This window comes from Micromonospora chalcea, assembly GCF_028768405.1.
Taxonomy (GTDB): Bacteria; Actinomycetota; Actinomycetes; order Mycobacteriales; family Micromonosporaceae; genus Micromonospora; species Micromonospora chalcea.
The window spans coordinates 6358694-6414605 of record NZ_CP118233.1 but is presented as its reverse complement, the minus strand read 5'-3'; the positions used below and the strand labels follow the sequence as shown (position 1 = coordinate 6414605).

At 72.7% G+C, this 55912-nt stretch carries 57 protein-coding genes and 1 pseudogene (2 of these 58 cut by a window edge); 22 read left to right on the top strand and 36 right to left on the bottom strand.

Features of this window, described 5'->3' with window-relative positions; all coding sequences use genetic code 11:
* A protein-coding gene (locus PVK74_RS29105; RefSeq protein ID WP_043330535.1) for a sporulation protein crosses the window boundary here: on the bottom strand, positions 1–193 show its start. Its footprint begins 596 nt before the window's first position; the window shows 193 of its 789 coding nt (coding positions 1–193); its start codon is at positions 191–193; its stop codon lies beyond the left edge, outside the window.
* A 220-nt stretch (positions 194–413) separates the two neighbouring features.
* On the opposite strand from PVK74_RS29105, the gene sigB reads away from it, so the two are divergent.
* The 4 genes from sigB to PVK74_RS29085 all read left to right on the top strand — a co-directional run bounded on the left by sigB (position 414) and on the right by PVK74_RS29085 (position 2738).
* On the top strand, positions 414–1400 hold the full coding sequence (sigB, locus tag PVK74_RS29100; RefSeq protein WP_043325701.1) for an RNA polymerase sigma factor SigB: 987 nt from the start codon (positions 414–416) through the stop codon (positions 1398–1400).
* A gap of 110 nt (positions 1401–1510) precedes the next feature.
* On the top strand, positions 1511–1846 hold the full coding sequence (locus PVK74_RS29095; protein WP_043330536.1) for an ArsR/SmtB family transcription factor: 336 nt from the start codon (positions 1511–1513) through the stop codon (positions 1844–1846).
* Positions 1843–2334: an SRPBCC family protein gene (locus tag PVK74_RS29090; RefSeq protein ID WP_064447132.1), complete on the top strand. Its 492-nt coding sequence runs from the start codon at positions 1843–1845 to the stop codon at positions 2332–2334. The genes PVK74_RS29095 and PVK74_RS29090 overlap by 4 nt, the downstream gene beginning before the upstream one ends.
* Entirely contained in the window at positions 2331–2738 is a 408-nt protein-coding gene (locus PVK74_RS29085) for a VOC family protein (RefSeq protein WP_069089361.1), read from the top strand. The genes PVK74_RS29090 and PVK74_RS29085 overlap by 4 nt, the downstream gene beginning before the upstream one ends.
* A gap of 240 nt (positions 2739–2978) precedes the next feature.
* Here the strand turns inward: PVK74_RS29085 and PVK74_RS29080 are convergent, their stop codons facing one another.
* Genes PVK74_RS29080 through PVK74_RS29070 form a run of 3 tightly spaced genes read right to left on the bottom strand, consistent with a single transcriptional unit; the run spans position 2979 to position 7645 of the window.
* A complete protein-coding gene (locus PVK74_RS29080; protein ID WP_274477656.1) occupies positions 2979–5534 on the bottom strand; it encodes a bifunctional acetate--CoA ligase family protein/GNAT family N-acetyltransferase in 2556 nt (851 codons plus the stop codon).
* Between the two features lie 24 nt (positions 5535–5558).
* A complete protein-coding gene (locus PVK74_RS29075) occupies positions 5559–6740 on the bottom strand; it encodes an acetoin utilization protein AcuC (RefSeq protein WP_274477655.1) in 1182 nt (393 codons plus the stop codon).
* A gap of 47 nt (positions 6741–6787) precedes the next feature.
* A complete protein-coding gene (locus PVK74_RS29070; RefSeq protein ID WP_069089358.1) occupies positions 6788–7645 on the bottom strand; it encodes a sulfurtransferase in 858 nt (285 codons plus the stop codon).
* Positions 7646–7773: 128 nt separating this feature from the next.
* Between PVK74_RS29070 and PVK74_RS29065 the strand changes: the two genes are divergently transcribed.
* On the top strand, positions 7774–8430 hold the full coding sequence (locus PVK74_RS29065; RefSeq protein WP_051611533.1) for an iron-dependent transcriptional repressor DtxR: 657 nt from the start codon (positions 7774–7776) through the stop codon (positions 8428–8430).
* Positions 8431–8436: 6 nt separating this feature from the next.
* On the opposite strand, the gene PVK74_RS29060 is transcribed toward PVK74_RS29065, so the two are convergent.
* Positions 8437–8985 carry a hypothetical protein gene (locus PVK74_RS29060; RefSeq protein WP_274477654.1) on the bottom strand — a complete coding sequence of 183 codons (549 nt, stop codon included), beginning with the start codon at positions 8983–8985 and terminating at the stop codon, positions 8437–8439.
* Between the two features lie 86 nt (positions 8986–9071).
* Positions 9072–9305 carry a DUF5522 domain-containing protein gene (locus tag PVK74_RS29055; RefSeq protein WP_104114418.1) on the bottom strand — a complete coding sequence of 78 codons (234 nt, stop codon included), beginning with the start codon at positions 9303–9305 and terminating at the stop codon, positions 9072–9074.
* A gap of 164 nt (positions 9306–9469) precedes the next feature.
* On the opposite strand from PVK74_RS29055, the gene PVK74_RS29050 reads away from it, so the two are divergent.
* Positions 9470–10066 (top strand): RNA polymerase sigma factor, encoded by a 597-nt coding sequence (locus PVK74_RS29050; protein WP_274479327.1) that lies wholly within the window; start codon positions 9470–9472, stop codon positions 10064–10066.
* On the top strand, positions 10063–11016 hold the full coding sequence (locus PVK74_RS29045) for a hypothetical protein (protein WP_274477653.1): 954 nt from the start codon (positions 10063–10065) through the stop codon (positions 11014–11016). Before PVK74_RS29050 ends, PVK74_RS29045 begins: the two co-directional genes overlap by 4 nt.
* A gap of 59 nt (positions 11017–11075) precedes the next feature.
* On the opposite strand, the gene PVK74_RS29040 is transcribed toward PVK74_RS29045, so the two are convergent.
* The 5 genes from PVK74_RS29040 to PVK74_RS29020 form a co-directional block, all read right to left on the bottom strand.
* Positions 11076–11717 carry a class I SAM-dependent DNA methyltransferase gene (locus tag PVK74_RS29040; RefSeq protein ID WP_274477652.1) on the bottom strand — a complete coding sequence of 214 codons (642 nt, stop codon included), beginning with the start codon at positions 11715–11717 and terminating at the stop codon, positions 11076–11078.
* A 155-nt stretch (positions 11718–11872) separates the two neighbouring features.
* Positions 11873–12808 carry a DUF2332 domain-containing protein gene (locus PVK74_RS29035; RefSeq protein WP_274477651.1) on the bottom strand — a complete coding sequence of 312 codons (936 nt, stop codon included), beginning with the start codon at positions 12806–12808 and terminating at the stop codon, positions 11873–11875.
* Positions 12809–12857: 49 nt separating this feature from the next.
* Entirely contained in the window at positions 12858–13037 is a 180-nt protein-coding gene (locus tag PVK74_RS29030; RefSeq protein ID WP_064447124.1) for a hypothetical protein, read from the bottom strand.
* Between the two features lie 211 nt (positions 13038–13248).
* Entirely contained in the window at positions 13249–13428 is a 180-nt protein-coding gene (locus PVK74_RS29025) for a hypothetical protein (RefSeq protein ID WP_069089355.1), read from the bottom strand.
* Positions 13425–13613 (bottom strand): hypothetical protein, encoded by a 189-nt coding sequence (locus PVK74_RS29020; protein WP_064447123.1) that lies wholly within the window; start codon positions 13611–13613, stop codon positions 13425–13427. Before PVK74_RS29020 ends, PVK74_RS29025 begins: the two co-directional genes overlap by 4 nt.
* A gap of 129 nt (positions 13614–13742) precedes the next feature.
* Here PVK74_RS29020 and PVK74_RS29015 point away from each other — a divergent pair, with 129 nt between their 5' ends.
* The 3 genes from PVK74_RS29015 to PVK74_RS29005 are packed head-to-tail and all read left to right on the top strand — an operon-like array spanning position 13743 to position 14997.
* Positions 13743–14585, top strand: a complete 843-nt coding sequence (locus PVK74_RS29015) for a helix-turn-helix domain-containing protein (protein WP_047891729.1) — start codon at positions 13743–13745, stop codon at positions 14583–14585.
* 9 nt (positions 14586–14594) lie between these two features.
* Positions 14595–14762, top strand: a complete 168-nt coding sequence (locus tag PVK74_RS29010; protein ID WP_082931024.1) for a DUF397 domain-containing protein — start codon at positions 14595–14597, stop codon at positions 14760–14762.
* 52 nt (positions 14763–14814) lie between these two features.
* The gene (locus tag PVK74_RS29005) at positions 14815–14997 is read left to right on the top strand and encodes a DUF397 domain-containing protein (RefSeq protein ID WP_274477650.1); all 183 of its coding nucleotides are present in this window, start codon (positions 14815–14817) and stop codon (positions 14995–14997) included.
* Between the two features lie 70 nt (positions 14998–15067).
* On the opposite strand, the gene PVK74_RS29000 is transcribed toward PVK74_RS29005, so the two are convergent.
* Together PVK74_RS29000 and nrdR are read right to left on the bottom strand one after the other, a co-directional pair.
* Complete coding sequence (locus PVK74_RS29000) at positions 15068–17965, bottom strand: vitamin B12-dependent ribonucleotide reductase (RefSeq protein ID WP_113971752.1); 2898 nt, start codon at positions 17963–17965, stop codon at positions 15068–15070.
* Between the two features lie 34 nt (positions 17966–17999).
* Positions 18000–18500 (bottom strand): transcriptional regulator NrdR, encoded by a 501-nt coding sequence (nrdR, locus tag PVK74_RS28995; protein ID WP_013284751.1) that lies wholly within the window; start codon positions 18498–18500, stop codon positions 18000–18002.
* 490 nt (positions 18501–18990) lie between these two features.
* Here nrdR and lexA point away from each other — a divergent pair, with 490 nt between their 5' ends.
* Positions 18991–19773, top strand: a complete 783-nt coding sequence (lexA, locus tag PVK74_RS28990; RefSeq protein WP_043325711.1) for a transcriptional repressor LexA — start codon at positions 18991–18993, stop codon at positions 19771–19773.
* A gap of 56 nt (positions 19774–19829) precedes the next feature.
* Here the strand turns inward: lexA and PVK74_RS28985 are convergent, their stop codons facing one another.
* Together PVK74_RS28985 and hflX are read right to left on the bottom strand one after the other, a co-directional pair.
* The gene (locus tag PVK74_RS28985; protein ID WP_210869372.1) at positions 19830–21515 is read right to left on the bottom strand and encodes a hypothetical protein; all 1686 of its coding nucleotides are present in this window, start codon (positions 21513–21515) and stop codon (positions 19830–19832) included.
* Between the two features lie 50 nt (positions 21516–21565).
* Positions 21566–23029 (bottom strand): GTPase HflX, encoded by a 1464-nt coding sequence (gene hflX, locus PVK74_RS28980; protein ID WP_064447118.1) that lies wholly within the window; start codon positions 23027–23029, stop codon positions 21566–21568.
* Between the two features lie 196 nt (positions 23030–23225).
* Between hflX and PVK74_RS28975 the strand changes: the two genes are divergently transcribed.
* Positions 23226–24698 (top strand): NAD-dependent malic enzyme, encoded by a 1473-nt coding sequence (locus PVK74_RS28975; RefSeq protein ID WP_013284747.1) that lies wholly within the window; start codon positions 23226–23228, stop codon positions 24696–24698.
* Between the two features lie 723 nt (positions 24699–25421).
* On the opposite strand, the gene dapF is transcribed toward PVK74_RS28975, so the two are convergent.
* Genes dapF through PVK74_RS28960 form a run of 3 tightly spaced genes read right to left on the bottom strand, consistent with a single transcriptional unit; the run spans position 25422 to position 27920 of the window.
* Complete coding sequence (gene dapF, locus PVK74_RS28970) at positions 25422–26291, bottom strand: diaminopimelate epimerase (protein ID WP_274477648.1); 870 nt, start codon at positions 26289–26291, stop codon at positions 25422–25424.
* 7 nt (positions 26292–26298) lie between these two features.
* Positions 26299–27204 (bottom strand): tRNA (adenosine(37)-N6)-dimethylallyltransferase MiaA, encoded by a 906-nt coding sequence (gene miaA, locus PVK74_RS28965; protein WP_274477647.1) that lies wholly within the window; start codon positions 27202–27204, stop codon positions 26299–26301.
* Positions 27201–27920, bottom strand: a complete 720-nt coding sequence (locus PVK74_RS28960; RefSeq protein ID WP_274477646.1) for a class III extradiol ring-cleavage dioxygenase family protein — start codon at positions 27918–27920, stop codon at positions 27201–27203. Before PVK74_RS28960 ends, miaA begins: the two co-directional genes overlap by 4 nt.
* A gap of 205 nt (positions 27921–28125) precedes the next feature.
* Between PVK74_RS28960 and PVK74_RS28955 the strand changes: the two genes are divergently transcribed.
* Together PVK74_RS28955 and PVK74_RS28950 are read left to right on the top strand one after the other, a co-directional pair.
* The gene (locus PVK74_RS28955; protein WP_064447113.1) at positions 28126–29334 is read left to right on the top strand and encodes a DUF349 domain-containing protein; all 1209 of its coding nucleotides are present in this window, start codon (positions 28126–28128) and stop codon (positions 29332–29334) included.
* A 331-nt stretch (positions 29335–29665) separates the two neighbouring features.
* Positions 29666–31288: a cellulase family glycosylhydrolase gene (locus PVK74_RS28950; RefSeq protein ID WP_210883302.1), complete on the top strand. Its 1623-nt coding sequence runs from the start codon at positions 29666–29668 to the stop codon at positions 31286–31288.
* Positions 31289–31379: 91 nt separating this feature from the next.
* On the opposite strand, the gene miaB is transcribed toward PVK74_RS28950, so the two are convergent.
* The gene (gene miaB, locus PVK74_RS28945) at positions 31380–32879 is read right to left on the bottom strand and encodes a tRNA (N6-isopentenyl adenosine(37)-C2)-methylthiotransferase MiaB (RefSeq protein ID WP_210883304.1); all 1500 of its coding nucleotides are present in this window, start codon (positions 32877–32879) and stop codon (positions 31380–31382) included.
* 52 nt (positions 32880–32931) lie between these two features.
* Between miaB and PVK74_RS28940 the strand changes: the two genes are divergently transcribed.
* On the top strand, positions 32932–33159 hold the full coding sequence (locus PVK74_RS28940; protein WP_043325723.1) for a DUF2277 family protein: 228 nt from the start codon (positions 32932–32934) through the stop codon (positions 33157–33159).
* A gap of 79 nt (positions 33160–33238) precedes the next feature.
* Here the strand turns inward: PVK74_RS28940 and PVK74_RS28935 are convergent, their stop codons facing one another.
* A complete protein-coding gene (locus PVK74_RS28935; protein WP_043325725.1) occupies positions 33239–33718 on the bottom strand; it encodes a hypothetical protein in 480 nt (159 codons plus the stop codon).
* 212 nt (positions 33719–33930) lie between these two features.
* Positions 33931–34920, bottom strand: coding sequence for a selenide, water dikinase SelD (selD, locus tag PVK74_RS28930; protein ID WP_043325726.1), 990 nt, complete (start codon positions 34918–34920; stop codon positions 33931–33933).
* Positions 34921–35118: 198 nt separating this feature from the next.
* On the opposite strand from selD, the gene PVK74_RS28925 reads away from it, so the two are divergent.
* From PVK74_RS28925 to PVK74_RS28910, 4 genes are read left to right on the top strand one after another with little or no spacing between them, the layout of a single operon-like run.
* On the top strand, positions 35119–35874 hold the full coding sequence (locus PVK74_RS28925; RefSeq protein WP_030504151.1) for an amino acid ABC transporter ATP-binding protein: 756 nt from the start codon (positions 35119–35121) through the stop codon (positions 35872–35874).
* Between the two features lie 52 nt (positions 35875–35926).
* Positions 35927–36805 (top strand): glutamate ABC transporter substrate-binding protein, encoded by an 879-nt coding sequence (locus PVK74_RS28920; RefSeq protein WP_274477645.1) that lies wholly within the window; start codon positions 35927–35929, stop codon positions 36803–36805.
* Positions 36806–36841: 36 nt separating this feature from the next.
* The gene (locus PVK74_RS28915) at positions 36842–37549 is read left to right on the top strand and encodes an amino acid ABC transporter permease (RefSeq protein ID WP_043325733.1); all 708 of its coding nucleotides are present in this window, start codon (positions 36842–36844) and stop codon (positions 37547–37549) included.
* Positions 37546–38514 carry an amino acid ABC transporter permease gene (locus PVK74_RS28910; RefSeq protein ID WP_043325734.1) on the top strand — a complete coding sequence of 323 codons (969 nt, stop codon included), beginning with the start codon at positions 37546–37548 and terminating at the stop codon, positions 38512–38514. Before PVK74_RS28915 ends, PVK74_RS28910 begins: the two co-directional genes overlap by 4 nt.
* A gap of 56 nt (positions 38515–38570) precedes the next feature.
* On the opposite strand, the gene rny is transcribed toward PVK74_RS28910, so the two are convergent.
* From rny to PVK74_RS28870, 8 genes and pseudogenes are all read right to left on the bottom strand, one after another.
* Positions 38571–40337, bottom strand: a complete 1767-nt coding sequence (gene rny / locus PVK74_RS28905; RefSeq protein ID WP_030504155.1) for a ribonuclease Y — start codon at positions 40335–40337, stop codon at positions 38571–38573.
* 719 nt (positions 40338–41056) lie between these two features.
* Positions 41057–41761 carry a 3-keto-5-aminohexanoate cleavage protein gene (locus PVK74_RS28900; RefSeq protein ID WP_274477644.1) on the bottom strand — a complete coding sequence of 235 codons (705 nt, stop codon included), beginning with the start codon at positions 41759–41761 and terminating at the stop codon, positions 41057–41059.
* Between the two features lie 84 nt (positions 41762–41845).
* Positions 41846–42538: a regulatory protein RecX gene (locus tag PVK74_RS28895; RefSeq protein WP_274477643.1), complete on the bottom strand. Its 693-nt coding sequence runs from the start codon at positions 42536–42538 to the stop codon at positions 41846–41848.
* Positions 42539–42549: 11 nt separating this feature from the next.
* On the bottom strand, positions 42550–43599 hold the full coding sequence (gene recA, locus PVK74_RS28890; protein WP_013284729.1) for a recombinase RecA: 1050 nt from the start codon (positions 43597–43599) through the stop codon (positions 42550–42552).
* A 185-nt stretch (positions 43600–43784) separates the two neighbouring features.
* Entirely contained in the window at positions 43785–43985 is a 201-nt protein-coding gene (locus PVK74_RS28885) for a DUF3046 domain-containing protein (RefSeq protein WP_030504158.1), read from the bottom strand.
* Positions 43976–45288, bottom strand: a pseudogene (locus PVK74_RS28880) (MFS transporter). The gene PVK74_RS28885 and the pseudogene PVK74_RS28880 overlap by 10 nt, the downstream one beginning before the upstream one ends.
* Positions 45289–45355: 67 nt before the next feature.
* A complete protein-coding gene (locus PVK74_RS28875) occupies positions 45356–46498 on the bottom strand; it encodes an acyl-CoA dehydrogenase family protein (protein ID WP_043325741.1) in 1143 nt (380 codons plus the stop codon).
* 20 nt (positions 46499–46518) lie between these two features.
* Positions 46519–46977, bottom strand: coding sequence for a hypothetical protein (locus tag PVK74_RS28870; RefSeq protein ID WP_210883310.1), 459 nt, complete (start codon positions 46975–46977; stop codon positions 46519–46521).
* A 148-nt stretch (positions 46978–47125) separates the two neighbouring features.
* Between PVK74_RS28870 and PVK74_RS28865 the strand changes: the two genes are divergently transcribed.
* Complete coding sequence (locus tag PVK74_RS28865) at positions 47126–47776, top strand: 4a-hydroxytetrahydrobiopterin dehydratase (protein WP_209960438.1); 651 nt, start codon at positions 47126–47128, stop codon at positions 47774–47776.
* A gap of 1 nt (position 47777) precedes the next feature.
* On the opposite strand, the gene PVK74_RS28860 is transcribed toward PVK74_RS28865, so the two are convergent.
* Together PVK74_RS28860 and PVK74_RS28855 are read right to left on the bottom strand one after the other, a co-directional pair.
* On the bottom strand, positions 47778–48476 hold the full coding sequence (locus PVK74_RS28860; protein ID WP_166455483.1) for a UdgX family uracil-DNA binding protein: 699 nt from the start codon (positions 48474–48476) through the stop codon (positions 47778–47780).
* Between the two features lie 81 nt (positions 48477–48557).
* Positions 48558–49895, bottom strand: a complete 1338-nt coding sequence (locus tag PVK74_RS28855) for an aminotransferase class I/II-fold pyridoxal phosphate-dependent enzyme (RefSeq protein ID WP_274477642.1) — start codon at positions 49893–49895, stop codon at positions 48558–48560.
* 38 nt (positions 49896–49933) lie between these two features.
* Between PVK74_RS28855 and PVK74_RS28850 the strand changes: the two genes are divergently transcribed.
* Positions 49934–51181, top strand: a complete 1248-nt coding sequence (locus PVK74_RS28850) for a bifunctional pyridoxamine 5'-phosphate oxidase family protein/GNAT family N-acetyltransferase (RefSeq protein WP_274477641.1) — start codon at positions 49934–49936, stop codon at positions 51179–51181.
* Positions 51178–51840, top strand: coding sequence for a leucine efflux protein LeuE (gene leuE, locus PVK74_RS28845; RefSeq protein ID WP_043325749.1), 663 nt, complete (start codon positions 51178–51180; stop codon positions 51838–51840). The genes PVK74_RS28850 and leuE overlap by 4 nt, the downstream gene beginning before the upstream one ends.
* A 61-nt stretch (positions 51841–51901) precedes the next feature.
* Here the strand turns inward: leuE and PVK74_RS28840 are convergent, their stop codons facing one another.
* The 5 genes from PVK74_RS28840 to PVK74_RS28820 all read right to left on the bottom strand — a co-directional run.
* Entirely contained in the window at positions 51902–52837 is a 936-nt protein-coding gene (locus PVK74_RS28840) for a sporulation protein (protein ID WP_274477640.1), read from the bottom strand.
* 156 nt (positions 52838–52993) lie between these two features.
* Complete coding sequence (locus PVK74_RS28835; protein WP_043325753.1) at positions 52994–54058, bottom strand: hemolysin family protein; 1065 nt, start codon at positions 54056–54058, stop codon at positions 52994–52996.
* Positions 54055–55410, bottom strand: coding sequence for a hemolysin family protein (locus PVK74_RS28830; RefSeq protein ID WP_043325755.1), 1356 nt, complete (start codon positions 55408–55410; stop codon positions 54055–54057). Before PVK74_RS28830 ends, PVK74_RS28835 begins: the two co-directional genes overlap by 4 nt.
* A gap of 163 nt (positions 55411–55573) precedes the next feature.
* Entirely contained in the window at positions 55574–55909 is a 336-nt protein-coding gene (gene mnhG, locus PVK74_RS28825) for a monovalent cation/H(+) antiporter subunit G (RefSeq protein WP_069089343.1), read from the bottom strand.
* Positions 55906–55912, bottom strand: the end of a protein-coding gene (locus tag PVK74_RS28820) for an MrpF/PhaF family protein (RefSeq protein WP_013284715.1). Its footprint extends 257 nt past the window's final position; only the last 7 of its 264 coding nucleotides appear in the window; the start codon falls outside the window, past its right edge; its stop codon occupies positions 55906–55908. The genes mnhG and PVK74_RS28820 overlap by 4 nt, the downstream gene beginning before the upstream one ends.

The following is a 55912-nucleotide window of genomic DNA, read 5'->3' as shown; positions in this document are numbered from 1 at the left end:
AATCGGAACTCTCCACCTCGACCCGGGTGACCAGACCGAGCGCGACGTAGCTCACGTCCACCGGGTGGTCGCCGCCGACCACCTGGATCCGGCCCTCCAGAACGCCGCCCGGGCGACAGTTCGGGTTGGCCAGGACCGTCTCCACCGACGGTCCGCCCACACCCATCGCCTGCATGAGCCGCTTGAAGACCACCACGTTCTCCGATCATCAGTGCCGGGCCGGCCCCGACGGCCGGTCGGTGGCACGGTAACCGCGCCGGACAAGGGAATGCCGGATTCCCACGTGGATTCCTGTCGGGTCCCCGATCGCCTCACTCCCGTCTCACGCCCCGACCGCCAAGCTGTTTGTCATCGGCCCCCACCGCGTGGGCGGCACGGGACCGGTAGGCACGTCGGACACGGGGAGAACAGAGATGACCCAGCAGATGATCGAGCACCAGGACATGGACGTCACCCTCACGGACCTCGACGCCACCGACGAGCGCGGCGTCTCCACCGACCTGGTCCGGGCGTACCTGAACGGCATCGGCCGCACCAAGCTGCTCACCGCGGCGCAGGAGGTCGAGCTGAGCAAGCGGATCGAGGCCGGCCTCTTCGCCGAGGAGAAGCTGGCCACCTGCACCCCCGTCTCCGCCGAGCTGCGCGCGGATCTGGCGCTGATCGCGGCCGAGGGCCGCGCCGCCAAGGACCACCTGCTGGAGGCGAACCTGCGGCTGGTGGTGAGCATCGCCAAGCGCTACACCGGTCGCGGCATGGCCTTCCTCGACCTCATCCAGGAAGGCAACCTCGGCCTCATCCGCGCCGTCGAGAAGTTCGACTACACCAAGGGCTACAAGTTCTCCACCTACGCCACCTGGTGGATCCGCCAGGCCATCACCCGCGCCATGGCCGACCAGGCCCGCACCATCCGCATCCCCGTGCACATGGTCGAGCAGGTCAACCGGATGGTCCGGGTACGCCGTGAGCTGTCCGTGTCGCTGGGTCGCGAGCCCACCGTGAGCGAGGTGGCTGTGGCGCTGGAGATCCCCGAGTTCCAGGTGATCGAGCTGATCTCCTACGACCGGGAGCCGGTCAGCCTGGACCAGGCCGTCGGCGAGGACGGCGAGAGCGCGCTCGGCGACTTCGTCGCCGCCGTCGACCCGCGTACCGAGCCCGGTGACGCCGCCACCAATGGCGAGCTGCGCAACGAGGTCCGGATTGTGCTGGCCACGCTGTCCCAGCGGGAGCAGGCGGTGATCCGGCTGCGCTTCGGCCTGGACGACGGCCGGCAGCGCACGCTGGACGAGGTGGGCCGCGAGTTCGGGCTGTCCCGGGAGCGGATCCGGCAGATCGAGAAGGTGACGCTGCTGAAGCTGCGCGACCCGGAGCGGGCGAACCGGCTGGAGGCGTACGCCTGCTGATCCACCCCTGCCCCGACAGGCCCCGGCGGTTCGCCGGGGCCTGTCGCGCTTGACCGGGGCACCTCCCAGCGTATAGAACCGAATGGTTACAAAACCAGGAGGTTATGAACGTGCCCCCGGATCTGCTCGACGCCACCTTCGCCGCGCTCGCCGACCCCACCCGGCGGGCCATCCTCGCCCGGCTGGCCGCCGGGGAGGCCACAGTCACCGAGCTGGCCGAGCCGTTCGCGATGAGCCAGCCGGCCGTCTCCAAGCACCTCAAGGTGCTCGAACGCGCCGGCCTGGTCACCCGCGGCCGGGACGCGCAGCGCCGCCCCTGCCGGCTCGACGCCCGGCCGCTGCGGGAGGCCGTGGCGTGGCTGGCGAACTACCGGGACTACTGGGCCGAGAGCTACGCGCGCCTGGACGAGGTGCTCGCCGAACTGACCGCCGAGGAGCAGCGGTGACCGGCCTGACCGTGACCCTGCACGGCGACCGGGAGATCCGCCTCAGCCGCGACTTCGCCGCTCCCCGGCATCTGGTGTTCGCCGCCTTCACCCGCCCCGAACTGCTGATGCGATGGTGGGGCGCACGCGGCTGGCATCTCGTCGAGTGCGAGGTGGACCTGCGGGTGGGCGGACGCTGGCGGTTCGTCTCCCGCGGGCCGGACGGCGACCTGATGGCCCAGGGCGGCACGTACCGGGAGATCGACCCGCCGGCGCGGCTGGTCTGCACCGAACTCTTCGACGACCAGTCCTACCCGGGCGAGACGCTGGTGCGGCACGACTTCACCGGCTCGGCGGACCGGACGACAGTCGTCACCCACCTGCGCTACGCCACCCCGCAGGGCCGCGACACCGTCCTGCGCTACCCGATGATCCGCGGCCTGAGCGAGGCGTTCGACCGGCTCACCGCCGTGCTGCACACCGACTCGACAACAGGAGCGACAACATGAACTGGACGCTGGAAGTGGTGGTCGTACCGGTCTCCGACCTGGACCGGGCCAAGGAGTTCTACGCGCAACGGCTCGGCTTCGCCGTCGACCACGACACCGATCTCGGCGGGATGGGGCGGATCGTGCAACTCACTCCCCCGGGCTCCGGCTGCTCGATCGTCCTCGGCCGGGGCGTCGTACCGGAGATGCCGCCGGGCTCACTCAAGGGCCTGCAACTCGTCGTGGCCGACCTGGAACGGGCGCGCGCCGAACTGGTCGAGCGGGGCGTCGAGGTGAGCGAGATCCAGGTGATGGGCCAGAACCCGCACCCGGTGCCGCACCCGCTGGACAACGTCGGCTTCGTCTTCTTCCACGACCCCGACGGCAACGGGTGGTCGGTGCAGCAGATCTCCGCCCGCGGCTGAGCGCTGCGGCGCCCGCGGTCGGGCGCGGCGACGCGCGGCCGTCGCGCGGGCGGGCGCTGCGGGTCGCGCGGGCGGGCGCTGCGGGTCGCGCGGGCGGGCGCTGCGGGTCGCGCGGGCGGGCGCTGCGGGTCGCGCGGGCGGGCGCTGCGGGTCGCGCGGGCGGGCGCTGCGGGTCGCGCGGGCGGGCGCTGTTAAGAAGGGGCCCTTCCTCTACCGGAGGCGTTAATAAGGGGCCCTTCCTTACAAGCGGCGGGGGCCGGTGTCCGGGCGCGCGACCTCCGCGCCGGTGCGCACGGTGGCGTGCAGCACCGAGATGCCGTCCGGCCGGGCCAGCACCGGATTCAGCGTGAGCGACCGCACCCGGGGCTGCTCGTCGGCGAGCCGCCCGACCCGCACCAGCAGGTCGACCAGCGCCGCCCGGTCCACCGGCGCGGCGCCCCGGTGCCCGTGCAGCAGCGGCGCGGCCCGGGGCTCGTCGACCAGTTCGGCGGCGTCCCGGTCGGTCAGCGGCACCGCCCGCCAGGCCCGGTCGCCGAGCAGCTCGGTCGCCACGCCACCGAGCCCGAACCCGACCACCGGCCCGAACGCCGGATCCTCCACCAGCTCCACCACGCACGCCACGCCGGGCGCGACCATCGGCTGGACCAGCACCTCCGCGCCGAACGCCGGGGCCATCTCGGCGTACGCGCGGCGCAGCGCGGCGGCGTCGGCCAGGTCGAGGCGTACCGCGCCGAGGTCGAGGCGGTGCCGCAGCCCGGGGGCGGCGGCCTTGAGCGCCACCGGCCAGCCGAGCCGCTCGGCGGCGGCCAACGCCTCCTCCGTCGTCGTCGCCGGGACCGACTCCACCACGTCGATGCCGTACGCGCGCAGCAACGCCGCCGCGTCGGCCCGGTCGGGGCGCAGCGCGGCGTGCCCGGCCGTGCGGTCCACGTCGGGAAGTTCCGGCAGCACCCCAGCGGGCCGCCGGAGCCAGTCCGCGTACGCGGTGACCCGGCCCAGCGCGCGTACCGCCTCCTCCACGCTCGGGTACGCCGGCACCCCGGCCGGCACCAGCCCGGCGAGGAACGTCGCCACCACCGGCTTGCCGGTGACCCGCGCGTCGGGCAGCGCCGAGGCGAAGTCGGCCACCGGGTCGGCGAGCTGGCCCGGCAGCGGCGGCGCGAACACCGCCACCACGGCGTCGACCCGCTCGCCGGCGACCGCGTCACCGAGCGCGGCGGCGTACGCGGCGGCCCCGGCGCTCGGCCCGACGTCCCGCGGGTACCCGTCGGCGACCGTCAGTCCCTGAGCGGCGCAGGCGGTGGCGGCCAGCCCGGTCAGCGCCGACGAGTTGCCCACCACGGCGACCCGCCGCCCGGCCGGCAGCGGCTGGTGGGCCAGCAGCACACCCACGTCGAGCAGTTCGGACACGGTGTCCACCCGGATCACCCCGGACTGGGCGAACAGCGCGCTCACCGCCGCCGCGTCCAGCGCGGGCGCCTCCCCCACGCCCGGCGGCCGGGCCAGCGAGGCGAGCGCCACCACAGGCTTGCTACGGCCGATGCGCCGGGCCAGCCGGGCGAACTTGCGCGGGTTGCCGAACGTCTCCAGGTAGAGCGTGATGACGTCGGTGGCCGGGTCGTCCTGCCAGTACTGCAGCAGGTCGTTGCCGGACACGTCGGCCCGGTTGCCGGCCGACACGAAGCTGGACAGGCCGAGCCCACGGCGGGACGCCTCGGCCAGCAGCGCCACCCCGAACGCGCCGGACTGGCTGAACACGCCGACCCGGCCCGCCGCGGGCAGCACCGGGGCGAGCGTGGCGTTGAGGCGTACCGCCGGGTCGGTGTTGGCGACGCCGAGGCAGTTCGGGCCGACCACCCGCATGCCGGCCAGGTGCGCGGCGCGGACCAGCGCGCGCTGCGCCGCCGCGCCGGCCGGGCCGGACTCGGCGAACCCGGCCGAGATCACCACCAGGCCGTGCGCGCCCGCCCGGGCCGCGTCGCGGACCACGTCGGTCACCGCGTCCGGCGGGACCGCCACCACGGCGAGGTCGACGTCCTGGCCGGCGTCGGCCGCCGACGGGTACGCGGGCAGCCCCGCCACCGTCGCCGCGCTTGGGTGCACCGGCACGATCGCGCCGGTGAACCCGCCGTCGCGCAGGTGCCCGAGCAGCGCCGCGCCGACGCCCTGGCCGGTGGTGCTGGCGCCGTAGACGGCGATGCCGCGCGGCGCGAGCAGCCGGGCGATCGAGCGGGCCTCGGTACGGTGCTCCCGGCCGCGCTGCACCTCAAGCGTCGCCTCGGTCGGCGCGATCGGGAAGGTCAGGTGCACCACGCCGTCGGCGTACTGGCGCTGGACCTGGTAGCCGAAGTCGGCGAAGACCCGCAGCATCGCCCCGTTGGCCGGGAGCACCTCGGCGACGAAGTGCACGATGCCGTTGCGTCCGGCCGCGTCGGCCAGGTGCTCCAGCAGCACCGAGCCGATGCCCCGGCCCTGGTAGGCGTCCTCGACCACGAACGCCACCTCGGCCTCCGGCGAGGCGGGGCCGAGGCGCTCGTACCGGCCGACGGCGACGATCCGCTCGCCGGCGAGCACCACGAACGCCTCCCGGTCGCGGTGGTCGACGTTGACGAAGCGCTTCAGGTCGCGTTCCGGGATACGCGGGTACGGCGAGAAGTAGCGCAGGTAGCGGGTGCGCTCGGAGAAGCGGCCGTGCATCGCCACGATCTCGGGCGCGTCCTCGGGACGGATCTGTCGCAGCTGGACGGTCGTACCGTCGCTGAGCAGCACGTCCACCGGTTGTTCGACGGTGGTCACCGGTCGGTCCTCCCTGCCGCCGGCTCAGTCGCGCGGGTCGTGCGGGTCGAGCCCGAGCAGCGGGAAGACGGCCTTGCGGGTGGCCGCGACGGCCCGGTCCACCGCGTTCGGCTCGCCGCTCGGCTGCCACGGCAGGTACGACGGGTCGACGTCGTCGGTCATCCGCAGCGGCACCTCGTGCCCGGGTCGCCGCCGCGCGGCCAGGTCCCGCCAGCCCGGCGGGGTCAGCGTGGCCGGGTCGACCGGCTCGCCGGTGGCGATCGCGAGCAGGTGCGTCCAGGCCCTCGGCACCACCTCGACCAGCGCGTACCCGCCGCCGCCGGTGGCGATCCAGCGGCCGTCGCACAGCTCGTCGGCGAGCGCGCGCAGCGAGCGGTAGGTGGCCCGCTGCCCGTCCACCGACAGGTGCAGGTCGGCCAGCGGATCCTTGCGGTGCCCGTCGGCGCCGCACTGGGTGACAAGCACCTGCGGCCGGTACGCGCGCAGCACCGACGGCACGACCGCGTGGAACGCGCGCTGCCAGCCGGCGTCGCCGACCCCGGGCGGCAGTGGCACGTTGACGGCGGTGCCCTCCGCGCCCGGCCCGCCGGTCTCGTCCGGGAACCCGGTGCCGGGGAACAGCGCGAGCGGCGTCTCGTGCAGGCTGATGGTGAGCACCCGCGGATCGCGGTAGAAGATCTCCTGCACGCCGTCGCCGTGGTGCACGTCCACGTCCACGTACGCGATCCGCTGCGCGCCGAGGTCGAGCAGCCGGGCGATGGCCACGGCCGGGTCGTTGTAGACGCAGAAGCCGGCGGCGCGGGCGGGCATGGCGTGGTGCAGCCCGCCGGCCACGTTCACGGCGCGGCGGGCGTCGCCGCGCCAGACCGCCTCGGCGGCGGCCACTGTGGCGCCGGCGATCAGCGCGCTCGCCTCGTGCATGCCGTCGAAGACCGGATTGTCCGAGGTGCCCAGGCCGAACCCGGCGAACAGCGGGTCGCGCGGCGCGGCCCGGACCGCGTCCAGATAGGCCGGATCGTGGACGCGGGTGAGCAGCGCGTCGTCGGCCGGCTCGGGCTTGACCAGCCGCACGCCGGGCCGGTCCAGCACGCCCAGCTCGCGGGCGAGCGCCATGGTCAGCTCGACCCGGACCGGGTCCAGCGGATGGTCGCCCATGTCGTAGGTGAGGAGAGCCTTGTCCCACACCACCACCGTGTCGTCGGCCATGCGGCCATCGTCGCACGTGGGCCCGGGTGCGCCCACCTGACGTACGCTCACCGGCCGGACGTGCCACCGGTGGCGACCGGACGGTCCGGGTCGGCCACCCACTCGCTCCACGAGCCGACGTACAGCGCGGCGTCCGGACGGCCGGCCAGGTGCAACGCGAGCACGGCCTGCGCGGCGGTCACCCCGGAGCCGCAGTACGCGCCGACCGGCGCGCCCGCGTCCACCCCGGCGGCGGCGAACCGCTCCCGCAGCGCGTCCGCGTCCGGGAACCGGCCCTGCGTGACGTACTCCGGGGCGGGCAGGTTGACCGCGCCCGGCACGTGCCCGGCGACCGGGTCGACCGGCTCGTGTTCGCCCCGGTAGCGCGGCGCGGCCCGTACGTCGAGCAGCACCCCGGGCTCGGCGGCGGCGAGCCGGGCGGCCCGCGCGGCGTCCAGCACCGGCAGCGCGCCCGGCGCCACCGTCACGTCGCCCGGCGCCGGGGCGGGTACGCCGGTGTCGACCGGCAGGCCGGCTGCCGTCCAGGCCGGGTAGCCGCCGTGCAGCACCCGCACCTGCCGGTGGCCCGCCCAGCGCAGCGTCCACCAGGCCCGGGCGGCGGACATCCCGTCGCCGCCGTCGTACACGACAACGGGGTGACCGGCGCGGACGCCCGCCGCCCGCAGCGCGGCCTGCAACGCCGCCGGGTCCGGCAGCGGGTGCCGGCCGGCGGCGCCGGGCCGCCCGCACAGCTCGGTGTCCAGGTCGACGAAGACCGCGCCGGGCAGGTGGCCGGCGGCGTAGTCCGCGCGGCCGGGCGGGCCGGTGAGCCGCCAGCGGACGTCGAGCAGGGTCGGCGGATCGGCATGATCGAGTTCGGCGGCGAGCCGGTCGGGCTCGACCAGCAGGTCTGCGGTGGCGGACATGCGGTCCAGTCAACACCATCCGGGCCGCCACCTCCGGCTTCGCCTGCCGTCGATGGTCGGTGGTAACGGGTACCATCGGTGCCCGGGAGGCCGCTGACGTGAAGCACGACCTTGTTGACACGACCGAGATGTACCTGCGCACCATCCTCGAACTCGAGGAGGAGGGTGTGCCGCCGCTGCGTGCCCGCATCGCCGAGCGGCTCAAGCAGAGCGGCCCGACCGTCAGCCAGACCGTCGCGCGGATGGAGCGGGACGGCCTGCTCACGGTCGAGGGCGACCGGCACCTGAGCCTCACCCCGGCGGGTCGCAACACCGCCGTGTCGGTGATGCGCAAGCACCGGCTGGCCGAGCTGCTGCTGGTGAACGTGATCGGGATGCCCTACGAGGAGGCCCACGAAGAGGCCTGCCGGTGGGAGCACGTGATGAGCGACGCGGTGGAAAAGCGGGTCTTCGACCTGCTCAACCGCCCCACCCGCTCGCCGTACGGCAACCCGATCCCGGGCCTGGAGGAGCTGGGCGACCCGGGCCAGCCGACGGTCGAGGCCGGCGAGAGCGAGCGCAACCTGGCCTTCCCGGGCCTGTCCGGCCAGGTCGTGGTGCGCCGCATCTGCGAGAGCGTGCAGACCGACTCGGACGTGCTCCGGCAGTTGCACGCAGCCGGTGTCGACCCGGGCGCGACGGTGACCGTGGCGCAGGAACGCGACGGCGTCTCCATCGACCGCTCCGGCGACCGGGTCCGCCTGCCCCGCGAGGTGGCGTCCCGGGTGTTCGTCGCGGCCCGCTGACCCGGGTCAGAGCTGGCGGGTGTCGATCACCTTGGCCAGCGTGACCAGCTTGCCGGCCGTCTTGTCCGCCTCCGCCTTGGCGGTGCCGGTGGGGGCGGTCCAGCGCAGGGTGGCGAGCCGGCCCTCGGTGGCCAGCCAGCCGACCTCGGCGATCGGGCCCGCCTTAGCGGTCTTGGGCAGCGTGCGCCGATAGCCGGCCTTACCCAGCTTGGTGATCTTCGTGGCGCCGCTGGGCTGCACGTCGAGGGTGAACGTGGCCGCGTCGATCGACGTCTCGGTGACCGACAGCGTCAGCTCCGGCAGCACCGCCCCGGCCGCGCGTACCACGCACGTGTGCGTGTCGCCCCGCTCGGTGGCGGCGGCCACGTCGAACTCGCCACCGGTGTGCTCGGCGATCACCGCGAAGTCGAGCAGCCGGCAGGCGCCGCCCGAGGAGGCGGCCGCGACCGCGACCGGTGGGCGCGGCTCCGTCGGCACGTCGACCGTCGGGGCTTCCTCGGCGCAGCCGGCGGCGAGCAGGACGGCCGGCACGGCCAGCCAGATTCGGGCACGCACGGGAGACCTCCGCGGTCGGCGGCGGGTCCGACCCGCCGGAGTTCCGTCGGACACCGTACGGCGTGCCCGCGCGGGGACGGAAGCCCCTAATCGGTTACGTACGGACAGTGCCGACATCCTCGCCCGCAGCACGTGCCACGCCGGGCCAGGAAGCCCGCGCTGAGCACGAACAGTCCGGTCTCCGGGTCCAGGTAGCCGGCCTCCCCGGCGGCCAGGGCGGCGGCGTGCGCGGCCAGGATCCGGTCCCGCCCCGGGTGATCCGGCGACAGCCGCGACGGGTGCGGTTCGGTAAGCGGCCGGTCCGCCAGCTCGTCACGCACCGCTGGAGTCTACGGAGTGGCCTCCTCACCCTCGCGCGACGCCCTGGGTGCCCGCGCCGGTGCCTCCCGTCGCGCCGGCCGTCCGGGAGGGACACTACGACCGGATGCGGTTCCGCCGTGAACCGGTCCGCGCCGACCGGGCATGAACGGGTGTGACGAACAAGATGCGCCGGGCCGAGGCCCACGAACGGGGACATTCCGGGGCCGGGCCGCCCGACGAGCCGTCGGACGACGACGTGATCCGCGCGTCCGTCGCCGAGCCGGAGCGGTTCGCGCCGTTGTTCGACCGGCATGCCGTCCCCGTGCACCGCTATCTGGCTCGCCGCATCGGTCCGCCGGCGGACGACCTACTGGCCGAGACCTTCCTGGTCGCCTTCCGGCGGAGGGCGTCGTACACCTCGGACGTCGGCGTACGGCCGTGGCTCTTCGGGATCGCCACCAACCTCGTGCGCCGGCACGTGCGGACCGAGGAACGCCGCTACCGCGCGCTGGCCCGGCTCGCCGCCGGCGAGGTGGCACCGCCGGTGATCGAGGACACGATCGACCGGCTGGACGCCGGTGCCCTGCGCCGGGACCTGGCCCTGGCGCTGGCCTCGCTGCACCGGCGGGACCGGGACGTGTTGCTGCTCACCGCGTGGGCGGACCTGTCGTACGAGCAGATCGCCGCCGTGCTCGACATCCCGCTCGGCACCGTCCGCTCCCGCCTGCACCGTGCCCGCCGACTCACCCGACTCGCGCTCGCCCCCGAGGAGCCGACATGAACGAGATCAACCTGCTGCGTACGCACGGGCCGGACGCCCCGGAGGCGTCCGCCGAGACGCTCCGCCTCGCGCGGGACCGCCTCGCCGGCGAGTTCGCCGCCGCATCCGTACGCCGGACCGTTCCGCCGCTGCGGCGGCGGACGCTCCTGGTGGCAGCCGGGGCCACGGTGGTGGCCGGGGCGGGCATTGGCCTCGCGGTACGTCCGCTCGACCGATCGGCGGAGCCGTTGACCCTGGTGGCTGCGACGATCCCGGAGTTTCCGCTGACCCTGCGGTCGCGGCCGGCGACGCTGGACCCACCTCGCTACAGCTACGCTCCGGGCCAGTTTCTCGCCGTGTACCTGTCCCGCACCGCCACCGACGACGTCTACCTCTTCGTCTGGGACAGCCGACCGGCACGGATCGCGACGACGTCGCGTCCGGTGACCGTCGCAGGCCGCCCGGCCGAGATTTACGAGGAGTCGGACCCCGGCGGACCGCGCCGGCTCGACATGTCGTGGGAACGCAGGCCCGGTCAGTGGGTGTCGCTGACCGGCCACGGCAGGTTCGCCGACGACGCGGCGCTGCTCCGGCTGGCCGAGCACCTCGTCGACGAGCCGCAGCAGGTGCCGCTGCGGGTCCGGCTGGCGCCACGCGGTTGGCGGCTCGCCTTCTTCAAGAACGACACCATCCTGACCCTGCAGGGCGACTCCTCCGACGAGACGCTCACCGTGCAGGTCGTTGCACGCCGTGACCCGGACCTGCTGCGCAACGTGATGGGAGCCCGGCACGAGCGAAGGGTCACGGTGGGCGGCCGGGAAGCCCATCTGATCCGCGCCGACGAGATCTGGTTCCTGCAGGCCGAGGTGCCCGGCGGGGCGGTGGTCAACCTGCAGGCGCCGCTGCGGCTCTCGGTCGACCAGGTCGTCGCGATCGCCGAGCAGATCTCGGTCACTCCGCGCCGGCCCTGACCGTCCCGCTGCCGACCCGTTGCGGCGAGGTCGGCGGCGCGCTTCGCGCAGCGTCCGGTTCAATCGGCCGGACGCTGCGCGAGCAGGAACGCCTGGGGCTGCCGCTCGCCGTCGGCCGGCGCGCGGACCGTCGTCGCCGTCACCGCGAACCCGGCCGTAGCGAGTTGCCCGGCCAGCCGCTCCGGCGACAGCCAGTAGACGTCGTACCCGATCCGGTGGCCGTATGCCTGCTCCCGGCGGTCGAGCCGGTCGCCGGCCTTCACCGCCAGCAGCAGGTGGCCACCCGGGACGAGCACCCGGTGGAAGCCGGCGAACACCTCGGGCAGCAGTTCCGGCGGGAGGTGGATCAGCGAGTACCAGGAGACCAGCCCGGCCAGCGACCCGTCCGGCGCGCTCAGCTCGGTCAGCGAGCCGACCTCGAAGCGCAGATCCGGGTACGTCCGCCGGGCCACCGCCACCATGCCGGGCGAGAGGTCGACGCCGCCGATGTCGAGGCCGAGCCGGTGCAGGTGGGCGGTGACGCGACCGGTGCCGCAGCCCACCTCCAGCACCGCCCGTCCGGGCCCGACCATCTCGGCGTACGCGGCCAGCAGCGCCCGATCCAGCGGTGGCTCCACCACATCGGGCAGCAGCCGCGCGTAGTCCTCGGCGACGGCGTCGTAGGCGGCACGCGTCTCGACCAGCCAGGCAGGTTCGGTCACGCCCGCCGACCCTAGTTCAACGCCCGCCCGCGCCCCGCCCGCCCGCCCCCGCCCGCCCGCCTTCGTTGACCATGAAGTTAGCGGCCACCGCATCGGCGTGTCGCGCCGTCAACTTCATGATCGACGAGGACGGCGGGCCGGGCGGGGGTGGGCGGTCAGCGGAACCAGGTGAGGGACTGGCCGTGGCCTGTCGTCCAGGCCACGGGACGGCCGTCGAGGGCCAGGACGTTGTGGAAGCCCTCAGCCAATGGCTCGGGCAGGTCGGCGTGGGGCAGCACCGACGGGTCCTCGTTGGCTATCCAGTGGCCGGGCAGGGTCCGGACCAGCGCGGTGAACGCGTCCCGCCGTGGCTGCGGCACCTGGTAGAGCACCGAACTGTGGAACACCACGAGCGTCGCCCCGGGCGGGGCCTGCGCCGCCAGCGCGGGCAGGTCGTCGACCAGGTCCCCGCGTACCAGCAGTGGCGGATCGGCCGCCGCGACCGCCGCCGCGGCGCGCAGCCGGTCCCGGCGGTGCCGGTGCTCCGGCCAGATCAGCGCCTCCAGCCAGGCCCGGTCCGCCGGGTCGGTGACGTCGAGCGGGTTCACGTCCAGCCCGGCCCGCCACACCACCTCGGGCAGCCGCTGCGGCGGCTCGGTGCCGGTCAGGTCACAGTCGAGCAACGGCTCGCCGTCGCCGATCCGCCGATCGCCGTAGCGGTAGGCGTACCGGTCCGGGTAGAGGCACAGCCCGGCGGAGGCGCCGACCTCCAGCAACGCCAGCGGCTGCGGCAACGCGGCGAGCACCGGCAGCAGAGCCGCGCAGCGTCCCGCCTCGTTCGTCTGCGTCGCCCGCACCCGCATCTGCGCCGCCACGTCCGGCCAGTGCCCCATCACGTACGCGCGGAACGCCGCCGGGTCGTCCACCGGCCCGCCGCGCAGCCGCACCACCCCGAACAGCAGGTTCGGCTGACGCTTGGCCGGCGGCAGCGTGTCGAGCAGAGCGAGCAGCTCCGGGTCACCGGCGACCACCCGCGACAACCGCTCGTACGCCGGGGACACGCCGCGCGTCTCACGCTCGGCGAAGACCCGATAGATGTCGGTCGTGCTCATCCCCCGAGCATTCCAGCTCGCGTACGCGATGGGCTGTGACAGTGGGCACCTACGGAAGTTTGGGCCGACGGGGACGAAGCCCTCGGGAGATCTCCTCCAGGTGCCGCTGTTGGTGCTCGCGCACCATGGCCTCCCAGACCTCCTGGTCGAAGTCCGGATCGAGCGGCACCCACCGGTGCGAGCCGTCGCAGTAGTGGAACCGTTCGTCGCCCGGCCGAATGACACTCATCGCACCCACCCGAGGAAGCGCTGATGCAACACCCCGGCCGGTACCCAGGTCAGATCCTCCGCCGCCCACACCAGATAGGACCCCATGTACAAGCTCAACGACACCGGCGCTCCGGCGAACTCGGCCCGCAGCTCGCGACGCCGCGTCGGGCAGGGCCACGGAGCGCCACACCCACCGCAGCTCCACACCGGAAGAACCGGCCCGTGGGTGGTCACCGGAGGCCGTCCAGGAAGCGCCGGGTGGCGGTCCGCGCCTGCCTGCGGGCCGCCCATTCGACCTGCTGACAGGGGTACGGGCACAGACGCGCCCACCATGCCCGGCACCCCGTGCAGAAGCCGTCGACGCCGGGTACGTGTACCGACAGGATCTGCCGGACCTGCGGCTCCGTCACGTCTGCTCCTCACCCGGCCAGTGGCCGCGACGGATCGGGATGCGATGGCGTGCGCGGCACGGCAGTTCCGCACCGCAGCGGCAGATCCACCGCCAGCGTCGCCAGGACCACACCGGACGGTGCCGCCGGGCGAGGGTCAGCGCGACCGCCAACACGTACTCCTCGTACGACACACGAGCACGCATGCCGCCTCCTACTTCGTTCATGCGCGGGTAATTTTGCGCACGCATTTTCAGCCAGTCAAAGATGTGCGCGCATGTCGTGCGGGCGTGTCGCGTGTCCACCGCACGCCGGCCGGCGGCACAATCACCGGCATGGAAAGTCCGACCTTCGTTCGCTTCCAGCTCGGGGCGCAGTTACGCAAAGCGCGAGAGCAGGCCGATGTCACCGCCGAGGAAGCAGCGGCGGCAATCGAGGTGACCGCGAGCACCCTGCGCCGCATCGAGGCCGGTCGGGTCGGTATCAAAGGCCCTGCGCTCAACGCGCTGCTTGATCGCTACGGCGTCACCGATGCCGAACTGCGCGACACGCTGCTGTCGATGGCGCGCACCGGGAAGCAGCGCGGCTGGTGGGCGAAATACGGGGATCTACCCTCGTCGTATCGGCAGTACATCGGATTGGAATCCGCAGCCGAGGAGGTGCAGACCTTCGAGACGCTTGTCGTGCCGGGCCTGCTCCAGACACCGGCATACTCGCGGGCGATGATGGCGGAGGATGCCTTCGAACCTTCACCCGAGGCGGTCGAGAGGCGAGTCGCCGTCCGGACGCACCGCCAGGAGCTGATCTCGTCGGGCAAGCTCCGCCTGGTAGCTGTACTGGACGAAGCAGTCCTGCACCGCCAGATCGGTGGTGCAGCCGTCATGGCCGACCAGCTCACCGCCTTGCTCGACGCCGGCAGCCGATGGAACGTCACGGTCCAGGTGATCCCGTTCCGGGAAGGTGCCTACGCTTCCATGCTGTCGAGCTTCCACATCCTCAACTTCGCTGACGGCCCCAGCGTGGTGTACATCGAGGGTTTGACGGGCGATCTCTACGCGGAGGGCGAGGATGTGCGCCGCTGTACGGTGGTGTTCAACAGCCTGCGCGCCGCGGCCCTGTCGCCAACCGACTCGGCGGCAATGATCAAAGCAATCCGAGGCGCGCTGCCCGTGGAGTAGGAGGCGGACGTGGACTCGCAGTGGCGCAAGAGCACCCGGAGCGGCACCAACGGAGCCTGCGTCGAAGCGAGATACGCCGACCAGGCAGTAGAAGTCCGCGACAGCAAGGATGCAGGCGGCGCGGTTCTACGCTTCAAGCGTCAGCCGTGGCAAGCGTTCCTCCGCACCCTGCGCTGAGCGCCCACCTCGGCGGTGCTCGTGCCAGGCGCTGGCAGGAAATGGAGGTGGCATGACAGACCGGATCGGCATCAAGTGGCGCAAATCGAGTCGCAGCGACAACAACTGCGGAGCGTGCGTTGAGATTGCCGCAGTCAACGGGAGCATCCTGATCCGCGACAGCAAGGATGCGTCCGGCCCGGTTCTGCGCTTTGGGCGTCAGCCGTGGCAGGTGTTCCTCCGTACCCTGCGCTGAGCCCGACTCGCCAAAGCACGCGCGAGCGCGGCAGGGAGGTCCCTGCCGCGCTCGCGTCTTCGGTCGGTCGTCAGCTGCAGCCGCTGGTGGAGCCGCAGCCCTCGCAGACGTAGCAGCTACCGGCGGGCCGCATCTTCGTGCCGCAGGTGAAGCAGAGCGGCGCGTCGGCGGCCTTGCCGATCACGGCCTCCAGCAGCTCCGTGCTGGAACCCACCACCGGAGCGGGCTTGACCGCGGCGACGTCGGCCATCTCCTGCGCCGGCTGCGCGATCGGGCCGGTCTTCGGCTCCGGCGCCTCGACCGGGGCGGAGGCGGCCATCGCGGTGAGGTCCGCACCGCTCGCCTCCGCCTCCGCCTCGGCCGCGAGCTGGGCGGCCCGCTCCTTGGCGGTGAAGATGCCCAGCTCGGCGCGGCGGTCGTACGGCAGGAAGTCCAGCGCCAGGCGACGGAAGATGTAGTCCATCACCGAGGCGGCCATCCGCACGTCCGGGTCGTCGGTCATGCCGGCCGGCTCGAAGCGCATGTTGGTGAACTTGCTGACGTACGTCTCCAGCGGGACGCCGTACTGGAGACCGATGGAGATGGCCACCGAGAAGGCGTCCATCACGCCGGCCAGGGTCGAGCCCTGCTTCGACATCTTGAGGAAGACCTCGCCGAGACCGTCGTCCGGGTACGACGAGGCGGTGAGGTAGCCCTCCGCGCCGCCGACCGAGAAGGAGATGGTCTCCGACGGGCGCTTCTTCGGCAGCCGCTTGCGCACCGGGCGGTACTCGACGACCTTCTCCACGACCTTCTCCGGCTCGGCGGCCGGGGCCTGGGTCTCGACGGTGCTCTTGTTCTTCTTCGCCGCCGACAGCGGCTGGCCGACCTTGCAGTTGTCCCGGTAGATCGCCAGCGCCTTGAGGCCGAGCTTCCAGCCCTCGAAGTAGATCTTCTCGACGTCCTCGACGGTGGCCTGCTCCGGCATGTTGACCGTCTTGGAGATGGCGCCGGAGATGAACGGCTGGACGGCCGCCATCATCCGCACGTGGCCCATCGGCGCGATCGAGCGCTCACCCATGGCGCAGTCGAAGACCGGGTAGTGCTCCGGCTTGAGGCCCGGGGCGTCCACCACGTGGCCGTGGTCGGCGATGTGCTCGACGATCGCCTCGACCTGCTCCTCGGGGTAGCCGAGGCTGCGCAGGGCGCGCGGCACGGTCTGGTTGACGATCTGCATCGAGCCGCCACCGACCAGCTTCTTGAACTTCACCAACGCCAGGTCCGGCTCGACGCCGGTGGTGTCGCAGTCCATCATCAGGCCGATGGTGCCGGTCGGGGCGAGCACGCTGGCCTGCGAGTTGCGCCAGCCGTGCTTGTCACCGAGCTTGTTGCCCAGCGTCCACTGCTTGGTCGCCTCGCGCTGCACGGCGGTGCCCACGGTGCCGGTCGGCTTGATCGCGTCGTTGGCGGCGGCGTGCTTGCGCATGACCCGCTTGTGCGGCTCGGCGTTGCGGGCGTAGCCGTCGTACGGGCCGACGATGCCGGCCAGCTCGGCGGACCGGCGGTAGGCGGTGCCGGTCATCAGCGAGGTGATCGCGGCGGACACCTCCCGGCCCTGCTCCGAGTCGTACGGCAGGCCGGACGCCATCAGCAGCGCGCCCAGGTTGGCGTACCCGATGCCGAGCTGCCGGTAGGCGCGGGTGGTCTCACCGATCTTCTCGGTCGGGAAGTCGGCGAAGCAGATCGAGATGTCCATCGCGGTGATGACGAACTCGACCGACTTGACGAACTTCTCCACCTCGAAGCCGCCGTCGGCGCGCAGGAACTTCATCAGGTTCAGCGAGGCCAGGTTGCACGAGGAGTTGTCCAGGTGCAGGTACTCCGAGCACGGGTTCGACGCGGTGATCCGCCCGGTCTCCGGGCAGGTGTGCCAGTCGTTGATGGTGTCGTCGTACTGCAGGCCCGGGTCGGCGCACTCCCACGCGGCCTGGGAGATGGTGCGGAACAGCTTCTTCGCGTCGATCGTCTCGATGGTCTGCCCGTCGAGCCGGCCGCGCAGGTCGAAGCCGCCACCGTTCTCCACGGCGGTCATGAACTCGTCGGAGACGCGGACCGAGTTGTTGGCGTTCTGGTACTGCACGCTGACGATGTCGGCGCCGCCCAGGTCCATGTCGAACCCGGCGTCGCGCAGCGCGCGGATCTTGTCCTCCTCGCGCGCCTTGGTCGCCACGAACTCCTCGATGTCCGGGTGGTCGACGTCGAGGATGACCATCTTGGCCGCGCGCCGGGTGGCGCCGCCGGACTTGATGGTGCCGGCGGAGGCGTCCGCGCCGCGCATGAAGCTGACCGGGCCGGAGGCGGTGCCGCCGGAGGAGAGCAGTTCCTTCGAGGAACGGATGCGGGACAGGTTCACCCCGGCGCCCGAGCCGCCCTGGAAGATCCGCCCCTCCTCCTTGTACCAGTCGAGGATGGAGTCCATCGAGTCGTCGACCGACAGGATGAAGCAGGCGCTGACCTGCTGCGGCGACGGCGTGCCGACGTTGAACCACACCGGCGAGTTGAAGCTGAACACCTGGTGCAGCAGCATCCAGGTCAGCTCGTGCGCGAACACCTCGGCGTCGGCCGGGGTGGCGAAGTAGCCGTACTCCTCACCGGCGGTGCGGTAGGTGTCGACCACCCGGTCGATCAGCTGCCGCAGCGACCACTCCCGCTCCGGGGTCCCCACCGCGCCCCGGAAGTACTTGGTGGTCACAATGTTCGCCGCGTTCACCGACCAGGACTCGGGGAACTCCACCCCGCGCTGCTCGAAGTTGATCGAGCCGTCCCGCCAGTTCGTCATGACGACGTCGCGGCGCTCCCAGGTGACCTCGTCGTAGGGATGCACCCCCTCGGTCGTCCAGACGCGCTCGATCTTCAGCCCCGCCCCGGCCTTGTTCCGTGACCTGCTGGTCGTCACGCCCTCGCCCCCCTCGTCGGCACGGTCACCCACCGCGCCTCGTGTACCTGTCAGAAACCCGAAAATGTCAGCTGATCGCGCCGGCGGCGTCCGCCGCACCGGCACCGGCGCCCTCCCGGGCGCGCGCGGCGGCCCGCAGCGTCTCGATCTCCCGCTCGAAGTCGGCGAGCGAGTCGAAGGACCGGTAGACGCTGGCGAACCGCATGTAGGCCACCTCGTCGAGGTCGCGCAACGGGCCGAGGATGGCCAGGCCCACCTCGTGGCTGGGGATCTCGGCCGCCCCCTTGGCCCGTACGGTCTCCTCGACCTTCTGTGCCAGCAGCGCGATCGAGTCGTCGTCGACCGGCCGCCCCTGGCACGCCTTGCGCACCCCGCCGATGATCTTCGTACGGCTGAACGGCTCGGTCACCCCGCTGCGCTTGACCACCGCGAGCACCGCCTCCTCGACGGTGGTGAACCGTTTGCCGCACTCCGGGCAGGACCGCCGCCGCCGGATGAGCTGGCCGTCGTCGGCCTCCCGCGAGTCGACCACCCGGGAGTCGGCGTGCCGGCAGTACGGACAGCGCATGGGCCCGACCTCCTGGCGTCGATCGCGGGCACACCTACCGGCTCCCGGGCACACGTCGGCACGGCGGAGTCATCGTCCGATGACCGTCGCCGGATGCGCGGTGCGGGAGTGCGTTCGGTAGTTGAACCCAACCTGTGGGCGACTTACGCCCGTGTGACTACTACATCTAGGGGTCGACCGTATGCCGAACCCCAAGCGAGGTCAAGTTGGCGGGCGTGTCCGGCGCGTCATCAGAATCACGGTCGGCGCGGCCCCGCCGAGGAGCCCAACGGACGGCCTCCCGCGCTGGACACGGCCCGCCGCGATGGAACATCTGTACGAGCGGCGTACTCTTCTATCAGAACAACAGTTCGGAAATCCAGGAATTCGGCACGACACGCCGACAGCAGGTCGTACAGATGTTTGAAAATGACCGATCTCACCTATACGGTCAGACCACACGCACCACGAGCCGACGAGGCACCCCAGCGCCGACCAGGGAGGGACGGACGTGACCGAGGACCGGGCCAGCCGGCAGAAGAACCCGCAGCCGAACGACGGGGCGGGTCCTCCGGCGACCCGCCGCCCCCGCGCCGCCCGCAGCCGCACCGCCCCGGCGGCGGTACGCCCGGTCACGCCGGTGGTGAGCAGCTTCCCCGACCCGACGAGCGTCGACCTGACCGCCCGGCAGCGGCGGATCCTGGAGTTCATCCGCACCTGGGTCGAGCGGCACGGCTACCCGCCGAGCGTGCGCGAGATCGGTGAGGCGGTCGGCCTGGTCTCCCCGTCCAGCGTCGCCTACCAGCTCAAGGAGCTGGAGAAGAAGGGCTTCCTGCGCCGCGACCCGAACCGGCCACGCGCCGTCGACGTCCGGGCCCCGGGCGAGGCCGACGACGAGGCCGCCCGCGCGCAGCGCCCCACCCCGGCGTACGTGCCGATGCTGGGCCGCATCGCCGCCGGTGGGCCGATCCTGGCCGAGCAGGCGGTGGAGGACATCTTCCCCCTCCCCCGCGAGCTGGTCGGCGAGGGCGAGGTCTTCATGCTGCAGGTCAAGGGCGACTCGATGCTCGACGCGGCGATCTGCGACGGCGACTGGGTGGTCGTCCGGCAGCAGCCCAACGCCGAGGTCGGCGACATCGTCGCCGCGATGCTCGACGGCGAGGCGACGGTCAAGACCTACCGGCGGCGGGACGGGCACGTCTGGCTGATGCCGCAGAACCCGGCCTTCGACCCGATCCCCGGCGACGACGCCACCATCATGGGTCGCGTGGTGGCGGTGCTGCGCCGCATCTGACCCCACAGCAGCGGAAAGGGGGTGACCGTCGCGGTCACCCCCTTTTCCATGTCGTCTCAGTAGCGGTCGCCCCGGTACTCCCGGCCACCACCGGACACCGGGCCGTACTGGCCCCGGTCGTCGTAGCCGTCGTCGCGGCGCGCGCCACGCGGGTCCTGGCCGCGACGCGGCGGCTCGGCCCGGCCGCCGCCTCCGCGCGGCCCGCCACCGGGCTGCCCGCGGTAACCGGGCCCGCCCGGGCCGCCACCCTGACCGCCACGACCTGAACCGCCCTGGCCGCCGCCGCCCTGGCCACCGCCGTAGACACCGCCACCGCGACCTCCGCCGCCGGCCGGGGCGCCACCGCCGTACACCCCACCACCCTGCGGACGGGTGCCGCCCGGGGGACGGCCACCGCCCTGGCCACGGCCGCCCTCCTGAGGGCCGCCGCCGTACACGCCGCCACCCGGCCGGCCACCGCCGTAGACGCCGCCCGAGGGCGGACGGTCGCCGTTCGCCGCGCCACCGTAGACACCGCCCTGGCCCCCGCCGTAGACCCCGCCGCGCGGTGCCTCCGGCCGTTCCGCCGACGGGAACCCGCCGTTCACCGGGAACTCGCCGCTGCGCTCCGGCTCCTCGGCCCGCGGCGCGGGCTTGCGCCGCGACCGCAGGATCCCGAAGACGCCCGCGCCGACCAGGAGCGCGCCGATCACCCCGACCGCCGCGATCAGGTACGTGATCTCGTCGAGTGAGAGCCCTTCGAGCCAGGACTTCTCGGCGGCCGCCTTCGTCTCGGCCTTGCCGCCGTTCGGGAGCGCCTCCGCGCCACTGGTGGACGGCGTGTAGCTGAGAATGTCGATCGGATCCGAGTCGTCCAGCGTCCCGCCGTCGGAGACGGTGACGAACAACTTGCCGTCGGGCGTGTACGAGATCGCCTCGCCGAACGGGTCGGCCAGCGGGGTGATCCGGGGCTTACCTGTGGTCAGCGCCTTGACGATGTCGCCGCCGGACACGTCGAACTCGAACGCGTCGGCGTACGTGCGCAGCACGACCTTGCTGCCGTCGGGTGAACGGGCCGCGCCGGTCACCAGCGCTCGCCCGGGCGACCCGAGCTTGTTCTCGGTGTCGGTCTTCGGCAGCGTGACCTCGCCGACCTTCTTCATCGGGATCGGCTCGGGGTCGCCGGCGGTCTTCAGCTTCACCGTCGGCGTGAAGATCTCCGACTTGCCGGACAGGTCCTTGGTGATCACCAGCGGCATGTTGTCGTCGCCGACGAGCAGGGCCTCCGCGTCGTGCGGCTCCTTGCCCGGGTAGCTGAGCCGGTGCAGCACGGGCTGCTTCGCGCCGCTGAGCGGCATCGTCCAGACCGCGACCCGCTCCCGGCGGGTCTTCTTCTCCACGTTGTCGCCGGTGTCGGCGATCCAGAGGGTCTTGCGGTCCGGGCCGAGCGCCAGGTCCTCCGTGTCGAAGGGCCCGTCACCGGAGTACCGGACCTCCTTCTCGACCTTGCACTTGGCGTCCAGGTAGAAGACCCGCTTGCGGCTGGGGTCGTCGGTGCCGTCGTTGATCACGACGTACCCGCTGCTCGTGGCGATCAGGCCGGACAGCTCGCGGAGGCGGTTGTCCTCGACCGTGCACTTCTTCTTGGGAGCCGCGGCCAGCACGGGGGCCGCGGCGGGAGCCGCCGGGGCCGGCCCGGCCGGCGCCACGACCGCGCCGACCAGGCCGAGCGCGAGCGTGACCGAGGAGACAACGTGCCGCATGACGCTCAGTGTCGCACGACGCGGGTTTCCGGCGGGTGACGCCGGACGGCTCACCGTCCGGCGCCCACCCGCTCGTCGCTGGTCAGCCGATCCCCCGCCCGGTAGGGCGCGAGCTCGGCGGCGAGCCCCTGGCCCACCCGTACGTGCAGCAGCGTGCCTTCGGGCAGGTGAGCGGTGCTGAGCACCTCACCCTGCCGGTGCGCCCGGGCGACCAGGTCACCCCGGTCGTACGGGAGCACGACGCGCACCTCGACGGCCGGCCGGGGCAGCCGGCGCTCGACCGCCTCGCGCAGCTCGTCGATCCCGCGGCCACTGTGCGCGGAGACGAACACGGCGTCCGGCCACAGCCGCTTGAGCCGCAGCATCGTCTCCTCGTCGGTGGCGTCGGTCTTGTTCACCACCAGGAGCTCCGGCAGCCGGTCGGCGCCCACCTCGGCGAGCACCTCGCGTACCGCCCGGACCTGCTCCTCCGGGTCCGGGTGGGTGCCGTCGACCACGTGCACGACCAGGTCCGCGTCGGCGACCTCCTCCAGCGTCGAGCGGAACGCCTCGACGATCTGGTGCGGCAGGTGCCGGACGAAGCCGACCGTGTCGGACAGCGTGTAGAGCCGCCCGTCGGACGTGGTGGCGCGGCGGGTGGTCGGGTCCAGCGTGGCGAACAGCGCGTTCTCCACCAGCACGCCCGCCCCGGTGAGGCGGTTGAGCAGGCTGGACTTGCCGGCGTTGGTGTAGCCGGCGATGGCCACCGCCGGCACCGCGTTACGGGTGCGCCGGGAGCGCTTGGTCTGGCGTACCGTCGCCATGCTCTTGATCTCGCGGCGCAGCCGCGCGATGCGGTGGCGGATACGCCGCCGGTCGGTCTCCAGCTTGGTCTCACCGGGACCGCGCAGGCCCACGCCGCCGCCGGCGCCACCGCCGCGACCGCTACCGCCGGTCTGCCGGGACAGCGTCTCGCCCCAACCGCGCAGGCGCGGCAGCAGGTATTCGAGCTGGGCCAGCTCGACCTGCGCCTTGCCCTCCTTGCTCTTGGCGTGCTGGGCGAAGATGTCGAGGATCAGGGCGGTCCGGTCGACCACCTTGACCTTGGTGCGCTGCTCCAGGTTGCGCAGCTGCGACGGCGACAGCTCACCGTCGCAGATGATGGTGTCGGCGCCGGTGGACAGCACCACCGCGCCCAGGTCGTCGACCTTGCCGCGACCGATGTACGTGGCCGGGTCGGGCCGGTGCCGGCGCTGGATCAGCCCTTCGAGGACCTGCGAGCCGGCCGTCTCGGCCAGCGCCGCCAGTTCGGTGAGGCTGTTGTCGGCGTCGGTCTGGGTGCCCTCGGTCCAGACGCCGACCAGGACGACCCGCTCCAGCCGCAGCTGGCGGTATTCGACCTCGGTGATGTCTGTGAGTTCGGTGGAGAGGCCGGGGACCCGCCGCAGCGCCTGCCGCTCCGACAGCTCGTACTCGCCCGTGGTGGCCTCGAGCTCGTCGTCGGTGTAGGGATGGAAGGTCTCCTGCTCGCGCAAACTGCGTCTCCTGTCCGTTACGTGCATCGCCGAGAATTTTCGGCGCGTGACAGCAATCCTGACATGTGACAACGCCCGGCGCACCTGCCTTATGCCCGTGACGCTACTGACCGGTAGCGGGGGCGGATGCCGGGCGACCTGCGCGGGCGAGTAGAAATGCCAGTCGAGCCGCTCAGCGCCGACGGAGGAGTTTCTCGTGGCCAACACACGACTGCCGAGTGCCGGATTCTCCATCACCATCCGGATCGCGGTACCCGCCGACGCCTCCTCCATCGGCCGGCTCACCACCGCCGCCGGCGAGGCCGGGGCCATCGTCACCGCGCTGGACGTGGTCGACTCCGACCCCGCGCACGTGATCGTCGACCTCACCTGCGACACCGCCGACGCCGGGCACGCCGACCAGGTCGTCGACGCGCTCACCGCGCTCGACGGGGTGGACGTCCGCAAGGTCTCCGACCGCACGTTCCTGCTGCACCTCGGCGGCAAGATCGAGGTGACCCCGAAGGTCGCGCTGCGCACCCGCGACGAGCTGTCCCGCGCGTACACCCCGGGCGTGGCCCGGGTCTGCATGGCCATCGCGGAGAACCCGGCCGACGCGCGCCGGCTCACCATCAAGCGCAACACCGTCGCCGTGGTCAGCGACGGCACCGCCGTGCTCGGCCTGGGCAACCTCGGCCCGGCCGCCTCGCTGCCGGTGATGGAGGGCAAGGCCGCCCTGTTCAAGCGCTTCGGCGGGGTGGACGCCTGGCCGGTGGTGCTGGACACCCAGGACACCGACGAGATCGTGGCGATCGTCAAGGCGATCGCGCCCGCGTACGGCGGGATCAACCTGGAGGACATCGCCGCGCCACGCTGCTTCGAGATCGAGGCCCGGCTGCGCGAGGCGCTGGACATCCCGGTCTTCCACGACGACCAGCACGGCACCGCGATCTGCGTGCTGGCCGCGCTGACGAACGCGCTGCGCGTCGTGGGCAAGCAGCTCGCGGACGTCCGGGTCGTGGTCTCCGGCGCCGGCGCGGCCGGCACCGCGATCATGAAGCTGCTGCTGCGCCAGGGCGTGGGCGACATCATCGCGTACGACCGCCAAGGCGCCCTGCACCGCGGCCTGCCGGACCTCAACCCGGCCTGGCAGTGGCTGGCCGAGAACACCAACAAGGAGAACTACTCCGGCGACCTGGCCGGTGCGGTACGCGGCGCGGACGTGTTCATCGGCGTGAGCGCGCCGAACCTGCTCACCGGCGAGGACGTCGCCGCCATGGCGAAGGACTCGATCGTCTTCGCGCTGGCGAACCCCGACCCGGAGGTGGACCCGCGCGAGGCGCGCAAGTACGCCGCCGTGGTCGCCACCGGCCGCTCCGACCAGCCCAACCAGATCAACAACGTGCTCGCCTTCCCCGGCGTGTTCCGCGGCATGCTCGACGCGCACGCCGAGGAGTTCACCGAGGAGATGGCGCTCGCCGCCGCCCGGGCCATCGCGGACGTGGTCGGCGAAGACAAGATCAACCCAACGGTGATCGTGCCGAGCGTCTTCGACTCCCGGGTCGCCCCGGCGGTGGCCGCCGCCGTGCGGGCCGCCGCCCAGAACCCGGCCGCCACGCCGGCGCCGGCGGCCGACCCGGGCCCGGCCGACCTGCCCGAGATCGCCGCCAACGCCAGCGCCACCCCCTGACGCGCTCCTCCCGCTCGCGGCGCCTCTCGCAGGGCAGCGCCTCCTCGCGGGACAGCGCCTCCTCGCAGGACAGCACCTCCTCAGGGCAGCGCCTCCTCGCGGGGCACGCCCCTGCCGGGTCGGAGACACGAGCGCGCGTGTTCCGGGCACGCGCACGGCTTCTGGGTGCACGTGCCGATTCGGGCACACCAGCAGCTTCCGGGACAGGGGCGCGGCTTCCACCGCACGCGAGTTGCCCGGCTCAGACGCTCTTCTCAGCACACGCGCACACTTCTTCGGCTACGACGCCACCCGCACCCGCGTGGACGCGCGTCGCCCGACGCGCGTCCACGCGAGATCTTGGAAGGAAATGGCAGCCAGAGGGGCCCTAATCTTCCAAGATCCACAACAGCGCCCCACCCCGAGGGGAACAAGTCGGACACATGACCCTCACCCCGACTTGATCGACTCCACTTCCCCGAAGTGGCGGCATCATCGCCCTTGATCAACACCAGTTCCCCGAAGTGGTGCCATCAGAGGCTCCGTGACACCACCACTTCGGCGAGCTGGTGTTGATCATGCCGGGCGGCAGCGCGCCAGGGGGACGGACGGACAAGGCCCCGCGTGCCAGGGCCGCGAACACCCCAAGTTGACCAAGGAGTTCGTGTCACTGGGACGCCGGAAATCCCCCGCAAACTCCTTGATCAACCGCGAAGGGGGGCGCCGCAGACGGAGAGGGCGCGGTCAGGGGGTCAGGGCGGACGGGGTCAGGGTGCCCGTCGCCACCAGGACCGCCGGGCCCGACAGCCAGCAGGAGTCGGGTGTCACGGTGACCGTCAGGCGTCCGCCCGGTACGTCCACCGCCACCGTGCCGGTGTCGAGGCCGGCGTCGCGCAACGCCACCGCGCCGACCGCGCACGCGCCGGTGCCGCAGGACAGTGTCTCGGCCGAGCCGCGCTCGTAGACCCGCATCAGCACGTGCGCGTCGGTGCCGGTCACCGGCTCGCCGGGCGTGGTGAACTCCACGTTCACCCCGGCCGGGAAGGTCCCGGCGTCCACCTCGGGCGCGCGGGTCAGGTCGAGGCCGGTCAGCTCCAGCGCGGCCGGCAGCGCGCACACCAGGTGCGGGTTGCCGACGTCCACTGCGGCACCGGGCAGCGTCAGCCCGCCGAGCGTGGCGGTCGCCGTGTCGTACAGCCGGGGGCGGCGCATCTCGACCGCCACGTCCGCGCCCTCGACGCGGGCCCGGACCAGGCCGGCGCGGGTGGCGATGGGCAGCGTCCCGCCCGACGAGGACGAGGACGACGAGGACGAGGCGGCGGCCAGCGAACGGTCCAGCAGGTAGCGGACGAACACGCGGGCCCCGTTGCCGCACATCTCGGCGAACGAGCCGTCGGAGTTCCAGTAGTCCATGAACCACTCGGCCTCGCCGGCGAGCGCGACGCCCTCGGGGTGCTTGGCGGCGCGTACGACGCGCAGCACGCCGTCGCCGCCGAGGCCGCGCCGCCTGTCGCAGAGCGCGGCGACCAGGCCGGGTGTCAGGTCGAGGGTGCCGTCCGGGTCGGGCAGGATGACGAAGTCGTTGCCGGTGCCGTGACCCTTTGTGAACTCCACGCCCCCATCATGGCCGATGCTCGGCGACCACCCGCAGGGCAGTGTCGAGAAACGTGGGCGACGCCGAGTCCAGCCAGTGCACGCGCGGGTCGCGCCGGAACCAGGAGCGCTGCCGGCGGACGAACCGGCGGGTGGCGCGGACGGTCTCCTCGTGCGCTTCGGCCTCGGTCAGCTCCCCGGCCAGGAACCGCAGCACCTGCTGGTAGCCGAGCGCCCGGCTGGCGGTACGGCCCTCGGGCAGCCCTTCGGCGACCAGCGCCCGCACCTCGTCGACCAGGCCGTCGGCCCACATCCGGTCCACCCGCAGCGCGATCCGCTCGTCCAGCGACGCGGTGTCCAGGTCGACGCCGAGCTGCACCGACGGGTAGTACGGCGTGGGCGACGGCAGCGACGCGGTGAACGGCGCGCCGGTCAGCTCGATCACCTCCAGCGCCCGCACGATCCGCCGTCCGTTCGTGGGCAGGATGCTCGCCGCCGCCCCCGGGTCCGCCTCGGCCAGCCGCGCGTGCAGCGGCAGCGGGCCGACAGCGGCCAGCTCCGCCTCGAGCCGCTGCCGCAGCGCCGGGTCGGTGCCGGGAAACTCGAACTGTTCGAGCACCGCCCGCACGTACAGCCCGGAGCCGCCGACCAGCAGCGGCACCCGCCCCCGGGCCAGGATGTCGTCGACGGCCGCGCGGGCCAGCGCCTGGTACTCCGCGACGCTCGCCGGCTCGGTCACCGGCCAGATGTCCAGCAGGTGATGCGGCACACCCTCGCGTTCGGCCGGCGTCAGCTTCGCGGTGCCGATGTCCATGCCCCGGTAGAGCTGCATCGAGTCGGCGTTGACCACCTCGCCGCCGAGCGCGTGCGCCAGCGCGATGCTCAGCGCCGACTTCCCGGCCGCGGTCGGCCCGACCACCGCCACGACGGTCATGCCCGCTCCCAGTTCGCCACGAAGTAGGCCACGCCGTAGGGCGCGCTGTGGTAACCCAGCTCACCCCGCCAGTCGCCGCCGGCCGCGTCGACCGCGCCGGCCAGCGCCTGCCACGGCGCGCGCCCGGCAACCCGCAGCTGCGCCGACAGCACCGGGTCCAGGTCGCGCAGCGCCGCCGTGTCCGCGCCGGCCAGGGCAACCGCAACCCCTTCGTCGTACGCCTCGGCGCGCGGATCGTCGTACCCCGGCGCCTTGACGCCGCGGCAGGCGGACCCGTCACCGAGCACGAGCAGCGCGACCCGCGGATCGTCGTCGGCGATCAGGCTCGCGCCGAACGCCGCGCACTGCGCCGGTGTGGCGTCGTGGGCCACCGACCGGGCCAGGCGGGGCAGCTCGGTGCCGGAACGGTTGAGCAGCCAGGCGCCGACGGTCAGGCTCAGCGGCAGGCGCTCCGCGCCGGAGCAGGAGATCTTCCACAGCCGCACCGGCCGGTCCAGCCCGAAGCCGCGCAGGGAACCCCAGTCGGCGGCGTTGAACCGGACGGTCTCCGGCCCTGCTCCGACGAGCAGGACCGCCTCGGGCCCGGCGGCGAGCAGCCGTGCGACAGCGGCGTCGGCGGCGGCGCGCAGGTCGTCCAGCTCGGGCGCGGCGGCGCCGGCCAGCTCGGGCACGATAAGCGGCGGATGGGGGCAGACTGCGGCGGCGACCAGTGGCACGCCCCCAAACCTATCGGGATCCGCCGGTGCGTCCCCGCGCCGATCCGGTCATCGAGGGCGTACGACACCGTATGGTCACGGTCGACGGCAGGCGCTCGACACGGACCGGGTCGGACCTGTGACAATGCCGGGAGAAAGTTTGCTGCGCCGTGGCGGCGATTCGAGGGGACTGTCCCCTCGACGCCGGGAGAACGAGGATGGGCACATGAGCGACTGGACTGCCTTCGGACGGGTGGACGAGGACGGCACCGTCTACGTCAAGACGACCGAGGGCGAGCGGGTGGTCGGATCCTGGCAGGCGGGCGCACCGGAGGAAGGGCTCGCCCACTTCGCCCGGCGCTACGCCGATCTGGTGACCGAGGTCGACCTGACCGAGGCCCGGCTCAACTCGGGCGCGGCTGATGCCGGCCACTCCCTGACCACGATCCGGCGGATCCGCGGTTCGCTGGCCGAGGCGCACGTGGTCGGTGACCTCGACGCGCTGGCCGCCCGGCTGGACAAGCTCGCCGTCGTCGCCGAGGAGAAGGCCGGCGAGGCCAAGGCGGCCCGCGAGGCCGCCCGCGGTGAGGCGCTGGCGCGCAAGACCGCCCTGGTCGAGGAGGCCGAGAAGCTGGCGGCCGAGTCGACCGGCTGGAAGACCGCCGGGGACCGGCTCAAGGAGATCCTCGACGAGTGGAAGACCATCCGCGGCGTCGACAAGAAGACCGACGGTGAGCTGTGGAAGCGGTTCGCCGCCGCGCGGGACGGCTTCACCCGCCGCCGGGGCGCCCACTTCGCCTCCCTGGACCAGCAGCGCAAGCAGGCGCAGACGGTCAAGGAGGAGCTGGTCGCCGAGGCGGAGAAGCTCAAGGACTCCACCGACTGGGGCGTCACCGCCGGGCAGCTCAAGGACCTGATGGCCCAGTGGAAGGCCGCGCCGCGCGCCGCCAAGGAGGCCGAGCAGAAGCTCTGGGAACGGTTCCGGGCCGCGCAGGACGAGTTCTTCAGCCGGCGCAGCGAGGTCTTCTCGGCACGCGACAACGAGCAGCGCGCCAACCTGGAGCGCAAGCAGGCGCTGCTGGCCGAGGCCGAGGCGCTCGACGTCGACGCCGACCCGAAGGGCGCCCAGGCGAAGCTGCGGGAGATCCAGGCGCAGTGGCACGAGGCCGGTCGCGTGCCCCGCGAGGCCGCGTCCGGGCTGGAGCGCCGGCTGCGGGCCGTGGACGACAAGGTCCGCGAGGTGATGGACTCGGCGTGGCGGCGTACCTCCAAGGAGGACAACCCGCTGCTGGCGCAGATGCGCGCCCAGGTCGCCGAGGCCGAGGACCGGCTGGCCCGGGCCCAGGCCGCCGGTGACGCCCGCCGGATCAAGGAGGCCGAGCAGGCGCTCGCGTCGAAGCGGCAGTTCCTCCAGCTCGCCGAGCAGGCCGGCTGACGCACGCACCCCGGCCGGGCAGGCCGGCGGACAGACACATCGGGTGAGCCCCCGGCCGTTCCGGCCCGGGGGCTCACCTGCGTCCGGGCCGGGTTGACGCATCGAGGCGGGCTGATCAGAATGAGCGGCGGAGCCAGGTTCAGGCACCGGCACGAGGGCACCGACGGCTGATCTCGCCGTCGACGGTCGCCGGTGCGACATCTCGCGGTTGGCCGTCCACACGACACGGCCCGGCGCGCGCTGCGCGCGTACTCGATGACGAGCGGGACGTGCCTCCTGGTCCTGCCGCCCGCGGCGCCTGCGCGGCGCGGGCATCCGAAGTGGAGCTCCCATGCACCGACGCACCGCCCTCGGCGGCGCCCTGACAGCGCTCGCCACCGCTGCGGCCGGCGTTCTCGTCGCCGCCGCCGTCTCCACCACACCGGCCGCCGCGGCGGCCGGTGGCACCGGCACCGGTTACCTGCACACCAGCGGCAACAAGATCGTCGACAGTACCGGCGCGACAGTCCGGCTGACCGGCATCAACTGGTTCGGGATGGAGACCGACAACAAGACGTTCCACGGGCTGTGGTCGAGCAACCCGTGGCGTGGCCAGCTCGACACCATGGCCCGGCTGGGCTACAACACGCTGCGGATTCCGTACTCGAACGACGCGCTCAAGTCCGGCGCGACAGCGACCGGCATCAACGACTTCGTCAACCCGGACCTGATCGGGCTCTCCCCGCTGCAGATCCTCGACAAGGTCATCGACTACGCGGGCAGCAAGGGGATGCGGGTCATCCTGGACCGGCACCGGCCCACGTCGGCCGGGCAGTCGCCGCTCTGGTACACCTCGACCGTCTCCGAGGCGACCTGGATCAACGACTGGAAGATGCTGGCCCAGCGGTACGCCGGCAACACCACAGTGATCGGCGCGGACCTGCACAACGAGCCGCACGCCGAGGGCACCAACCCGGCCGCCACCGGCGCCTGCTGGGGCTGCGGCGACACCGCGCGGGACTGGCGGCTGGCCGCCGAGCGGGCCGGCAACGCGATCCTCGGCGTGCAGCCGAACTGGCTGATCTTCGTGGAGGGGGTGAGCTGCCCGAGCGGCGGCCTGTCGAACGTCTGGGACAACGACCCCAGCAACGACGAGGACTGCGGCTGGTGGGGCGGCAACCTGTCCAAGGCCGGGCAGTTCCCGGTCCGGCTGAACGTGGCGAACCGGCTGGTCTACTCGCCGCACGAGTACGCCACGTCGGTGTACCGGCAGGCCTGGTTCGACGACCCGACGTACCCGGCGAACATGCCGGCCATCTGGGACAAGTACTGGGGTTACCTGTACAAGCAGAACATCGCGCCGATCATGATGGGTGAGTTCGGCACCACGCTGCAGGACCCCAAGGACAAGATCTGGCTGCAGAACCTGATGGCGTACACCGGCACCGGCGTGAACGGCATGTCGTTCACGTACTGGTCGTGGAACCCGAACTCCGGTGACACGGGCGGCATCGCCAACGACGACTGGACCACTATCAACCAGCCGAAGCAGGACATCCTCACGCCGTACCTGATCCCGCCGACCGGTGGTGGCGGCACCACCAGCCCGTCCCCGACCGGCACGCCGAACACGTCACCGGCGCCGACCACCCCGCCGCCTCCGGTGACCGGTGGCTGCACCGCCACCTACAAGCAGATCAACTCCTGGGCGGGCGGCTTCCAGGGTGAGCTGACGGTCAAGAACACCGGCACCGCCGCGGTGAACCCGTGGTCGGCCACCTGGACCTGGCCGTCCGGGGTGACGCTGGCGAGCGGTTGGAACGCCACTGTCACGCAGTCCGGCACCACTGTGACTGCCGCCGCGCCGGGCTGGGCGTCGTCGCTGGCGGCGGGCGCGTCGGTCACCGTCGGCTTCACCGCCAACGGCACCGCCGCCGCCCCCGCCACGGTCAAGCTCAACGGCACCGCCTGCTGATGCAAGGAAGGGCCCCTTATTAACGCCTGCGGTAGAGGAAGGGCCCCCTTTTAACACCGAGTGTTAAAAGGGGGCCCTTCCTTGCATCCGGTCAGTGGGCGGCGCAGCCGCCGGTGGGAGCGGGTGCCGCGGCCGGCGCGCCGATCGTCGGCAGGCCCAGCAGCACCCCCGGGGTACGCGGAACCTGTCCCGCCTCGGCCGCGTCACCGGCCCGGGTACGCCGGTGTGCCAGCGGCGCACCGTCGGCGTTCAGGTGGTGCGGTGCGGCGTACGTGACGACTGTGTGCACGATGTCGCCGGGGCGGATCTGCCCGGCCAGCTCACCGGTGGCGAAGTGCACGAGCCGGCCGTCGCGGGCACGGCCGGACATCCGGCCGGTACGCTCGTCCTTGCGGCCCTCGCCGACCGCCACCAGCACCTCGACGGTCTCCCCGACCAGCTTCTTGTTCTCCGCCCAGGTGATCTCCTCGACGCAGGCGATCAGCCGCTCGTAGCGCTCCTGCACGACCTGCTTGGGCAGCTGCCCGTCCATGGTGGCGGCCGGGGTGCCGGGGCGCTTGGAGTACTGGAACGTGAACGCCGAGGAGAACCGCGCCTCCCGGACCACGTCGAGCGTGCGGGCGAAGTCGGCCTCGGTCTCGCCGGGGAAGCCGACGATGATGTCGGTGGTGATCGCCGCATCCGGCATCGCCGCCCGAACCTTCTCGATGATCCCCAGGTACTTTTCCGACCGGTACGAGCGGCGCATCGCCCGCAGCACGTCGTCCGAGCCGGACTGCAGCGGCATGTGCAGCGAGTGGCAGACGTTCGGCGTCTCCGCCATCGCGGCGATCACGTCGTCGGTGAAGTCCTTCGGGTGCGGGCTGGTGAACCGCACCCGCTCCAGCCCGTCGATGTCGCCGCAGGCGCGCAGCAGCTTGCCGAAGGCGTACCGGTCGCCGAACTCGACGCCGTACGAGTTGACGTTCTGCCCGAGCAGCGTCACCTCCAGCACGCCGGCGTCGGCGAGCGCGCGCACCTCAGCGAGGACGTCGCCGGGGCGGCGGTCCTTCTCCTTGCCGCGCAGGGAGGGCACGATGCAGAACGTGCAGGTGTTGTTGCAGCCGACGGAGATCGAGACCCACCCGGCGTACGTCGACTCGCGCCGGGTCGGCAGCGTGGAGGGGAACACCTCCAGCGACTCCAGGATCTCCACCTCGGCCGCGGCGTTGTGCCGCGCCCGGTCCAGCAGCGCCGGCAGCGCGCCGATGTTGTGCGTGCCGAAGACGACGTCCACCCAGGGCGCCTTGCGGACGATGTCGCCCCGGTCCTTCTGGGCCAGGCAGCCGCCGACGGCGATCTGCATCCCGGGGTGCTTGGCCTTCACGGGGCGCAGATGACCCAGGTTGCCGTAGAGCCGGTTGTCGGCGTTCTCCCGGACCGCGCAGGTGTTGAACACCACCACGTCGGGCTGCTCGTCGGCCTCGGCGGCGCGCACGTACCCGGCGTCCTCGAGGAGGCCGGAGATGCGCTCGGAGTCGTGCACGTTCATCTGGCAGCCGTACGTACGCACCTGGTAGGTGCGCGGGCTGCCCGCGGCTGCGGTAGTCATGACCCGGACAGCGTATCCGGGTGGAGCTGATCGGATCGAACGAGGAGGAGCCGTGTGCCGGAGCATCAAGACCCTGCGTGAGCCGTACGTCCCGGTGGTGACCGAGGAGGACATCCGCGCCGCCGCGTTGCAGTACGTCCGGAAGATCTCCGGATTCCGTACCCCGGCGGCGCACAACGCGGCCGCGTTCGACGCCGCGGTGGACGCCGTGGCCGCCGCCACCGCGACGCTGCTCGACCAGCTCGTGGTGCGGGGCCAGCAGCCGGCGACCCGGGACTGAGCCCGGGGCCGCCACGGCTCGCCGCCGGGCGGGGGCACGGCGGCGAGCGCCGGTCACCGCCTCCGGCCGGCGCTCGCGGTCAGGCGGCGGCGAGCGCCGGGGCGACCGTGTCGGGAGCCCAGCGGGAGCGGTGGCACTGCGACCAGCCCCGGCAGCGCGGGTCGGCCTGGGTGCAGAGCCGGTGGTGGCTGAGCACCTCGCCGTCGTCGGTGTCGGCCACGTCGAAGTGCACCGGGCGGATCGTGCCGTCCGGCGCGAACAGCAGGTGCCGGCCGGCGTCGAGGGTGTCGTCGCGCATCAGGCAGTTGCGGCCCAGCAGCCGGGCCAGCGCCGCGAGCGCGGGCAGCTCGGCCAGGCTCTCGGGCACGCCGTAACAGTCGACCACGGTGCCGTACAGCCCGGGCGCCTCCCACACGTCGCAGACCACCGCGTACGCGGGGAGCCGCATCGGGTCGGCGACGGCCATGGGCATCACCACCCGGCCGAGCGCCTCGGCCAGTGCCGGGTAGACCTCCACCGGCTCGCCGCCGTCGATTCTCCAGTTCCACAGCTCGGTCATGCCGCCTCCTCGCCGCGCTCGTTTCCACCGGCCTCCGGATCGGGCCCTACTGACGATGGTGGGGGGCATTTGCCCTCAGCCGGGCGCAAGTTACCGGTCTGTGACCATTCCGGGCAAAATTCCCTCGGGCGACGTTGCCCAGAGTAGCTGGAAGATGACAGTTTATCGGGTACGGTGCCGCGTTCGCGTTCCCGCCGCGCCCACCGGCGCGTTCAGCGAACCCGGATCAGGTGCTCCGAGGCCGGCAGCAACTCACCGATGACGGTCCCACCGGGCACCTCACCGGCGACCAGCAGGCCGCCCGAGGTCTGCGCGTCGGCCAGCAGCAGCCGCTCTCCCTCGTCCGCGCCTCCGAAGTCGGTCCACGGGGTGACCCACTCCAGGTTGCGCCGGGTGCCGCCGCTGACGTACCCGTCGCGCATCGCCTCCCGCGCGCCCGGCAGGTACGGCACCGCCGCCGCGTCGATCGCCACCGTGAGGCGGCTCGCGCGGGCCAGCTTCGAGGCGTGCCCGAGCAGGCCGAAACCGGTCACGTCGGTGCCGCAGCGGATGCCGGCGGCCACCGCCGCGCGGGCCGCGTCCCGGTTGAGCCGGGCCATCGACTCGACCGCCTCGGGAAAACGCTGGCCGGTCTGCTTGTGCCGGGTGTTGAGCACGCCCACGCCGAGCGGCTTGGTCAGCGACAGCGGCAGCCCGGCCCGCCCGGCGTCCAGCGTGATCAGCTCCTCCGGCCGGACCACGCCGGTGACCGCCAGGCCGTACTTCGGGCCGTCGTCGTCCACGCTGTGCCCGCCGGCCAGGTGGCAGTTCGCCTCCCGGGCCACGTCCAGACCGCCGCGCAGCACCTCCCGGGCCATCTCCGGCGGCAGCACGCCGCGCGGCCAGCAGAGCAGGTTCAGCGCGACGAGCGGGGTGCCGCCCATCGCGTACACGTCGGAGAGCGCGTTGGCGGCGGCGATGCGGCCCCAGTCGTAGGCGTCGTCGACCACCGGGGTGAAGAAGTCGGCGGTGCTGACCAGGCCCGTACGCTCGTCCAGCCGGACCACCGCGGCGTCGTCGCCGTTTTCCAGCCCGACCAGCAGGTCGGCGGAGCCGCCGGTCGCGCCGAGGCCGGCGACCATCGCCTCCAGCTCGCCCGGAGGGATCTTGCAGGCGCAGCCGCCACCGCGGGCGTAGTCGGTCAGCCGGATCGGGTCGGTCATCACCTCATGATCTCTGGCCAGCGCCTTCGGCGCCACTCGGCCCACCCGGACGGCGACAAAATTCGGACGTGCCGGTATGCAGGTGACCGGTGTTACCGCTCCGTGACCATCTGAGTTGCGTACTGCCACATCACCCCGCCTACAGTTGCCCAACCGGGGGTCGATCGACCCCCAATTCCGGCATGGACGACAGGGACGGTGGACGACGTGACGACGGGCGACCCGCTGATCGTGCTCGACGGGGTCAACAAGTGGTTCGGGCCGCTGCACGTGCTCGACGACGTGTCCCTCTCCGTCGGCCGGGGCGAGGTGGTCGTGGTGATCGGCCCGTCCGGCTCCGGCAAGTCGACGCTGTGCCGCACGATCAACCGGCTGGAGCCCATCGACAAGGGCACCATCACGTTCGACGGGCAGCCGCTGCCGGCCGAGGGCAAGCCCCTGGCCAAGCTGCGCAGCGAGGTCGGCATGGTCTTCCAGTCGTTCAACCTCTTCGCCCACAAGACCATCCTGGAGAACGTCACGCTGGGGCCGGTCAAGGTGCGCAAGGAGAAGCCGGCCGCCGCCCGCGAGCGCGGCCTGGCGCTGCTCGACCGCGTCGGCATCGCCAACCAGGCGGACAAGTACCCGGCGCAGCTCTCCGGCGGTCAGCAGCAGCGGGCGGCGATCGCCCGCGCGCTGGCCATGCAGCCCAAGGCGATGCTCTTCGACGAGCCGACCAGCGCGCTGGACCCGGAGATGGTCGGCGAGGTGCTGGACGTGATGACGTCCCTGGCGAGCGAGGGCATGACCATGGTCGTGGTGACCCACGAGATGGGTTTCGCCCGGCACGCCGCCAACCGGGTGGTCTTCATGGCCGACGGGCAACTGGTCGAGGACGCGCCGCCGGCCGAGTTCTTCGCGAACCCGCGCAGCGAGCGGGCCAAGGACTTCCTCTCCAAGATCCTCACTCACTGAGCGTCCGTAGTTGGAGTCGTCCCGGCGGCTCCGTCGAAGAAGGAGATTGAGTATGCGTTACAAGCGCGTGGCGGCGGTTGCCGCGGCGGCGACTCTGGCGCTCGGCCTGTCCGCCTGCGGTGGCGACAGCGACGACGAGGGCACCGGCGCCGGCAGCAAGGACTTCGCGGCCGGCAGCACCATGGAGCGGCTGTACAAGGCCCAGAAGATCAAGGTCGGCACCAAGTTCGACCAGCCGGGCTTCGGCCAGAAGGGCCTGTCGGGCAAGCCGGAGGGCTTCGACGTCGAGGTCGCCAAGCTGATCGTGAAGGCACTCGGCATCCCCGAGGACAAGATCGAGTACGTCGAGACGCCGTCGAAGGTCCGCGAGGACGTCATCGTGAACGGCACCGTCGACCTGGTCGCGGCCACCTACACGATCAACGACAAGCGCAAGGAGCGCATCGCCTTCGCCGGGCCGTACTACGAGGCCGGCCAGAACATCATGGTCCGCAAGGACGAGGCGGCCATCACCGGCCCCGACTCGTTCAAGGACGGCACCAAGAAGGTCTGCTCGGTCACCGGCTCCACCCCGGCCGAGGAGATCAAGAAGTACGTCAAGGACGTCGGCACCCAGCTGGTGCTCTTCGACACCTACGACAAGTGCCGCGACGCCCTGAAGGGCAAGCAGGTCGACGCCGTCACCACCGACAACGTCATCCTGCTCGGCTACATCGCCAAGGACGAGGCGTCCTTCAAGATGGCCGGCGACAACTTCACCAAGGAGCCCTACGGCATCGGTGTCAAGAAGGAGGACACCGACTTCCGTAACTTCATCAACGACACGCTCGACAAGGCGTTCCAGGACGGCAGCTGGAAGAAGGCGTGGGACGACACCGCCGGCAAGTTCGGCGCCACCCTGGGCGACCCGCCCGCCGTCAACCGCTACTGATCCGCTAGATCCGGAGGGTGGGGAGGAAACCGACCCGTGAATGTGCTCATCGACAAGTTCGACGTCTTCGCGGGCGGGTTCTGGCTCACCCTCCAGATCTGCTTTCTCGCCGCGATCGGCGCCCTGATCCTGGGCGCCGTCGTGGCGGTGCTGCGAATCTCGCCGGTGCCGCCGCTGCGCGCGGTCGGCACCACGTACGTGAACATCTTCCGTAACCTGCCGCTGACAGTGGTGCTGTTCTTCGCCGCGTTCGGCCTGCCGGCGCTGGGCTCCAACGCCGACTTCCTGCGTATCCCGGGCCTGGATTCGATCTTCAGCCGGCTCGGCACCGACCTGCCCTACTTCCGGTTCGGCCTGATCGCGCTGGTCCTCTACACCGCCGCGTTCGTCTGCGAGGCCCTGCGCTCCGGCGTGAACGCGGTGCCGCCCGGGCAGGCCGAGGCGGCGCGTTCGCTGGGCCTCACCTTCGGGCAGAACCTGCGGCACGTCGTGCTCCCGCAGTCCTGGAAGGCCTCGGTGGTGCCGCTCGGCTCGGTCATCATCGCGATGATCAAGAACTCCGCGCTCGTCGGTTTCTTCGGCGTGGTCGGTGACCTCTCGCAGACCGCCGATCAGCTCACCTCCGCCGGCGGCTACCCCTTCATTCCGGTGGCGATCGGCATCTCCGTCGGATACCTGATCATGACGGTCCCGCTCGGCGCCCTGCTGGACCGGATCGAGAAGCGACAGGCGGTGGCCCGATGAGCCAGCAGACCAGCGTCCTCTACGACGTTCCCGGGCCGCGCCAGCGACGCGTCACGCTCATCAGCAGCCTGGTCGCCGTCGTGGTGGTGCTGGCCGGCGCCTACCTGTTCATCTACCGGCCGCTTGCTGACAAAGGCCAGTTCTCGATGGAGCTGTGGGGGCCGCTGGTCGACCCCTCGAACGAGAACTTCCCGCTCGTCTGGGACCGGATCGGGTACGGCCTCAAGAACACCCTGATCGCCGCCGCGCTGGCCATCGTCTCGTCGCTCGTCGTCGGCACCCTGCTCGCCGTCCTGCGGATCCAGCTCAAGAGCCTGACCCGGCGGCGCTTCACCGGAGCCGCCGCACCTGTGGCGTACCTGCTGCGCGGGCTGAGCTGGGTGCTGGCCGCCGTGACCCGGGTCTGCGTCGAGGTGTTCCGCGGCCTGCCGGTCGTCATCACCATCTTCTTCGTGGCGCGCGGCTTCCCCGAGTTCGGCGCCTCGTTCGACAACCTCTGGTACCTCGTCATCGGCCTGACCATCTACAACTCCGTGGTCATCGCCGAGATCCTGCGCTCGGGCATGGAGGGCCTGCCCTCCGGGCAGGCCGAGGCGGCCTCGGCGATCGGGCTCTCCCCGTTCCAGACCACCGGGCTGATCCTGCTGCCGCAGGCCTTCCGGATCATGCTCCCGGCGCTGATCAGCCAGCTCGTGGTGGTGCTCAAGGACACCTCGCTGGGCTTCATCATCAGCTACGAGGAGACGCTCAACATCGGCAAGCAGATCATCGGCGTCCTGGGCAACCCGATCCAGGTGTACGTGGTGATCGCCGTGCTGTTCATCGCCATCAACTACTCGCTGTCGAAGCTGGCCCAGTACGTCCAGCACCGGCTCTCCCAGGGCCGCAAGAGCGCCGGCACCCCGGCGCCGGCCCCGCCACCGGCCGCGCTCACCTCGCAGGCCGAGGGTGCCGGCGGCGTCTGACCCGCCACACGTGAAAGGGCTGGCCGTTCACGGCCAGCCCTTTCGTGTTCCCCGGTCTAGCGGGCGATCTCGGTGACCCGGGACTCGCGCACCACGGTCACCCGGATCTGACCCGGATAGGTCAGCTCCTCCTCGATCTGCTTGGCCACGTCCCGCGCCAGCACCGCCGCGCCGATGTCGTCCACGTCGTCGGGCTTGACCATCACCCGGATCTCCCGGCCCGCCTGCATGGCGAAGACCTTCTCCACGCCCAGCTTGCCGGCCGCGATCTCCTCGATCCGCTCCAGCCGCTTCACGTACGCCTCGAGGCTCTCCCGCCGCGCGCCCGGCCGCCCGCCCGAGCAGGCGTCCGACGCCTGCGTCAGCACCGCCTCGATGGTCTGCGGCGGCACCTCGTTGTGGTGCGCCTCGATGGCGTGCACCACGTCCTCGCTCTCGCCGTACTTGCGGGCCACGTCCGCGCCGATGATGGCGTGGCTGCCCTCCACCTCGTGGGTGAGTGCCTTGCCGATGTCGTGCAGGAACGCGCACCGCTTGATCGTCGGCACGTCCAGCCGCAGCTCGGCCGCCATCACGCCGGCGATGTGCGCGGTCTCCACCAGGTGCTTGAGCACGTTCTGCCCGTACGAGGTGCGGTAGCGCAACCGGCCCAGCAGCGTCACCAGTTCCGGGTGGATCTCGGTGATGCCGACCTCGACCAGCGCGTCCTCGGCGGCCCGGTGGCACAGCTCCTCCACCTCCTGCCGGGCCAGGTCGTAGACCTCCTCGATCCGGTGCGGGTGGATCCGGCCGTCCAGGACCAGCTTCTCCAGCGTGACCCGGCCGACCTCCCGGCGTACCGGGTCGAAGCAGGACAGCAGCACCGCCTCGGGCGTGTCGTCGATGATCAGGTTGACGCCGGTGACCGACTCGAAGGCACGAATGTTGCGCCCCTCCCGGCCGATGATGCGCCCCTTCATCTCGTCACCGGGCAGGTGCAGCACGCTGACCACGCTCTCCGCGGTCTGCTCGCTGGCGACCCGCTGGATGGCGTCCACCACGATGTTGCGGGCGCGCTGCTCGGCGCTGCCCCGCGCGTCCGCCTCGATCTCCCGGACCAGCAGCGCGGCCTCCCGCTTCGCCTGCCCCTCGATCGACTCGACAAGCTCGGCGCGGGCCGCGTCGGCGGTCAGGCCGGCCACCCGCTCCAGCTCCCGGCGGCGCTGCTCCTCCACCTCGGTCAGCGTCCGCTCCCGCTCGGCCAGGGCTGCCTCCCGGGCGGCGAGCGCCGCGGTGGCGGCGGTGAGCTGCCGTTCCCGCTCGGCCAGCCGCTCCACCTCCTCGGTGTGCAGCCGTTCCCGCTCGTCCATCCGGGCGGCCCGGCGTTCCACCTCGGCCGCCTGCTCCCGGGTGGTGGCGGCCAGCACCGCCACCTCACGCTCGCCGCTGCGCCGCGCGGTGGCGCGCAGCTGCTCGGCGTCCGCCTCGGCCTGCTTGTGCGCGCGCTCCAGCACGGTGTCCGCCTCGGCGCGGGCGTCGTCGAGCACCCGCCGCGCCTCGGCCCGGGCCGCCTTCGCCTCCGCCTTCGCGGCGGCCGCCTCGGCCCGCGCCGCCGCGGCCGCGGACTTCGCCACGTCGATGGTGCTGTTGGCCTCGCTGGCGGCGGTCCGCAGCGCCGCGAGCGACTGCTCCTGCCGGTCCTTCTCCGCGATGAACGCCGGATCCTCCGGCGCGGGCGCCAGGCTGAGCCGCTTGAGGGTACGCACGCCGAACAGCACGGCGCCGACCACCACCACGACGAGCAGCAGCACCACCACGAGGAGAACGATGTCGAAGGCGCTCATCGAACCGCTCCGCCGGCCCGGCCGGCGTTGCCGGCTCGTCGATACCCGGTGGCCGGGCTGTCGCCCGCCGATGCGGGGTCGGGGCCGTGTGGCAGACCGCCGGTGAACCTGTGCCGCCCCGCCATGGCCGCCTCCCCCTGAACGTCGGCGCCGCAGGACGCGCGCGAAGGACACGCGCCTGCGGCTCTGTACGCCCGACCAGAGCGGCTGGTTCTGGGCAGCTTTCCGTCGGCGGTGACCCGCGAGGGGCACCGCTGGCGGCCGGTTGCAGTTGTCGGAGGCCCCGAAAGGTTCCGGAGCTTCCGTCAAGGGCCGGTGTAGCTGGCCAAAGTGATGCTGTTCTGTTACGAGATCTATGTTGTGCGCTTAGCCTGCGCTGGTCGGGCAAAGTGAGCCTGTATGGCGAGGCTAGGTCGCGAGGGGCCGTTCGGTCAAGAAGTCATGATCAAACCACCCGGACGGAGAGAAGTTGCAGCGTCACTCAGTGGTGATCAGATGCCGGACAGGCCCGGACAAACCTCGCCGTCCGACACCGCCCCTCGCCGCTCCCGACCTGCTCAGGCCACCTCCCCCATCGACGCCGCGCACCACTCCCCCGCACGATCATGAGGTTGACGGGCGCGATCATGAAGTTGGCCTGGACAAAACGGACGGCAAGTGCCGTCAACTTCATGATCAACGGGGCAGGGGCGGTCGGGGTGGGTGGGTCAGTGGGCGGGTCAGTGGGGGGCGAGGGTGCGGGCTGTGGTTACCAGGGTGGCGTTGTCGGGGGCCTGGGTGCCGTCGGGCAGCAGCAGCGTGTCCTCCAGGCCGATCCGGGTGTGCAGACCCCGGCGGACCGCCTCGGCGTAGACCGGCCAGGTGGCGGGCCCCTCGCCGTGCAGCAGCACCGGCGGGCGCTGGTCGGGCAGCGCGGCGAGGATCGCCGCCGCGTCGGCGAGCGCCGTCTCGACCTGTTCGTCCATGCACTCGACCAGGATCCGCCCGGTGGGCGCGGACCAGCGGCGCCAGGCGTCGACCGCAGACGGTGTCCACAGGCCCGCCTCGACCATCACGCCACGCTCGTGCAGGGCGGCGGCGACCTGGGCCGCTCCGGGTTCGTGGGCGTTGACCGAGGCGAAGTCGGGCAGCACCGTCCAGGCGCGGACGGCGGCGACCCGCTCGGCCGGGTCCGGGACGATCCAGGCGCCGGTGCTCACGCCCACCGGCAGGCCGGGACGGGAAGCCCGGATGGCGGTAACCGCAGCGGCGATCACCGCCGGGTGGAGCGACTCGGCGCCGGTGTCGTCGCGCGGGTGCACGTGCACCGCCGCCACCCCGGCGGCCGCGCAGCGCACCGCGTCGGCGGCCAGTTCGGCCGGGGTGAGCGGCACGGCGGGGTGCTCGTCCCGCCGCCGGGTGCCGTTGAGACATGCCTTCAGCACGGTGTGCGCCTCCCCTCGGGACGGCGGCCGCGACACCGACCGCCGGTCGGTCAGTCGGTCGGTCGACGGCCGGCCGGCGGTCGGTCAGTCGAGCCGGCGGGAGTCGAGATCGTGCTCGGCGTCGGCCATCGCGTCGGCGTCGATGTGCTCGGCGAACTCGGCCGCCTCGGCACTCTGCGCGGCCAGCGCGTCCTTCACCGCCCGGATCGCCACCCCGGCCGGATAGCCCTTGCGCGCCAGCATGCCGACCAGACGCCGGAACACCGCGTCCGGCTCACCCCGGGTGCTGCGCAGTTTGCGGTCCACCAGGGCACGGGCGGTCTCCGCCTCGGTCTCCTCGTCCAGGTCGTCCAGGGCAGCGCCGGCCACCTCGCCGTCGACGCCGCGCTGGCGCAGCTCGTTGGCGAGCGCCCGGCGGGCCAGCCCACGACCGTTGTGCCGGCTGCTCACCCAGGCACGGGCGAAGGCCGCGTCGTCGACGATGCCCACCTCGTCGTACCGGTCGAGGACCTGCTCGGCGACCTCCTCGGAGATGCCGCGCCGGGCCAGCGCGCCGGCCAGCTCGGCCCGGGTACGCGGGCGCACCGCGAGCTGCCGAAGGCAGATCTCCCGGGCCAGCTCGGCCTCGTCGCGCGGCGGAGCCGGAGCCTCCCCTGCGTCGGACTCCGCCGCGCGATCACGGCGTCCCCGGCGGGGCCGGGGCGTACCTGTGGCGTCGCCCGTACGGAGAGGGCTGGCATCCCAGCCCCGGCCCGTACGGGCGCGTCGTCCTGCCACGGGTCAGCGGATCAGAAGTCGACCGGCGGCAGTTCCGGGCCACCGGCGGCGTCGCCGGCACCACCGGTGCCGACGCCGAGCTTCTCCAGGATCTTCTTCTCGATCTCGGCCGCCACGTCCGGGTTCTCGCGGAGGAACTCGCGGGCCTTCTCCTTGCCCTGGCCCAGCTGGTCGCCGTCGTAGGTGTACCAGGCGCCGGACTTGCGGATGATCGCCTGCTCCACGCCGACGTCGATCAGCGAGCCCTCGCGGGAGATGCCCTTGCCGTACATGATGTCGAACTCGGCCTGCTTGAACGGCGCGGCGACCTTGTTCTTCACGACCTTGACCCGGGTGCGGTTACCGACCACGTCGGTGCCGTCCTTGAGGCTCTCGATGCGGCGCACGTCGAGCCGGACCGAGGCGTAGAACTTCAGCGCCCGACCACCGGTGGTGGTCTCCGGGCTGCCGAACATCACGCCGATCTTCTCGCGGAGCTGGTTGATGAAGATCGCGGTGGTGCCGGTGTTGTTGAGCACACCGGTGATCTTCCGCAGCGCCTGGCTCATCAGCCGGGCCTGGAGGCCGACGTGGCTGTCGCCCATCTCGCCCTCGATCTCGGCGCGCGGCACCAGGGCCGCCACCGAGTCGATCACGATGATGTCGATCGCGCCGGAGCGGACCAGCATGTCGGCGATCTCCAGCGCCTGCTCGCCGGTGTCCGGCTGGGAGACCAGCAGGGCGTCGGTGTCGACGCCGAGGGCCCGCGCGTACTCCGGGTCGAGCGCGTGCTCCGCGTCGATGAACGCGGCGATGCCGCCGGCCCGCTGGGCGTTCGCGACCGCGTGCAGCGCGACCGTGGTCTTACCGCTGGACTCCGGACCGTAGATCTCGACCACTCGGCCGCGGGGCAGACCGCCCACGCCGAGCGCCACGTCGAGCGCGATGGAGCCGGTCGGGATGACAGCCGTCTGCACGACGGGCCGCTCCCCCAGCCTCATCACCGAACCCTTGCCGAACTGCTTGTCGATCTGAGCGAGAGCAAGGTCGAGCGCCTTCTCCCGGTCAGGCCCTGCTGCCATCGTTGCCACCCCTGCCTTCGCCGGCGTCTTTCCTGAGCTTCGCGTCACGCGGGACACGCTAGGCGCTGGGTCCGACAGAAAACCAGCCGACGGGCCGTGAGCTGTGGACGAGCACCCCGCTGTGGACAATAGCCGAACAGGTGTACGACTGGGCAAGCGACACGCGGGATCGATGAAAAGGCTGCTCAGCGTAGTCGGGCGGGCACCCGGTCGGGGTACGCGGCGACCACGGCGCGCCACACCACGTGCGTTTGCTCACCGGCCGCGAGCGCCTGCTCGATGGTCCGCCCACCGAGCTGGGACAGCACCTGGTCCCGGGCGATGCTGGCCGCGTAGCCGGGCCCGAACGCCTCCTCGAGCCGCGTCCAGAAGTCGGTCAGCCGCACGTGTTCAGTCCTCCTCGTCGAGTGGCGCCGGGCCGGGACGGCGCAGCGCCAGCGCCACCAGCGGCACCACGGCGATCGCCGCCAGCAGGGTGAGCGTCGGGTACCCCACGGCCCGCATCACGAACCCGCTCGCCGCCGCCGCGCCCGCCCCGGCCAGCCCCATGAGCAGGTCGGACAGCCCCTGCACACCGGGCCGGTCGGCGGTCGGCACCGACTCCGACAGCAGCGTCGAGCCCGCCACCATCGTGCCCGACCAGCCCAGCCCGAGCAGCGTCAGCCCCACCGACAGCGGCGCCGTGTGGTGCCCGGCGGTGCCGGAGACCGCGCACGCCGCCAGCAGCAGCGCCACCCCGCCGAGGATCACCGGCCGCCGGCCCACCCGGTCGGTGAGCCACCCCACCACCGGCGACAGCGCGTACATGCCGGCGATGTGCAGGCTCAGCACCAGGCCGACCACCGGCAGCACGTCCTCGTCGGAATGCCACTCGCCGAGGTGCACCGGGGTCATCGACATGACAGCGACCATCACCAGGTGCCCCACCGCGACCGCGGCGATGCCGAGGCGGGCGGCCGGCCGCCCGCGTACCGTGCGCCACGCGGCGACCATGCCACCGCGGCGGGTGACCGCCGGCGCGGCGCCCGGCGCCGGCTCGGCCGCCGCCAGCCGGCGCGCGGTGAGCAGCGGGTCCGGCCGCAGCAGGACCAGGAGTACGACGGCGGTCAGCGTGAACGCGACGGCGCTGAACGCGAACGGGCCGGACAGCGCCGGCAGGCCCCAGCCCCGGGTGGTGTCGTCGGCGAGCGCGGCGAAGTTCGGCGCGGCCACCGCGCCGATGGTGGTGGCCCACACGACCAGCGAGAGCTGCCGCCCCCGGCGCTGCGGCTCGGCCAGGTCCACCGCCGTGTAGCGGGCCTGGAGGTTGGCCGCCGTGCCGCCACCGAACAGCAGCATGCCGACGAAGAGCAACGGCACCAGGCGCGTCACGGTGGCGACCACCACCAGCACGCCGCCGACCGCGCCGACCGCGTACGCGAGAACCAGGCCCGGTCGCCGGCCACGCGCGGCCATGAGCCGGGTGACCGGGATGGCGAGCAGCGCGGCGCCGACCACCCCGGCGCTCTGCGCGAGCCCGGCCAGGGCGGTGCCGGCGACCCGGGCGGCGAGCAGCGCGCCCACCGAGATGCCGATGGTGACGCCGATGCCGCCGATGATCTGGGTGAGGAACAGCAGCCGGACGGTACGCCGCTGGATGCCGGCGACGTCGGGCCGGGGCGGGGCCGGCGCGGTCAGGTCGGTGGACATGCGCGCTCCTGGTGGGACGGGTGCCCCATCCTCCCGCACCGGCCCGCCCGGCCGGCACCCGGTTTCGCTACAGGCCGAGGCCCCGGCCGATGATCTCCTTCATGATCTCGGTGGTGCCGCCGTAGATGGTCTGCACGCGGCTGTCCAGCCACGCCTTCGCCACCGGGTACTCCGCCATGAAGCCGTAGCCGCCGTGCAGCTGCACGCACCGGTCGGCCACCTTGGTCTGCAGCTCGGTGGTCCACCACTTGGCCTTCGCCGCGTCGGTCACCGACAGGCGGCCCGCGTTGAACTCGGCGACGCAGTGGTTGACGAACGTGCGCGCGATGGTGACCTCGGTGTCCAGCTCGGCCAGCAGGAACCGGTTGTGCTGGAACCGGCCGATCGGCCGCCCGAACGCCTCCCGGGAGCGGGCGTACTCGATGGTGAGCGCGAGCAGCTTCTCGCAGGCCGCCACCGCGGCGACGGCGATGCTCAGCCGCTCCCGGGGCAGGTTGGCCATCAGGTGGTAGAAGCCGTGGTTCTCGGTGCCGATCAGGTTCTCCGCTGGCACCCGGCAGTCGTCGAAGAACAGCTCGGCGGTGTCGTTGGCCTTCAGGCCGACCTTGGCCAGCCGGCGGCCCCGGCTGAAACCCGGCGTGCCGCTCTCCACCACGACCAGGCTCACCCCGTGGGCGCCCTGGTCCGGCGCGGTCTTGACCACCACGACCACCAGGTCGGCCATCTCACCGTTTGTGATGAAAGTCTTCTGCCCGTTGAGGACCAGGCTGTCGCCGTCACGGACCGCGCCGGTGCGGATGCCGGCCAGGTCGCTGCCCGCGCCCGGCTCGCTCATCGCGATCGCGGTGACCAGGTCGCCGGAGCAGAAGCCCGGCAGCCAGCGCTTGCGCTGGTCGTCGGTGGTCAGCTCGGTCAGGTACGGCGCGACCACGTCGTTGTGCAGCCCGAATCCGAGGCCCGAGCACCCGGACGCGACGATCTCCTCGTCGAGCACCGCGTTGAACCGGAAGTCGCGCTGCCCGCCGCCGCCGTACTCGGGGTCGACGTCGGGGCCGAGCAGCCCGGCCGCGCCGGCGGCCCGCCACACCTCCCGGTCGACGATCCCGTCGGCCTCCCAGCGCTCGTGGTGCGGCACCGCCTCCCGGGTCAGGAACCGGCGGCACAGGTCACGGAACTCGTCGTGGACGGGTTCGTAGAGATGCTGCTCCATGCCGGCAAGTCTGGCACCGCTCACCCGCCCCGGACAGGGGCGAGCGCCGCTCGCAGCCGGCGCTCCCGCCAGCCGGTGCGTACGGCCACCGCCAGCACCACGACCAGGGCGAGCCCGAACCCGGCAGCGGTCGCTTCCCACCCGATGCGGACCGCGAGCACGATCAGCGGGCCGAGCAACACGACGCCACCGGCCGCCCCGAACAGCGCGCCCCGGCGTATCGCGGCGAGGTTGTCCGCCACCGCCGCACGCCCCTCCTCGTCGGCGGGCGGTTCGCCCCGCCGCAGCGCGGTCTCGGCGATCGCCCAGGCGGCGGCCCGCTCCGCCTCGGCGCCGCGTGGTTTCTGAAGCCAGTTCACCCCGAAGAACATGAACCCGTAAATCACCGCGCCCAGCCCGGCGCGGACCACCGCGACCTGCACGGACCCGTCCCGCTCCCAGAGCCGGATGGCCAGCCACACGGCTCCGGAGAACGCCATGGAGGTCACGTAGGGGCCGGGAGCGCCGAACCGGAGAAGCTCCACGCGAGGCCGGGGTTCCGCCATGCCGGAGCCGTACCCACACGCACCGTTGGGCAATCCTCTATGGAGGGTGGCGACCGGGCGAAGCGCAGGCCAGGATGGCCGGATGGGCACACTCACGGGGAAACAGGTCGCCGAGGCCGGGCTGGACGGGTGGACGTACCTGCTGGGGGCGTTGCAGACGCGCATCCGTACCCCCGATTTCGCGGCCGGGCTGGCGTTGGTGGCCGCGGTGGGCGCGGAGGCCGAGCGGGTCGATCATCATCCCGATCTGGACCTGCGCTACACCCACGTGGACGTGCGGCTGTGGTCGCACGACGCGGGTGGGGTGACGCAGCGTGACCTGCGGCTGGCCCGGTTCGTCTCGGGGCTCGCCGCGGACTCCGGGCTGACCCTGTCGGCCGCCGGGCTGGCCCGCCTGGAGCTCGCGCTCGACACCCCGGAGCACGCGGCGGTGCTGCCGTTCTGGCGGGCGGTGCTGGCGCCTGGCGCGCCGCCCGGCCCGGGCGCCGACGAGGTACGCGACCCGGACGGCGCGCTGCCCACGGTCTGGTTCCAGCGCTCCGGCCGGGACGAGCCCCGGCAGCGGTGGCATCCGGACGTGTGGGTCGACCCGGCCGAGGTGGACGCGCGCATCGCCGCCGCGCTGGCGGCCGGCGGGACGCTGGTCAGCGACGCGGAGGCGCCGAGCTTCTGGGTGCTGGCCGACCCGGACGGCAACCGGGTGTGCCTGTGCACCTGGCAGCAGCGCGCCTGACTCAGCGCAGCGCCTTGGCGGCCACCTTCAGGTCGGCGACCAGGCCCTCGTACGCGACGTCCTGGTTGTCGGCGCGCAGCACCGCCGACGGGTGGATGGTGGCGAGCAGCCGGGCCGCCGGGGCGTCGGCGACCGCGCCCGTCCGGTCCACCGGCACCCGTTCGAAGTCCTCCGGGCGCTGGGCGGCGGCGGGCCAGGGCAGCAGCTCGCCGCGTTGCTTCGTCACCCGGAAGCTCGGGCCGAGCAGCGCCTTGGCGGCGGTGGCGCCGAGCACCACCACGATCTCCGGGCGCAGCCGGGCGAACTCGGCGACCAGCCAGGGCCGGCAGGCGGTGACGTGCACCCGGTCCGGGGTCTGGTGGATGCGCCGCTTGCCGCGCAGCTCGAACCGGAAGTGCTTGACCGCGTTTGTGAGGTAGATCTGGGCGGGGTCGAGCGCCGCGTCGTCGACGGCCTTGCGCAGCAGCCGCCCGGCCGGGCCGACGAACGGCAGGCCCTTCTGGTCCTCGATGTCGCCCGGCTGTTCGCCGACGAAGACCACGCGCGCGTGCTCGTCGCCGCGGCCGAAGACGGTCTGGGTGGCGTCCCGGTACAGCTCGCAGCCCCGGCAGTCGCCCGCCGCGGCGCGCAGTTCGTCGATGGTGTCCGCCGACGGCGGGATGAACTCCTGCGCTCCGGGTGCGCTCTCGGTCTCGGCCATGCCGATCGTTCTACCCCGTCCGGCGGCGCGCACGCGAGTGGCCCGCCGCGCTCGCCCGGAGGTGTTAAGAAGGGGCCCTTCCTATACCGAATGCGTTAAGAAGGGGCCCTTCCTTCCGGCGGTGAGCGCGTCGGCGAGCGCGGGGATGTCGGCCTCGTCCAGCGCGCTCACCGAGACGCGCACGGCGGGGTCGGCCGCGATCCGGTAGAGCCGGCCGGGCGCCACGGCCCATCCGGCGTCGCGCAGCGTCGTGACCGTCACCGTTTCGTCGGGCACCGGCACCCAGACGTTGATCCCGGTACGCCCGTGCGCGGCCACCCCGCGCGCGGCAAGCGCGGCCACCAGCCCGTCGCGCCGCCGGTCGTAGCTGTCCGCCGCGCGCCGTACCAGCCCGGCGGTGGCCGGGTCGCGCCAGAGCGACACGACCAGCCGTTGCAGCACCGTGGACACCCAGCCGGCGCCGACCCGCGCCCGGCCGGCCACGCGGGCCACTGTGGCCTCGTCGCCGGCCAGCACCGCGAGCCGCAGGTCGGGCCCGTAGGGCTTGCTCACCGACCGGACGAAGGCCCACGCCGGTGTCGCCCCGGCGAGCGGATGCAGGGGTACGCGGGCCAGCTCGGCGGCGTGGTCGTCCTCGATCAGCAGCAGGTCGGCGCGGCCGTCCAGCAGTGTCCGCAGCGCGTCGGCACGGTCGGTGGAGACGGCCGCGCCGGTCGGGTTCTGCGCCCGGCTGGTCACGACGAGCGCCCGGACCCCGGCGGCCAGCGCCGCGCGGACGCCGCCGACTGTGGGGCCGTCGTCGTCCACCGGCACCCCGACGGTACGCAGCCCGAGCGCGGCGATCAGGTCGAGCAGGTTGGCCCAGCCCGGGTCCTCCACCGCCACCGCGTCGCCGGGGCGCAGGTGGGCGGCGAGCAGCCGTTCGATGCCGTCGAGCGCGCCTCCGGTGACTGTCAGCTCGCCGGGCGGCACCCCGTCCGCGGCGAGCCGGTCCCTCGCCAGGGCGGCCAGGTCGGGCAGCACGGCGTCGGTGGCGTACCCGCCGGGGGGTCCGATGTCGGCGGCGAGCGCGGCGAGGTGCGGCCCGAGCGGGGGCAGCAGCCGGGGGTCGGGCTGGCCGGCGGAGACGTCGCGACCGCCGGGCAGCGGCGGGGGCAGCAGCGCGGCGCGGCGGGCGGCCACCGGTGGGCGGGGGCGGACCCGGGTGCCGTGCCGGCCGGCGGTCGCGACCAGGCCACGTTGCCGCAGTTCCTGGTACGCCTTCGCGACGGTGGCCGGGCTGACGCCGAGGTCGGCGGCGAGAGCCCGGACGGCGGGCAGGGCGTCGCCCGGGGCGAGCGCGCCGCTGCGGATGCCCGATTCGACGCTGGCCGAAATCGCGGCGGAGGTCGAGCCGGTGACCTGATAATGTGCTGCCACAGTTTTGGAATTGTACTAGAACAAAGGTGGGATGTCACATGTACCCTCCGACCCCCCGCACCACGGCCAGCCGCGTCCGCGACCGGATGCGCTACGACGCGGCCACCGCGCACGCGCTGCTCGACGAGGCGTACCACTGCGCGCTGTCGTTCACCGTCGACGGCGAGCCGCGCGTCCTGCCGACCCTGCACGTGCGCGTCGGCGACACGCTCTACCTGCACGGCTCCACCGGCAGCCGGCCACTGCTGGCCGCCCGGGGCGAGGCCGGGCTGCCGGTCTGCGTCGCCGTCACCCACCTCGACGGGCTGGTCTACGCGCGGTCGCAGTTCCACCACAGCGCCAACTACCGGTCCGTGGTGGCGCACGGCACCGCCCGGCTGGTCGAGGACACGGACGAGAAGGCGGCGGTGATGACCGCGCTGATCGAGAAGGTGGCCACCGGGCGCTCCGCCGAGAGCCGCCCGCCGAACCGGCGCGAGCTGGCCGAGACGGCGGTGCTGGCGCTGCCGCTGCGGGAAGTGTCGGTACGGGTGCGCACCGGCGGCGTCAACGACGAGCCGGCCGACGAGGCGCTGCCGTACTGGGCCGGTGTGGTGCCGCTGCGGCTCACGCCGGGCCGCCCCGAGCCCGCCCCCGGGGTGAGCGCGCCGGTGCCGGCGTACCTGCGGGCGGCCCGCTCGCCGTGGCACGAGCCGGCGGTGCTGCGCGGCGAGCACGCGGTGCTGGAGCCGCTCGACCTCGCCCACGCCGACGAGCTGTACGCCGCCACCGACGACCCGCAGGTGTGGCAGCACCTGGGCGGTACGCGGCCGGCCGACGCCGACGAGATGCGCCAGGTTGTCGCCAGTTACCTGGACGCGCAGGAACGCGGCGAGCAGGTGTGCTGGGCGCAGCACTGCGCCACCACCGGCGCGGTCATCGGCACCACTTCGTACTACGAGATCGACCCGGTCCGCCGGTCGCTGGCGATCGGCTACACGTGGCTGGGCCGCCCCTGGTGGCGTACCGGCGTCAACACCGAGGCGAAGCTGCTGCTGCTGGGCCGCGCCTTCGACGAGCTGGACGCGGTGCGCGTGGTCTGGCACACCGACATCCGCAACGAGCGCTCCCAGCGGGCCATCGAACGGCTCGGCGCGAGCCGGGAGGGCGTACTGCGGCAGCACAAGCAGCGCGCCGACGGCTCCTGGCGGGACACCGTGCAGTACTCCATGCTCGCGCAGGAGTGGCCGAGCGCACAGGCCAGCCTGCGGGAACGTCTTCGCGCGGCGGCCCCCGTGGCGTCATGATGTCCGGCGTGCTGGGGATCACCGACATCTGGACGTACGTGCTGGGCACCGTGGCGATCGTGCTGCTGCCCGGACCGAACTCGCTCTTCGTGCTGGCCACCGCCGCCCGCCGGGGCGTGGCCACCGGTTACCGGGCCGCGGCCGGGGTGTTCGTCGGCGACGCGGTGCTGATGTTCCTCTCCGCCGCCGGGGTGGCCTCGCTGCTCCAGGCGTACCCGCCGCTCTACCTGGTGATCAAGTACGCCGGCGCGGCGTACCTCGGGTGGCTGGGGCTGGCCATGCTGCGCGGCGCGTGGCGGCGCTGGCGCGACCGCAACGACCCGGCCACGCCGCGCCTGATCGACGAGGTCGAGCCGGCCGGGCCGCAGGAGCCGTTCCGGCGGGCGCTGGTGATCAGCCTGCTCAACCCGAAGGCGATCCTGTTCTTCGTCTCGTTCTTCATCCAGTTCGTCGACCCCGGGTACGCCTGGCCGGCGCTGTCGTTCCTGCTGCTCGGGCTGATCGCGCAGGTCGCCAGCGCGCTCTACCTGACCGCGCTGATCTTCACCGGCACGTTCCTGGCGGCCCAGTTCCGGCAGCGCCGTCGGCTGGCCGCGACCGGGACCACGGCGGTGGCGATGCTGTTCCTCGGCTTCAGCCTCAAGCTCGCCGCCGGCTGAGGTGTAAGGAAGGGCCCCTTCTTAACGCCTCCGGCATAGGAAGGGCCCCTTCTTAACAAGATCACGTGCCGTCGCCCCCACCGCCACCGCCACCGCCGCCGATGCCCGCGCCGCCGGCCGTGCCGCCGAGCCCGTAGCCGGGCGCGACCGGCCGGTCGGGCGGGCGGCTGACGTGCGCCGACTCGCGGATCGTGGCCGACCAGTCGGCGTGCGCCGCCGCTGCCGCGTGCCGGTCGATGGCGTGCCGCAGCCAGCCGTCCACAGTCGCCACCCAGTCCCGCTGGTCCGCACCGGCGTGCCAGATCCGGAACCGGCTGATGCTCTGGTGGGTGATCCCGGCCAGGGAGAGCCGCCGATCCAGCCAGAGCAGCACCTCCATGCCGGCCGAGTCGGTCAGCATGATCATTTCGAGTTCGGTCATCGGGCCGGCGTAGAGCGGGGCGGCCCAGAAGCCGTACCACTGCTGGAACGGCAGCGTCTGCTCCACCCCCGGCAGGCGTCCCTCGCGCAGCCCGGCCTGCCGGATCGCGAAGCCGAGCGTGTCCAGCGCGGCGAGCACGTGCTCCTGGGAGGGCAGCGGGTGGATCAGCACCGGCACCATCGCGCCCTGGTCGACCTCCGGATCCACCGACACCTCGGTACGCAGCCCGGTACGCAGGCTCAGCAGCGGCACCCCGCCGTACGTGGTCACCGGCGACTCCCACGGCAGCGGCACGGCGAACTCGACGGCGCGCCGTCGTCCGGCCGGCACCACGAACCGGCCCGCGATCGTCCACGTCTGGAACTGCACCAGGCGGCGCGGCGCCTCCGGGTCCTCCGGTTCGACCTGGGTGACCAGGCCGAGCCGGATGTGCCGGACCGGTACGTCCGATCCGCCGGCGCTGAGCGTCACCCGGCCCGGCAGGCGCAGGCCCGGCCGGGTGCTCGGATTGGGCAGGGTGGTGCTCACGGAGAGCCCGGTCCAGGCGGAGTCCCGCGACACCCCGGTCAACCGCATGCCGGGGCATTCCCGCTGCCCGCCGGGCCATGCCCGACCGAAGCGGACGCCGGACGCCGGCTGCCGGGCGCCGGACGCCGGGTGCCGGACGCCGCAACGGACGCCGGCCCGGCGAGATGGTCTCCCACCTCGCCGGGCCGGTACGGATCATGACGGTCAGCGCATCCGGCGGCCTCGCGGCACCGGGTCGGTCTCGTCGTCGAACTCGCCGATGACCTCCTCCAGGAGGTCCTCCAGCGCGACGAACCCGATCGGCCGGGTCGGCCCGCCACCGTTGCTCACCAGCGCGAGCTGCGCCTGCTGCGCCCGCATGGCGGCCACCGCCTCGGTCACCGACGCCTCGGCCGGCAGCGTGAAGGCGTTGGTCATCAGCTCGTCCGCGGTCGCCGGGCGGCCGGTGGTGACGGCACGCACCGCCTCGCGTACGTGCACCAGGCCGCACACCTCGCCACCGGCGTCGACCACGGCGAGCCGGGACCGGCCGCTGTCGCGGGAGACGTGCTCGATCCGCTCGGCGGTCTCGTCGCGGCCCACCGTGACGATCCGGTCGAACGGCTCCATCACCTGCGCCACAGTGGTGCCCTGAAGCTCCAGCATGCTGCTGAGCAGCTGGTGCTGCTCGGCGCCGAGCAGCCCGTGCTCCCGGGACTGCTCCAGCAGGATGCGCAGCTCGTCCGGGCCGTGCACCTGGGCGAGCTGGTCCTGCTGCTGCACGCCGAACAGCCGCAGCATCGCGTTGGCGAGCCCGTTGAGCACGGAGAGCACCGGCCGGACGATCCGGGCGAAGGCCCGGAACGGCAGCGCCAGCAGCGTCGCCGAACGCTCGGCGTCGGTGATCGCCCACGACTTCGGGGCCATCTCGCCGACCACCAGGTGCAGGAACGTCACCAGGGACAGCGCGAACACCAGCGCCACCACGTGACTGGCCGCGGTGGGCAGGCCGACCGCGTGCAGCAGCGGGCTGATCAGCCGTTCGATGGCCGGTTCGGCCAGCGCGCCCAGACCCAGCGTGCACAGCGTGATGCCGAGCTGCGCGCCGGCCAGCATGAGGCTCAGCTCGCGGACGCCGTCGAGCGCCGCGCGGGCGGCCCGGCCGCCACCGGCGGCCGACTGCTCCAGCCGGTACCGCTTGGCCGCGACGAGCGCGAACTCGGCGGCCACGAAGAATCCGTTGAGCGCGAGCAGCACCACGGAGAAGAACAACGCGAACCCGGGGGTCATGCCGCTCCCTCCCCGGACACGTCGGCGGTGGACCGCAGCCGTACCGAGTCGGCCACGTGCCGGTCCACGGCAAGCACCTCGACCAGCACCCGCGGGCCCGAGGCCGGCTCGTCGCCGTCGGCGGCGACCGGGATCTCCAGCCGGTCACCGACCTCGGGCACCCGGCCCAGCTCCCGCATCACCAGACCGGAGAGCGTGTCGTACTCGGGCGCCTCGGGCAGCTCGATGCCGGTGCTGTCGGCGACCTCGTCGATGCGCCAGCGCGCGGGGACGACCCAGGAGCCGTCCTCCTGCCGTGCCGCGGCCCGGTCCGGCGGGTCGTCCTCGTCGCGGATCGGCCCGACCAGCTCCTCGGCCAGGTCCTCCAGCGTGATCACGCCGGCGAAGCCGCCGTACTCGTCGACCACGCAGGCGAGCTGCCGGTGCCCGGACCGCAGCCGGTCGAGCACCGTCGGCAGCGGCAGCGTCTCGGGCACCAGCAACGGGGGTACGGCCACCGCGTCGACCCGGGTGGTCGCGCGCTGCGCCGGGGGCACCCCGAGCACGTCGGCGATGCCGACCACGCCGATCAGGTCGTCGACGCCCTCGGCGCCGCGCACCGGGAACCGGGAGTGGCCGGTGTCCAGCAGCTCGACGATGCGGCTGACCGGCTCGTCGGCCCGCACGGTGTGCACGTCGACGCGGGGCACCATCGCCTCGCCGGCGGTCAGCTCCCGGAAGTCCAGGCCCCGGTCCAGCAGGTCGGACATCTCGGCGTCGAGGTGCCCCTCCTCCCGGGACTCGGCGATGATCTGCTCCAGGTCCTGCGGGGTGGCGCCGCTGGGCAGCTCCTCGATCGGCTCGATGCCGATGCGGCGGAGCAGCCGTACCGCGGCCCGGTCGAAGAGCGTGATCAGCGGGCCGGCGATCTTCAGGTACATCAGGGTGGACCGGGACAGCGCCCGGGCCAGCGGCTCGGCGCGGGCGATGGCCAGGTTCTTCGGGGCCAGCTCACCCAGGACCATCTGCACCACTGTGGCGATGACCAGGGCCAGCGCCACCGACAGCGGCAACGCCACCGCGCTGGAGATGCCGGTCAGGCCGAGCAGGTCGGCCAGCCCGGCGCCGAGGAACGGCTCGGCGACGTAACCGACGAGCAGGGCGGTCACGGTGATGCCCAGTTGGGCGCCGGACAGCATGAACGAGAGCCGCGCGGTGACCTCCAGGGCCCGGGCCGCGGCACGATCGCCACCGTCGGCGAGCTGCTTGAGCTTGCCCCGGTCCACGGCGACGTAACCGAACTCCTGGGCCACGAAGTAACCGGTGGCGGCGGTGAGCACGATGATGAGAAGGAGACCGACGAGGATCAGCACGGGAGGTTCAGTGCTCCCGGGGTCGTCGGGGAGGGAATTCGCCGGGTATGACCCGGCCGGCTACTGCTGCCCTCCGGGGCAGGAGAGTCGATCATGCGGCCCATTTTATCGGTACCGGCTGGACGTCCGCTGAGGGTGCCGGGAACCCTCCCCCACGTCCGGTTCACCGCCCGGCGAGCTCGTCCACGTCCAGCAGGCTCCGGTCGACCCGGCCGGACCGGTAGGCCGCCCGGCCGATCATCTGCGCGGCGACCGGCGCGGTGGAGAGCTGGAAGATCGCCACCAGGACCAGCATGCCCAGGTCCGAGGGGGTACGCAGACGCAGCGCCAGCCCGGCCAGCAGCAGCAGGACGCCCAGCACCTGCGGCTTGGTGGCCGTGTGCATCCGGTCCAGCACGTCCGGGAAGCGGACCAGCCCGATGCCGGCGATCAGCCCCAGCACCGCCCCGGCCAGCAGCAGGACCCCGCCCGCCCAGTCCGCGATCGTGCCGGCACTCATGCT

Bases quoted from the DNA above. Each gene is read 5' to 3' on its own strand.
- PVK74_RS29005 (WP_274477650.1), top strand. From the start codon at position 14,815: ATGACAGACCGGATCGGCATCAAGTGGCGCAAATCGAGTCGCAGCGAC.
- PVK74_RS28835 (WP_043325753.1), bottom strand. From the start codon at position 54,058: ATGACCCCCGGGTTCGCGTTGTTCTTCTCCGTGGTGCTGCTCGCGCTC.
- PVK74_RS28985 (WP_210869372.1), bottom strand. From the start codon at position 21,515: ATGCGGCACGTTGTCTCCTCGGTCACGCTCGCGCTCGGCCTGGTCGGC.
- PVK74_RS29030 (WP_064447124.1), bottom strand. From the start codon at position 13,037: ATGAGTGTCATTCGGCCGGGCGACGAACGGTTCCACTACTGCGACGGC.
- PVK74_RS29050 (WP_274479327.1), top strand. From the start codon at position 9,470: ATGCGCCGGGCCGAGGCCCACGAACGGGGACATTCCGGGGCCGGGCCG.
- PVK74_RS29065 (WP_051611533.1), top strand. From the start codon at position 7,774: ATGTACCTGCGCACCATCCTCGAACTCGAGGAGGAGGGTGTGCCGCCG.
- PVK74_RS29035 (WP_274477651.1), bottom strand. From the start codon at position 12,808: ATGAGCACGACCGACATCTATCGGGTCTTCGCCGAGCGTGAGACGCGC.
- PVK74_RS29075 (WP_274477655.1), bottom strand. From the start codon at position 6,740: ATGGCCGACGACACGGTGGTGGTGTGGGACAAGGCTCTCCTCACCTAC.
- mnhG (WP_069089343.1), bottom strand. From the start codon at position 55,909: ATGAGTGCCGGCACGATCGCGGACTGGGCGGGCGGGGTCCTGCTGCTG.
- PVK74_RS29015 (WP_047891729.1), top strand. From the start codon at position 13,743: ATGGAAAGTCCGACCTTCGTTCGCTTCCAGCTCGGGGCGCAGTTACGC.
- selD (WP_043325726.1), bottom strand. From the start codon at position 34,920: ATGACCGACCCGATCCGGCTGACCGACTACGCCCGCGGTGGCGGCTGC.
- PVK74_RS29070 (WP_069089358.1), bottom strand. From the start codon at position 7,645: ATGTCCGCCACCGCAGACCTGCTGGTCGAGCCCGACCGGCTCGCCGCC.
- PVK74_RS28865 (WP_209960438.1), top strand. From the start codon at position 47,126: ATGGGCACACTCACGGGGAAACAGGTCGCCGAGGCCGGGCTGGACGGG.
- PVK74_RS29020 (WP_064447123.1), bottom strand. From the start codon at position 13,613: ATGCGTGCTCGTGTGTCGTACGAGGAGTACGTGTTGGCGGTCGCGCTG.
- rny (WP_030504155.1), bottom strand. From the start codon at position 40,337: ATGAGCGCCTTCGACATCGTTCTCCTCGTGGTGGTGCTGCTGCTCGTC.
- PVK74_RS29085 (WP_069089361.1), top strand. From the start codon at position 2,331: ATGAACTGGACGCTGGAAGTGGTGGTCGTACCGGTCTCCGACCTGGAC.
- PVK74_RS28850 (WP_274477641.1), top strand. From the start codon at position 49,934: ATGTACCCTCCGACCCCCCGCACCACGGCCAGCCGCGTCCGCGACCGG.
- PVK74_RS28935 (WP_043325725.1), bottom strand. From the start codon at position 33,718: ATGACCGAGCTGTGGAACTGGAGAATCGACGGCGGCGAGCCGGTGGAG.
- PVK74_RS28870 (WP_210883310.1), bottom strand. From the start codon at position 46,977: ATGGCGTTCTCCGGAGCCGTGTGGCTGGCCATCCGGCTCTGGGAGCGG.
- miaB (WP_210883304.1), bottom strand. From the start codon at position 32,879: ATGACTACCGCAGCCGCGGGCAGCCCGCGCACCTACCAGGTGCGTACG.
- sigB (WP_043325701.1), top strand. From the start codon at position 414: ATGACCCAGCAGATGATCGAGCACCAGGACATGGACGTCACCCTCACG.
- PVK74_RS28955 (WP_064447113.1), top strand. From the start codon at position 28,126: ATGAGCGACTGGACTGCCTTCGGACGGGTGGACGAGGACGGCACCGTC.
- recA (WP_013284729.1), bottom strand. From the start codon at position 43,599: ATGGCAGCAGGGCCTGACCGGGAGAAGGCGCTCGACCTTGCTCTCGCT.
- PVK74_RS28840 (WP_274477640.1), bottom strand. From the start codon at position 52,837: ATGCGGTTGACCGGGGTGTCGCGGGACTCCGCCTGGACCGGGCTCTCC.
- miaA (WP_274477647.1), bottom strand. From the start codon at position 27,204: ATGACCGTCGTGGCGGTGGTCGGGCCGACCGCGGCCGGGAAGTCGGCG.
- nrdR (WP_013284751.1), bottom strand. From the start codon at position 18,500: ATGCGCTGTCCGTACTGCCGGCACGCCGACTCCCGGGTGGTCGACTCG.
- PVK74_RS28860 (WP_166455483.1), bottom strand. From the start codon at position 48,476: ATGGCCGAGACCGAGAGCGCACCCGGAGCGCAGGAGTTCATCCCGCCG.
- PVK74_RS28920 (WP_274477645.1), top strand. From the start codon at position 35,927: ATGCGTTACAAGCGCGTGGCGGCGGTTGCCGCGGCGGCGACTCTGGCG.
- PVK74_RS28950 (WP_210883302.1), top strand. From the start codon at position 29,666: ATGCACCGACGCACCGCCCTCGGCGGCGCCCTGACAGCGCTCGCCACC.
- PVK74_RS28910 (WP_043325734.1), top strand. From the start codon at position 37,546: ATGAGCCAGCAGACCAGCGTCCTCTACGACGTTCCCGGGCCGCGCCAG.
- PVK74_RS29045 (WP_274477653.1), top strand. From the start codon at position 10,063: ATGAACGAGATCAACCTGCTGCGTACGCACGGGCCGGACGCCCCGGAG.
- PVK74_RS28875 (WP_043325741.1), bottom strand. From the start codon at position 46,498: ATGGAGCAGCATCTCTACGAACCCGTCCACGACGAGTTCCGTGACCTG.
- leuE (WP_043325749.1), top strand. From the start codon at position 51,178: ATGATGTCCGGCGTGCTGGGGATCACCGACATCTGGACGTACGTGCTG.